Source organism: Microbacterium sp., assembly GCF_036566905.1.
Lineage (GTDB): Bacteria > Actinomycetota > Actinomycetes > Actinomycetales > Microbacteriaceae > Microbacterium.
This window is the reverse complement of sequence record NZ_DATCVK010000118.1, coordinates 1-56400: the sequence shown is the minus strand read 5'-3', so window position 1 is coordinate 56400 and position 56400 is coordinate 1. Positions and strand designations below refer to the sequence as shown.

The following is a 56400-nucleotide window of genomic DNA, read 5'->3' as shown; positions in this document are numbered from 1 at the left end:
GCGGGTGCGCGTCTACCACCCTGACCCCGACGACCCTCCGGCGCAGGGGGTGCCGGGCGTGCTGTCGTTCTTCGGCGGTGCCTTCCGCATCGGCGGCATCGGATATCCCTCCACGGATGCCGCGAACCGGCGTCGCGTGCATGACGCCGGCGTCGCGGTCGCAGCGGTCGACTACGCCCTCGCACCCGAGCATCCCTATCCCGCGGCCGTCGAGCAGGCGCATGCAGCGCTCGAGTGGCTGTTCGCCGCTGCCGACGAACTCGGCATCGACTCGCACCGCATCGGGGTCGCAGGCACGTCGGCGGGAGCGAATCTCGCCGCCGCGGTGACGCTGGTGAATCGTGACCGAGGCCAGCGTCCGCTCCGGCTGCAGGTGCTCGAGGTCCCCGTGGTCGACCTGACGGGCGGCCACCTCGACCTGCGGGCGACACGAGCCCTCGGCATCCCCCGGTTCATCGCCCTGCGCGAGCTGCGCTCTGTGGCGCGCACCTACCTCGCCGATCCGCGCCAGGCGCGTGAGCCCTATGCCTCACCCCTTCTCGCCGCGTCGCTCGAGGGCCTGCCGCCCGCGGTGATCCTGACGGCGGAGTACGACCCGCTCCGTGGCGACGGCGATGCGTACGGTGCGGCGCTGCGGCGGGCCGGGGTGGATGCGAGCGTCGTGCGGTACCAGGGAGTCACTCACGACACCCCCATCTTCAGCGGGGCGCTGCCCGCGGCGCGGCGCTGGCACGACGACGTCGTCGCCGCCCTGCGACGCCTGCACGCCTGACGCGATCGAGGCCCGAGGCTCTCACGAGCCCCGGGCCTCTGCATCCCACCGCGGACATCGGCCGAGACACCACTCGACCGCTGGGACGCCACGCAATGGCGTGGTGGCTCAGCGGCGAAGTGGTTTCCCTGCGGCGCCGGAGCGGGGCATCCGGTTACTGGGCCGCCTCCGCCTCGGGAGCCTGCTCGGTCTCGCGCACCTGATGCGTCGTCGCCCACTCGAGCGCGTAGTCGGCGATCTCCTCCCAGCCGTCCTGGCTCACCAGGCGGTGGGTGCGACTCGGGTAGGTCTTGTACTCGACGACGGCAGGGCTGCCCGAAGCCTTGTACTTCTTCACGATCGCCTCGCCGATCGCCGGCGGCACGACGTGGTCGATCTCGCCGGTGATGATGAGGAGCGGTGCGCGGTCGGCGCGCGCGTAGTCGACGTGGGTGACGCCGCCCTTCTCGTTCAGCACCGAGAGCACGCCCTCGAAGAAGACCCGGTTGTAGGAGTTCACCGCGAACTCCTCCCACAGCTTGTCGGACTCCGCGCGGGGAAGGTCGTTGCCGAAGGTGAAGTGGAAGTGGCGCTTCGAGAGCGGCTTGGCGCCGTTCTTGCCGAACGGGTTGGCGAGGATCGGCGTGCCCGTCCACAGCGTCGAGAGGGGAAGGGCCGTGACGCCGGCGGTCTGCCCGGGAGCGACGCCGACGTATGCGACGCCGAGGCCGCGGTCGGCGAGCATCTGCGTGAGGACTCCCCCGAACGAGTGGCCGATGATGATGGGCTTCTCCGGAAGCTCGCGGATGATCCGCTCGTAGTTGTCGGCGATCTGCTTCAGGCCGATCCCCTTCAGTGCCTCGGGGTTGTGGCGGATGTCCTCGACGGTGCGGTCGTCGATTCCGGGCCAGCCGGGGACGATGACCTGGTGTCCGGCGGCGCGGAAGCGGTCGGCCCAGGTATCCCAGCTCTTGGGGGTCATCCACAGGCCGTGGATGAGGACGATCGGGGTCTTGGTCGCGGTGGCCATTTCGAGCTCCTTGTGTGCGGTGCAGCGGTGGGTTCTGTCGTGGTCTCAGGTTTCGGATCCTGGTGTGGTTCCGGCTGATGTGACCGACAGTAGACCGAACGTTCTATCTGTGCAAGACTATTCCCAGAAATAGTTGAAAAGATTCCGGCGCCCGATTCGGGGCATCGCTTCCACGCCCGGTCAGCGGGCAGAAACGATGGCACGATGGAGGACTGGAGGGGGATCCATGAGCACCACCGTCGCCGCGACGATCGCGGCACAACGTCCGTCGCCCGCCCGCGAGCGGCTTCTCCAGGCGGCGACCGACCTCTTCTACAACGAGGGCATCCACTCGGTCGGCGTCGATCGCATCATCGAAGAGGCAGGCGTGACCCGCGCCACGATGTACAAGCAGTTCGCCGGCAAGGAGGGTCTCGTGCTCGCCTACCTCGAGGGCGAGGATCAGGCGCTGCGCTCGCTCTTCGCCCAGGCGGCAGAGGTCTCAGACGACCCCGACGTGCTGCTGGACCTCGTCGTCGCCGGCATCGAGCAGGACATCCGTGAGCGGCACACGCGCGGGTGCCCCTTCATCAACGCCGCGGCCGAGTACCCCGATCAGGGACCCGTGCGCGAGCTCATCGCCGACCATCGCGAGTGGTTCCGGGCCACCCTCCGGCAGCTCGCCGAGGGCGCTCGGCTGCGCGATCCCGAGGCGGTTGCGGCGTCCCTCGTGCTGCTGCGGGATGCCGCGCTCGTCGGCGGCTACCTCGACGGCCAGGACCGCGTCGGCCCCGCCTTCGCGCGGACGGCGCGCGAGCTCATCGCGGCGCACCGAAGCTGACCGTGGGCTGAATATCGCGTCACATCGGCCCCATGAGTCACACCAGTCACACGACACGCGGTCCAAAACCTCAGAAATCCGCGAAAATACGCGGATCTGTCGGTCGTGTCAGGTACATTCGGTCCCGGTCGAACCGACCAGCCGGGGGGCGAAGCCGTCCGGTCCCAGCAATGACAAGACGGCATCCGCCGTCTTTGGAGGACAACCACATGGCCGACAAGACCATCACCAAGACCGAACTCGTCGCGAGCATCGCGAGCGCGACCGGCCAGAGCCAGTCGGCCGTCTCGGGCGTGCTCGACTCCCTCTTCTCCACTGTCTCCGACGCGGTCGCCGCGGGCAGCAAGGTCTCGATCCCGGGCTGGATCGCGTTCGAGCAGGTCGCCACCTCCGCTCGCACCGGCCGTAACCCGCAGACGGGCGAGGAGATCAAGATCCCCGCCGGCAAGCGCGTCAAGGTCACCGCGGGCTCGAAGCTCAAGGCTGCCGTCAAGTAATCCGACGCAGACCTCCGGAGAGGGGATGCCGCGACCAGCGGCATCCCCTCTCCTGCTGTCTGCGTACGCGCAACGACCGGGATCGCGCGACGTAGGCTGAGAAGGTGACCCCCACCACCGCTCCACACGGCGTCGACGCGCCGCGCGGAGCTGCCGGGTTCCCGGGCGATCCGCGCGTTCTCCGGGCGGTCGGGCCCGTGCTGCTCATCGTGGCCGCCCTCGCTGTGATGGTGTGGGCGCTCGCCTTCGGCGGCGGCGCCGCGCCCCTCGCCCTCGCCGATCCCGGGCCGTTCGTGCGGTGGGGCCTTCCGACGGCGAAGCTCGTCGTCAACCTCTCGGCGGCCGGCATGGTCGGCGTGCTCGTCACGGCGCTCTTCACCCTCCGCGCCGGCGAGCGCGAATTCGACATCGCCCTCGACACCGCGTCGATCTCGGCGGCCGTGTTCACCATGGCCGCCGCCGCGACCGGATTCCTGACCTTCATCGACGCGTTCAACCCCGTCATCAGCATCGGCCCCGAGTTCGGCGCCCAGCTCGGCCGCTACATCGTCGAGACCGAGGTGGGCCGTACGTGGCTCATCACCACCCTCGCCGGCGCCGCCCTCACCGTGCTGACCTTCGCCGTCAGGTCGTGGACCGCGACCTTCTTCGTCGCCCTGCTGGCGGCGGCATCCCTCGTCCCGATGGGGACACAGGGCCACTCCGGCGAGGAGGCCTTCCACCACGAGGCGATGACCGCCCTGATCCTGCACATCCTCGCGGCGGCGGTGTGGCTCGGCGGCCTGCTGCTCGTGGTGATCGTGCGGCCGCTGCAGTCGCGCGAAGACAGTGCCGCGACGGTCGGGCGCTACTCGAGCATCGCCCTCGCCGCCTTCGCGGTGGTCGCGGTGTCGGGAACGGTGCGCGCCGCGATCGGGCTGAGGGACTGGTCGGCGCTGCTGTCGCCCTACGGTGTGATCCTCGGCGTGAAGGTGCTCGCGCTGATCGCTCTGGGGCTGTTCGGCGCCTGGTACCGCACGCGGCTGATCGGCCGGATGCGCGACACCGACCGGGCCACGCGGTCGTTCTGGACCCTCGTCGGCTTCGAGCTCGTGCTGATGGGTGTCGCGAGCGGTGCGGCGGCCGCCCTTGCCCGGACGCCCCCTCCCGTCGCCCCGCTGATCCCCGAGACGCCGACGCCGGCGCAGCGTCTGACCGATGCCCCGCTGCCGCCCGAGCTGACGCTCGACCGCTGGCTCACCTCGTGGAACATCGATCTGCTGTGGGCGATCGTCGCCGGCTTCGCGATCTTCTTCTACCTCGTCGGCGTCTGGCGGCTGCGTCGCCGCGGCGACGCGTGGCCGCTGTACCGCACCATCATGTGGGTGGCCGGATGGCTGCTGCTCGTCTGGGTCACCGGCGGCGTCATCAACGTCTACCAGGACTACCTGTTCAGCATGCACATGGTCGGGCACATGCTGCTGACCATGGCGATCCCGCTGCTGCTGGTGCCGGGCGCGCCGATCACGCTCGCCGCGCGGGCGATCCACAAGCGCGACGACGGCACGCGCGGTGGCCGCGAGTGGATCCTGTGGGCGGTGCACTCTCCGGTCGCCCGCGTGCTGACCAACCCCTTCGTCGCCGCCGGGCTGTTCGTCGGATCGCTCTGGGTCTTCTACTACACCGAGCTGTTCCGCTGGTCGCTCTACGACCACCTCGGGCACGAGTGGATGATCGCGCACTTCCTCATCACGGGCTATCTCTTCGTGATGAGCCTCATCGGCATCGACCCTGTGCCGTACCGCCTGCCCTATCCCGGACGGCTGCTGCTCCTCATCGGCGTGATGGCGATGCACGCCTTCTTCGGCATCGCGATCATGATGCAGGAGGGCCTCATGATCGCCGAGTGGTTCGGCTCGATGGGCCGCACCTGGGGCGCCACCCCGCTGGAGGACCAGTACACCGGCGGCGGCATCGCCTGGTCGATCGGCGAGATCCCGACGCTCATCCTCGCCATCACGGTCGCGATCCAGTGGAGCCGCAGCGACGATCGCGAGACCAAGCGCCGCGATCGGCACGCCGACCGCACCGGCGACGCCGAGCTCGAGGCGTACAACGCCCGCCTCGCCGCCCTCGCCGAGCGCGACGCGCGCACCCGCGGCTGACGCCGCCCCGCAGGCGGGGTGCCACCGGCCGCAGACGGCTACGTCTCCTGAACGGGCGGGTCCGCGGGAGGCGGCCGGTCACCGGTGTCGTCCGGGAGAGGACCGGCCGGGCCGGTCGCGGGATCCCATCGCGTCCCTGCGATGTCGCCGCGCAGCGTTCCGGTCACCTCGTCGACCGCCGCGCCGACCGTCGGCGCGAACCGGTCCGGCGAGAAGCGGTCTGTGAGGCCGAACCTCGCCAGAGTGTCGATGACCGGCGACTTCATCTCGGCGATCACGAGACGGATGCCGTGGACGCGCAGGTACTCGTCGAGCTCGACCAGCTCGTCGGCCGCGGTGGTGTCGATGTCGGTGATGGGCTCGGCCGCGAGGACCACGGTGCGCACGCCGTCTCCTGCCGCGTGGACGCGTGAGCGCACCCAGTCGTCGAAGATCGCGCCGTTCGCGAAGAACAGGGGCGCGTCGAACCTGACGATCACGATCCCGGGGACGCGGGTCGCCGCGGGATTGCGCGACATGTCGTGGTAGCCCCGCAGGCCTTCCACACGCCCCAGTTCGGCCTTGTACGGCCGCCACGAGCGGTTCACGAAGGCGACGAAGGACAGCGCGATCGTGATGACGATGCCCTCGAGCACGCCGAAGACGAGCACGCCGAGGAATGCGGCCAGTGAGAGCACGGCGTCGACGAGATGGATCCGGACGAGCCGGGCGAAGCCGCGCACGTCGATCAGGCCGATGGCGGCGGCTGTGACCACGGCGGCGAGCGTGGCAGAAGGGAGGAACTGCGTGAGCCCCGGCATCGCGAGGATGAACACGATCAGCAGGAATGCGCCGACGACGCCCGTGAGCTGAGTGCGTGCCCCCGCCTGCTCGGCGACAGGGGTGCGCGACGAGGAACCCGACACCGGGAAGCCGCCGAGAGCACCGCCGGCGATGTTGGCGATGCCGAGTCCGGCCATCTCCTGGCTGCCGTCGACGCTGTCCCCCCGACGGGCGGCGAACGTGCGCGAGAGCACGGCGGTATCGGTGAAGGCGATGAGTGCGATGCCCGCGGCCGGCAGTGCCAGGGCGGCGATGTCCGTCAGCCGGAGGCCCTGCAGCGCGGGTGCGGGAAGGCCCTGCGGGAGCGCACCGACGACGGGCAGCAGAGTCGAGATGCCGAGCAGCGCCGTGAGCGCCGTGGACACCACCACGACGACGAGCACCCCCGGTATCCGAGATCGCAGGGCCTTGAGTGCGAAGATCACCACGAGCGACCCGACGCCGAACGCGGCCGCGGTCGGGTCGATCATTCCCGAGGAGATCCCCTGAACGATCGCTGCTGCGCCCCGCCACGACGAGGATGCGTCGATCGAGAATCCCAGCAGCGTGGGCAGCTGCGAGACGATGACGATGACGGCGATGGCGTTCAGATAGCCGACCCGGATCGGCTTGGACAGGAGATCGGTGACGAACCCCAGGCGCACCAGCCCGCCGACGACGAGCAGCGTCCCGACCATGATCGCCAGCAACCCCGCGAGCGCGACAGCACGGGCCGGGTCGCCGAGCGCGAGCGGGAGGATCGCGGCGGCGACGATCGGAGCCAGTGCCGAGTCGGGACCGAGCACGAGCACGCGTGACGGTCCGAAGATCGCGTAGGCGAGCAACGGCACGATCGTGGCGTACAGGCCGGTCTCCGGCGGCAGTCCGGCGACGACCGCGTATCCCATACCCGCGGGGATGAGCAGCGCCGTGACGACGATGCCCGCCCGCACGTCGGGCCAGAGCCACGCCCGCTCGTACCTCCGCGCCACGGCGACAGCCGGAACCCAGCGGGCGATACCCTTCACAGCCGTCATCATCGACTCCGCCATCCATTCTGGCGGAAGCCGGGGCTGCCGTCCCGTGGGTGGTCAGTTGGTGTCGGGGCCGGTCACCACGATCGACGCCGTGCCGTCCGGCTGCACCGTGATCGTGCCCTTGACGATGAACGGCACGTCCTCGCTCATGGGGCGGACCCGGCCGTCGAAGATCGAGCGGATGTCGACATCGATGTGCGCGACGGCCTCGGCGGCGAGGATCGACCAGCCGGCGCCGTCGGGTTCGACCGCGACCGTGGGCTGCTGCACGATCGACCACTTCGGCAGCGAGACGATCCGGTCCTGCACGAAGAAGCCGAACGGGCAGGCGGTCGGCTGCAGCACCTCCTGGGTCGCGCAGGCGGTCAGGAACTCCTCGACCTTCTGCTGCACGACGCTCATGAACTTCTCCGTCGGCTGCGCCTGCACGTTCACGGGGATCGCGTGGAACGGGCTGTCGGACAGCACGGCCACGCCAGGGGTGCTCGAGATCGCCGTGTCGACCGACACCGAGTACAGGCCAGGAGAGAACACCAGGAGCGAGACCGGCGCCGCGGGGTCGGCATCCGCCCCTTCCGGCGAGACCTGACGCTTGTCGATCTCGAAGCCGTTGACGTCGAACACCATCGATCCGCTGACGCCGAGGTTCATGACCGCGAGCGGGCTCTCGGCGAACCGCCACGTCGGGGCGAGGCCGATCGTGCCGTCTCGTTCGACGGAGAACGTCGTGCGCCCGTCGTAGCCGCGCGCCTGGTACTCGATCGTCACGTGCGTGACGTCGCCGTCCTGCTCCTCCGACACGACCTCCACGTCGCTGATCGGGGCGAGGGCGGCACTGCGCAGCAGCGCCTCGGACGCCGTGGACGGGAGCCCGGCGGCCTCGAGCTCCGCGGAGGTGACCGCCACGCCGGGCACGGCGAGCGCATCGGCCGCGCGGCCCTCGGCGAGGAGGTCGACGTAGCGGTCGACGAACGCACTCGGACTGTAGAACTGACGCTCGATCACGCCCCACGCGGCGAAGACGGCCAGGATCAGCAGGATGCCGACGAGACCGAGGAGCGAGAGGTCGATGGCGAGACGACGGCGCTCGCGAGCCTTGCGCGGCGGCTGGATGAGCGGTCGCTCGGCCGTTCCGGCCGCGGGCGCGGGGGTCACCTCGACGGCCGGCGTCGCGCTCGCGCGACCGGATGCCGTGTCCAACGCCCCCTGGTCCACCCGGCCAGTCTAGGAAAGACTCGCCGGGAGGCCGCTGTGGACGGACACATTGTGGACTCCCTGTCTCTTGCGTCCCGGCAGCGGGCGTTCGCCCAGGTCAGGCCATGATCGTGTCGCGCACCACGCTCGCCCCCGCGAGCTGGCCGGAGGCGATCGCCGCCGCCAGCGACACCATCGGGCCCGGCACGGCGGCGAGGTGGGCCATGTCGCCCCCCGCGTAGACGCCGGGCACCGTCGTGCGGCCCAGCGGGTCGATCTCCACACCGCCGCTCGGCAGGATGCCGCAGCCCAGCTGCTCCGCGAACGGTGCGCGCTGGGTCGACGTCGCAGCCGTGAAGACGCCCGCGACGAGTTGGGCACCGCCCCCGACGAGCGCGAGCTCGAGACCGCCGTCGACCTCGGTCACCGCGGCGACGTCGGCCGGACGGGCGATGAACGCGGACGCGACGACGGGGCGCAGCATCCGTTCGATCATGGCGCTGTGCTCGCCCTCGATGAGGATGCCGATGCGCCGCCCGGCGAACTCGTGGCCGTGGCAGAACGGGCACTGTGCGACACGACGGCCCCACTGCTCGGCGAGCCCGGGGACGGCGGGAAGCTCGTCGCGCATGCCGGTCGCCAGCACGAGGCGGTGCGCAAGCTCCGGCCCCTCCGTGGTGGTGACCTCGAAGCCGCCGATCGTGCCGGCGACTGCCGTGACCTGGTCCGCGCGCACCTCGACCGTGCCGTAGGCGGCGAGCTCGGTGCGGGCGATGCGGCGCAGCTCGGCGGGGCTGCGGCCGTCGTTGGTGAGCAGATTGTGCGCGTGCTCGACGGTGGCGTTGCGGTACTCCCCGGAGTCCAGCAGCAGCACGCTCCGGTGCATGCGTCCGATGGTGAGGGCGGCCTGGAGGCCTGCGGGCCCGCCGCCGATGACGATGACGTCGTACATGGGTGATCCTCTCGTCGGGTTGCGTCGGGATCGATCCTGTGACTTCATGTCGACATGAAGTCAAGTCTGTCGATCGGGGATGCCGCGGCCCGGTTCTCGCTGCCCACGCACGTGCTGCGCCACTGGGAGGACGTGGGCCTGCTGCGCCCGCAGCGCGACGGCGGCGACCGGCGCCGCTACGGCGACGACGACCTGGTGCGGATCGGCGTGATCGTGCGCAGCAAGAGCGCCGGCATGAGCCTGGAGCAGATCGGCGTGCTGCTCGACGAGCAGGCGCCGGAGCGCCATCGGGTGCTCGAGGAGCACCTCGCCGACCTCGCGCGGCGGATGGCCGACATGGAGCGTTCGCGGCTGATGACCGAGCACGCCCTGAACTGCCGCTCGCACGACATCACGACGTGCCCGAGATTCCGGGCGATCATGGACGAGGTCGTGGCGGGCACGGGCACCTGGCGCGAGGCTGAGACGCCTGTGGACGACGGCGCGCACTCCACCGATCACGGCGCGCACGGCCGCGATGCGGCGGCGGCTCGTTAGCATGAATCGGTGAACACCCCGCCGCTGTCCCCCGAGCAGGAGGCGCTGTTCCGGCTCATCGAAGACACCCGCGAGCACGTGTTCGTCACGGGCCGGGCCGGCACCGGCAAGTCGACGCTGCTGCAGCACCTGGCGTGGAACACGAACAAGCAGATCGCGGTGTGCGCGCCGACCGGCGTCGCGGCGCTGAACGTCGAGGGCCAGACGATCCACTCGCTGTTCAAACTGCCCCTCGGGATCATCGGCGCGCACGACGAGGACCAGTCCGACGCGACGCGCAAGCTGCTCAACGCCATCGACACCCTCGTCATCGATGAGATCTCGATGGTCAACGCCGACCTCATGGACGCGATCGACCGGTCCCTGCGCAAGGCGCGGGGGCGCCGGGGCGAGCCCTTCGGCGGCGCGCAGATCGTGATGTTCGGCGACCCGTACCAGCTCGCCCCGGTGCCGCCCCGCGGCGACGAGCTGCGGTACGTGCGCGACCACTACCGCTCGTTCTGGTTCTTCGACGCCAAGGTGTGGGTGGGCGAGGCGGCGAGCGACGGCATCCTCGACGTCGGCTCGTACGGCGCCGACCTGAACATCCGCGAGCTGGTCGACATCCACCGGCAATCCGACCCGGCGTTCAAGGCGATGCTCAATGCCGTGCGGTACGGCCGGGTGACCGCCGACATCGCGGAGGTCCTCAACGGCACCGGTGCGCGCACTCCGCCCGGCCCCGTCGACGGCGAGCACCCGATCATCACGCTCGCGACCCGCAACGACATCGTCAACAACATCAACCGCCGGCACCTCAACGAGCTCGTCGGACGGGAGCAGACGGCGATGGCGGAGGTCAGCGGCGACTTCGGGCGCGGGGAGGCCGCCTACCCGGCCGACATCGAGCTCAAGCTGAAGGTCGGCGCCCAGGTGATGTTCCTCCGCAACGACACCGGGTCGTTCGGTGAGCCGCCGCGCTGGGTCAACGGCACGATCGGCACCGTCACCCGGATCGCCGGCGAGACGGTGCGCGTCGACGTCGAGGGCGAGGAATTCGACGTCGAGCCCTCGGTCTGGGAGAAGTACCGCTACTCGTACGATCCCGGCTCCAAGCAGCTGACTCGCGACATCGTCGCGGAGTTCACCCAGTTCCCGCTGCGCCTCGCGTGGGCGGTCACGATCCACAAGTCGCAGGGCAAGACCTACGACCGAGCGATCATCGACCTCGGGTCCGGAGCGTTCGCCCCCGGGCAGACCTACGTCGCGCTGTCGCGGCTGACCTCGCTCGACGGGCTCTACCTCTCGCGACCGCTGCGGCCGCGCGACATCCAGGTCGACCCCGACGTGCGCCGCTTCATGGCGTCCGCCGTGCGCGGCGCGGCGGTGTCGTAGGCCGATCCGGCCGGGTCAGGCGACCTGGGCGGCCTTCGCCTGGGCGAGATCCTCGAAGAGCTCAGTGTTGAAGCGGTAGGCGAGCAGGACCTCGTCGATGATGCGCTCCTGCTCGGCGGCATCCCACGGGGCGGCGTCGAGCTGTTCGCGATAGACGTCCTTGAACGCCTTCGGATCGGCGATGTCCTCGAACAGGTAGAAGCCGATTCCGTTCGTGTCGAACCCGAAGCGGCGGGCCATCAGCCGGCCGATGAACTGACCGCCCGACAGGTCGCCGAGGTAGCGGGTGTAGTGGTGCGCCACGAAGCCGCCGGCCCAGGTTGCGCCCACCTCGTTGATGCGATCGACGTAGCGCTGCGTGGTGGGCAGCGCCTGGATCCGCTCGCGCCAGTCGGGGCCGACGAGGAACTCGAGGTCGGCCTCGAGCGCGGGAAGGCGCGTGAGCTTGTCGGAGATGAACACCGCGGCGACGGGATCGTTGCGCATCTGGCCCGCCGTGCGCTCGAGCGCCTCGTAGATGAACCAGTGCTGGGCCACGAGCGCGACGTAGTCGTCGCGCGTGCCCTCCCCTTTCATGAGGTCGGCCATGAAGCCGGAGTGCTCACTCGACGAGTGCGAGCTGCTCGAGCGCTCGCGCAGGGCGGTGGAGAACGGGATCAGGTCGCTCATACCTTCATGCTAACTGAAGATAAGGCCAACCTAACTAAAAGTTTCCTATGCGTGCGGCCGTGGCTCGACATCGAGACGCCGGCACGCCTCGTCGTACAGCGCGACGATCTCGCGGCGCACCTCGCGGCGCTCCGAGATCGGACCCGACGGCCACGGCACCGCGACCTCGGCCGTCGAACCGTCCACGAGCGTCGCCTGCCACACGCCACGCTCGCCGTCGAACCCGGTCATGACCGAAGACGTGATCTCGGCCGTCGTGATCCCCGCGTCCGCGGCGAACGCCCGCGTGATCAGAAGGTTGTCATCGCCGTGGTCGCCGTTCATATGGCCGAGCACACCCGTGCGGGCGTCGTCGTCGAAGAAGTGGGTCATGCTCACACCCTACGGATCGCCGTGCAACGCAAGCCACCGGTGTGTGTTTGAATTCATTGCACGATCGTCGGGGGGTGAGAATGCGGACCCGGTCTACACGTCGCCGCGCCATCGCGGTCATCGCCGGTGCCGTCGCGTCCGCTCTGCTCCTGGCGGGATGCTCGTTCGGCGGCGAGGTCGAGCCCGACCTGCCTCCCCAGGCGGCGGCCTCCCTGCCCGATGAGACGGTGCAGCGACTGACGGATGCCGTCACCCACGCGATGGGCACCACGGGGTCCTCCGGCGCCATCGTCGGCGTCTGGGCGCCCTGGAGCGGCACCTGGGTGGCGGGCCTCGGCACCCAGCGCCCTGACGGCGGCGGCGATGTGAGCGCCGACCTGGCGTTCCGTGCCGGCAAGGTGACGCGCGCCATGACCTGCGACGTGCTCTTCCGGGTCGCCGCCGACGGCAAACTGAAGCTGAACGACAGCGTCACCCAGTACGTGTCGGGCGTCCCCGACCTCGCCGACGTCACCCTGCTCGAGCTCTGCGACGGCACGTCGGGCATCGGCTCGTACGCGGGCCAGCTGTACGCGTCGTGGATCTCCAATCCTGCCCGCGACTGGGATCCGCGCTACCTCGCCAGCTTCGGGCTCGGGCAGCCCCGGACGAGTGAGCCGGGCGCGGCGTACCGCGACTCCGATGCCGGCTACCTGCTGCTGGGTCTCGCCCTCGAGCGCGCGACCGACATGACGGCCGCGCAGCTCATCCAGACCTACGTCGCCGATCCGCTCGGCCTCGATGCGACGGCTCTCGGCGACCTTCCCGCAGAGGGCGTGCTGAAGGGCGGGCAGTCCGTCAACACACCTGAGGGTGCCCTCGACTGCGCTGCCCCGATCGACCTCACGGCCGCGTCCTCGAGCACGGGATTCACCGACGCCGGCGCCGTCACCGACATCGAGGATCTCGGACGCTACGTGCAGGCGCTCGCCTCCGGCGCGCTCGTGGCGGACGACGACCGCTTCGGCGCTCCGGTGGCCGTCGCCGCCGACGGGCCGTCGTGGTACACCGCCGACGGCGGTGCGCTGATCGCGGGATCCCTCATCGGGCAGTACGGCAAGGTGCCCGGCTACATCACCGCCGCCTTCGCCGACCCGGAGACCGGGCTGACGGTCGCCGTGGTGCTCAACAACTCGGCCGCCGACGCCGCGGTGGGCGAGTACCTCGCGTGGGAGCTCGCGGCCATCGCGTCGAAGGCGCCCGCGGCGACGGGTCAGACCGTGCCCGAGGCCGGTCTCCCCTGGACGCCCGAGCAGTACCACGACGCCATCGCCGCCGCCGCGGTGTGCACGCCGCCGGCGACGTAGTGCAGGCCCGAGCGGGCTCGGGAGGTGCGGGCGCCACCGGCGCGAGCGAGCCCGGCCGATCCCTGACGACGCCGGCCATCCTGCTCGTGGTCGCGGGCCTGGCCTGCCAGGAGGTCGGGGCGTCGATCGCGGTGCTGCTGTTCCCGCAGGTGGGCCCGCTCGGCATGGTGATGCTGCGGCTCGTCTTCTCGGCGATCATCCTGCTCCTGATCGCGCGTCCCCGGATGCGCGGACACTCCCGCGCCGACTGGACCGGGGTCGCCCTGTTCGGGCTCGTGCTCGCGCTGATGAACGGTCTGTTCTACCTGGCCCTCGAGCGTCTGCCCCTCGGCGTGACCGTGACCATCGAGGTGCTCGGTCCGCTCGTGCTGTCGATCGTGGCTGCGCGGCGGGCATCGGCCTGGCTCTGGGCGGTGCTCGCGCTCGCCGGTGTCGTGGCGCTGGGCGGCGGCGGGTGGGACCGGCTCGACCCGCTCGGAGTGCTGTTCGCGCTCGGTGCGGCGGGCAGCTGGGCTTTTTACATCCTGGCGTCGGCGCGGGTGGGCAGGGCCTTCCCCAAGCTCGACGGGCTCGCCCTGGCGATGACGGTCGGAGCGGTCATCGCCCTCCCGTTCGGGATCGCGGATGCCGGAACCGCCCTCCTGCGCCCCGAGATGGTCGCGCTCGGCGCCGCCGTCGCCATCCTCTCGTCGACGATCCCGTACGCGTTCGAGCTGATCGCCCTCCGGCGCCTGCCGGCAGCGGTGTTCGCGATCCTGATGAGCCTCGCGCCCGCGACAGCCGCTCTCGCCGGCTTCATATTCCTCGGACAACATATGACCTGGCTCGAGATCGCCGGCATCGGCCTGGTCATCGCCGCGAGCATCGGCGCGGTGCGCTCCTCGTCCCGCGCAGCTCGAGAAGCCGCGGAGCCGATCGCCTGACACGGCCGCTTCGGATGGCGCAGGCGGCGTCGGCAGCCCTGCGCTCCGCGGCGGCGGACCCGGACAGTCGTCGTGGCGGCCACGGAGCGAGGGGGAACACCTGTTGCGGGCAGCGCGGCTGACGGCCGGATGCCGCGGGCGGCGTGCGACGCCGCGACCGGCGGCTCGATACGATCGGGGCCATGACTCAGGCGGACGACACGGTGCAGACGAGATGGGCCGTGCTCGGCCCGGGGGCGATCAGCCGGGACTTCGTGGTGGGACTGCGTGCCTCACGGCACGGCGTGCTGCACGCGGTCGGCAGTTCGTCGGCGGAGCGCGCGGCGGCGTTCGCGGCGGAGCACGGCGCCGCGGCATCCGGAACCTACGACGAGATCCTGGGCCGCGACGACGTCGACGCGGTCTACGTCGGAACCGTCCACACGACGCACGCCGACCTCGCGATCCGCGCGCTGGAAGCGGGCAAGGCGGTGCTGTGCGAGAAGCCCGCGAGTCCGACCCTCGATGAGGTCGAGCGCATCCTCGACACGGCTCGGCGGACGCAGCGGCCGTTCCTCGAGGCCTTCAAGACGCGGTTCGGGCCGTTCGCCGACGCGCTGCGCGACCTCGTGACCGGCGGTGAGCTCGGCGCGCTGCAGGGTGTCGATGGCGCGTTCGGCTTCGCGGCGGGCGCGCACGAAGGCCGCCTGTTCGACCCGGCGCTCGCGGGCGGGGCGATCCTCGACGTGGGCTGCTATCCGCTCGCTCTCGCGATCGACCTCGCCGCCGCTGCCGGTGAGCCGATCGATGTGCCGGACTACCGCGCGTTCGAGGCCGAGCTGGTGTCGGGCGTCGACGGCACGGCATCCGCGGTGATCGCCTTCGGCGGCGTCACCGCCGCGATCGCCACGTCCGTGATCGAGGACCTGCCCGATACCGGCGTCCTGCGGTTCGCGGATGCGGAGGTCGTGCTCCCGAACGTCTGGGGCAGCCGCACCGAGAGCCCGTCGACCCTCATCGTCCGGCGCGGCGGGGAGGAGCGGGTGATCGAGGTGCCGGTGGTGCAGCCGATGGCGGCCGAAGCGGACGCCCTGTCGCTCGCCATCGCCGAGGGCCGGCTCGAGGTGCCCCAGATGCCCTGGTCGCACACGCGTGCCGCCGCGCGCGTGCTGACGGACTGGCGCGCGGCCGCTCTCGCCGGCTGACGGCTCCGGCTCAGCGCCATCGCGCCTCCCCCGGCCGGAGTCCCGCGGCAAGCGCCCACAGTGATCCGCCCGCGGGCCCCGCTGCGGCGGTTCTGAAGGTCAGGCGCCGCGGGGTGGGGCGGTCGAGCCGCGGACGTTCAGGGTCGGGTTCAGCACGACGCGGTGCACCGGGCGCGTCGGATCCTCGATGCGCCGCGCCAGGAGGTCCACCGCGGCGCGTCCGACCGAGTTGCGCGGGGGACTGACGGCGGTGAGCGCCGGGGTGAACAGCTCGGCGACCTCGTCGTCGTAGGCCACGACCGACAGGTCGCCGGGCACCGAGATGCCGCGGTTGAGGGCGAGGTCGACGAACGCCATCGCCTCCGGGTCGGAGTGCACCAGGATCGCGGTGACGGAGTTGGCGAGCGCTGCGTCGAGCGTCGCGTCGACGACCGCCGAGAAGTCCGGGCTGGTGCGCGGCGGCAGGCTCGTCTCGAAGTGGTCCGAGGGCGTGAGGCCGAGCTCCAGGCAGGCGGCCTGCCATCCGGCGGTGATCTTGCGCGACGTCGGGGAGTCGCGGGCGATGATGAGCCCGACGCGGCGGTGGCCCAGCGCTGCGAGGTGGCGCGCGGCGAGCACCGCGCCGAGGGCGTGGTCGGTGGTGACGTTCTCGACGGGGCTGCCCTCGGGCAGCACCACGGCGTCGCGCTCGACGAGCACGTTGGGCACGCCGCACGCGGCGAGCCACTGCACGACGTCTTGGGCATGCGGGGTGTCGGTGTTCGGCGCGACCACGAGACCGCGCACGCCGTCGGCGTGCACGAGGCGCTCGAGAACCGGGCGCTCGTCCTGCAGCTCGTACGACGCGCCGCGCAGCACGACGCGCAGCCCGTGACGGGTGGCCTCGGTCTCGGCGCCGCGCACGACGCTCGGCCAGTAGAAGCTCAGCGACGGCACCAGCATCGCGATCGATCCGGTGCGAGCCGCGGAGAGCGGATGCCCCGGCTCGACGTCGTCGAACGCGCCGGCAGCGGGAACAGCGCCGCCGTGCACGCGCACGAGCAGCCCTTCGCGCTCCATCTGCGCGAGATCCCGGCGGAGGGTGACAGGCGCGACGCCCAGTTCGTCCATCAGCTGCGCGACCCGCACGGCGCCGTCGCGCTCGAGCGTCGCCAGCACGTGCGCCCGCCGTTCTGCGGCCAGCAGTGCCGGTGTCTGGTCGGTCATCGGGCGTCCTCCGCGTTCGTCAGGTCCAGTTCTATCGTGACGGCGACCCTGTCGCGCGTCGTCACGTCCAGATCCAGCCGGGTGAGTCGCGCGCCCCACACGCTCGAGAGCACGGGGTCGTCGAGCTCGCGCACGACGAGTGACGCCGCGATGCCCTCGGGCCACGAGATGCGCACCGGGGTGGCGCCGTCGAGCGGCGTGACGACGATGGATCCTGCATCCTGGCGCACGTCGCCGGCCAGCAGCATTCGCACCTGCGTGGGCGCGTCCTGCCGCGCGACCGTCGCCGACTCAGCGACCGGGGCGGCCGTCCAGGAGTCCTCGACCACCGCGCGCCGCGCCGCCCGCTCCAGGCGAACCGACCGCCGCCACGGCGCCGCGCCGGGGTACGCGCCCGAGAGGTCGAGCGCGAACGCCGCCGCGTCGTCGGCGAGGGAGACATCCACATCGGATGCCGCGAACCCGGCGCCCGGACTCTGTTCGAGGCCGCCGATCACGGGCACGTTGTGCCACCCGCTCTGCATCGTCCAGATGTCGTAGCGGTCGGGGCCGAACGTCTGCAGCGTGTACGTCGGACGACCGGCATCGACGATGACGGGCACGCCGTCGGACGCGACGACGAACGAGCCGACGTCGTTGTGGTTGTGGTGCTCGCCGTTGTGTCCGCCTTTGACGGCGAGGGTGAGTCCGCGGCTCGTGCCGCTCTCTTCGCGGGCGAGGAGCACCTCGGTCGAGGGCAGCCACACCTCGCGCGGGAACGGCGACGGCGCCTCGGCCGCGTCGACCCACGCCGGATCGGTGATGCCGCGCAGCAGCCGGCCGAAGCCCTCGTGCTCGGTGGCCGCCGGGGCGCCGGCGATGCGGTGCGACGCGGCATGGGCGGCGGCATCCGTGTCCCGCGCATTGCGGGCTGCGCGATGCAGCGCGTGCCACGGCTGCGCCGCCGAGACGCGTGCCTGCCCGTCGGCGAGGTTGAGGTACCAGTCGCCGCCGAGGTGCATGCGGTGGGGGAAGGCGACCGTCTCACGCAGCGCCGGGATGCCCGAGGCATCGAGCACTCCCCCGGTCGCGTGGCGCACGAGGTCGAGCGCCTCGAGGGCGCGGCACGCGCCGTTCCACCAGTACGCGTAGCCCTCGTCGATCGCGCCGTCGGCCGGGAGCGCCGAGACGTACCGATCGATGCCCTCGATCGCGAGCGCCACGACGGCCGCGCGTTCGTCGGCCTCGGAGGGTCGGTCGAGCAGGCGCAGCGCGGCGAGCAGCACGTTGCCGTGGATCCACGGGTTCCAGTTGTGCACGTCGCCGTCGAGCCCGATCCAGTGCCAGTCGCGGCGCCGGGTGAACGGCTCGAACACGCGCAGGCGCGCCTCGTGCCGGATGCGGGAGCGGATGCCGGGGTACCGGGCTTCGAGGCGCTCGCCGAGGAGCTGGTCCACCCAGGTGAGCAGCGCGACCGCCTCGCCCGCGCCGAGGTCGAGGTACGGCTCGGTCACCGTCGGGAGCACGGAGCCCCGTTCGCGGAACGCGTCGTCGTGCGCGGGCCAGCACCACGAGCTCTGCTCGCAGATGAGCCACACGCCGTCGAGCACGTCGGCGAGCCACGCGGCCCCGACCTCGCCGTCGTCGGCGTGATGCGCGGCGGCGACCGCGGCGCGGGCAAGGCGCCGCTGTCGCTCGAAGACGATGCTCTCCCAACCTTCGCGGTCGCCGTCGTCGTGCAGGCGCGCGGCGGCCGTCGCCAGGGGCACGGGCCAGGCGGTGGATCGGTCGGCGGCGGCCCGTGCGAGCACGTCGCGGACGGCTATCGAGTCGGCGGTGCCCTGCGGGCCCCAGACGCCGCGGTCGTCCGAGGCCGCTACGGGGAGCGCGTGATCGGGAGACGCGAGGAGCGTGGCCAGCGCGGCCGGGAAGCCCGCGGCGTCCACACCTGCCTGCTGTTCGTAGATCGCGGCCAGCGCCCCCCGGAATCTCGCGGTCATCTGGGTCCTCCTCGTTGATTCACCATGGTGGGGGTGCACTGTGCGGTCTGGTCGGTTCGGACTACTAAACCGATCACAAACGATCATAACGAATCTCAAACAGTCTTGCAATGAACGAATCGGGTTGATACAGTCCCAAACGTTCGCTTTCCGCTGACCCCCATAGCGGCGAGAAGAAGGCATCGAGGGAGATCCCAGTGACGGTCCAGCAGCCCACCACGTCGGCGCGCAACGCGACGGGTTCCGCCTGGGCTGCGCGTGAGTGGACGCGGGACGAGTGGCTCGCCTACGCGGACCGCCTGCTCGACACCGCCCGCTCGCACGCGTCGCCCGGTGCCGCCCGCATCCACTTCCCCGGCGCCGAAGGCGGCTACGGCCACGCGGTCGACGGGCTCGAAGGCTTCGCGCGCACGTTCCTCCTCGCCGGGTTCCGCATCGCCGGTGCGCGCGGCGAAGGCACCGAGGAGCTCGCGGACTTCTACCGCCGCGGCATCGTCACGGGGGTCGACCCGGATGCCGAGGACCGCTGGGTGCGTCTCGACGAGCACGCGCAGTCCAAGGTCGAGGCCGCGTCGCTGGCGCTCGTGCTCGACATGACGCGTCCGTGGATCTGGGACCGCCTCGACGCTCTCACGCAGGAGCGCGTCATCGCCTACCTCGCGCCCGTCGTGGGCGACGCCACCTACCCGAAGACGAACTGGCTGTGGTTCCGCGTCGTCGTGCAGACGTTCCTCCGCTCGGTCGGCGGCCCCTGGTCGGCCGAGGACATCGCCGACGACCTGGCGCTGCACGACGTGCTGGTGCGCGAGGACGGGTGGATCTCGGACGGCTTCGAGCGCTCCTACGACCACTACGTCGGATGGGCGCTGCACACGTACCCCGTGCTGTGGTCTCGCATGCAGGGCGCCGGCGAGCTCGCCGATGGCCGCACCGCAGCTGACATCGTGCGGCTCGACCGATTCCTGCAGGATGCCGTGGCCCTCGTCGGCGCCGACGGCTCGCCGCTCGTGCAGGGCCGCAGCCTCATCTACCGCTTCGCGGCCGCCGCGCCCTTCTGGGTGGGCGCGATCGCTGAGGTGCCGTCCGTTCCGCTCGGGCAGCTGCGCCGTGCCGCCAACGCCGTCGTCGCGCACTTCGCCGAGCGCGCGGTGCCCGGCGAGGACGGCGTCCTCACCATGGGCTGGCACCACGAGTGGCGCGAGCTCGCGCAGTCGTACTCGGGCCCCGGCTCGCCGTACTGGGCGGTCAAGGGCCTCCTCGGCATCTCGCTTCCGGCCGACCACCCGGTCTGGGCCGCCGAGGGCGAGCCGCTGCCGATCGAGGCCGGCGATGAACTGCGCGCCGTGCGCCCCGCCGGCTGGGTGATCTCGGGCACCCGCGCCGACGGCATCGTCCGGATCGCGAACCACGGCACCGACCACGCCGCCGCGGGCAGCCTCGTCGGCGACTCGCCGCTGTATGCCCGCATCGGCTACTCGACCGCCGCCGGTCCCCTGGCGAACCAGCGCGCGTGGGAGGAGCCGCTCGAGCAGTCGGTCGCCCTCCTCGACGCGGCGGGTCGCGCCACCCACCGCGCCGCGATGGACCTCTTCGACGTGCGCGTGCAGGACGACGAGGGAGGCCGCCTCGGCATCGCCGCCTCGGTCTCGCGCGCCCACTGGATCGACCTGCGCCCGTCGGCACAGCGCCACGGCTCGGGTATCGACGGCGACGTCGAGGTCGCGGGCGTCGTCGAGGTCCACTCGCTCGTGCGCGGTCCGTGGGAGGTGCGCCTCGCGCGCGTCGACTCCCTCGAACCCGGCATCGAGGCCGCGTCGCTGCGCCTCCGGGTGGGCGGCTGGGCGCTGGCGGCCGAAAAGGTCGAACAGGAGACCGCGGATGCCGCAGCCTCGGCATCCGCGAACAGGCTGCGCAGCAGCATCCGTCCCCTTCTCGGCGACGGCACGACGAGCATCGAGACGCGCGAGGACGCGAGCCCGCTGGGACCCGTCGCCGCCGTGCCGGTCGCGACCTACCCGGTGCAGGTCGACGCGTGGATCGCCACGCTCGTCGAGCTCACCACCGAAGACCTCGCATCGCCCGCCGATGCGGCGACCGTCGCCCTCGAGGCCGACGGTGACGAGACCACCGTCACGGTCACCTGGCCGGACGGGACGGCGACCACGAGTCGCCTCGCACACCCCGGAACAGCGTCCGTCGCGAACCGGTAACCCGATGGGCCCGAGGACGGGTCCGCAATCACAAAGGAGTACCCCCAGTATGAAGCGCTCATACGCTGCCGCGGCCGGCATCGCCGTGGTCGCCACGCTCGCTCTCGCCGGATGCAGCGGCGGTGGCGAGGAAGCCGCGCCCGAGGAGTCGTCGGGTCCGGTCACGCTCTCGCTCTCGGGCTGGAGCCTCGACACGACGCCCGAGTTCCAGGCGCTCGCCGACGCGTTCCACGAGGAGAACCCCGACGTCACGATCGAGCTCAAGGGCTACGACGCGGCCGAGTACAACACCCTCCTGACCGCCGACCTCGCCGCCGGCTCCGGCCCCGACATCATCACGCAGAAGGAGGTCAAGTTCGTTCCGACGTTCGTCGAGGGCGGCCAGCTCCTCGACGTGTCGGACGTCGAGCTGCCCGACGACATCAGCGGCGCGAAGTCGTACGAGGTCGACGGCACCGCCTATGCGGTGCCCTACCGCAACGACTCGTGGGTCCTGTACTACAACAAGGCGCTGTTCGACCAGGCCGGCGTCGAGTACCCCGACGGCTCGTGGACGTGGGACGACTACAGCGACGCCGCCGCCGCGCTGACCGAGGGCCTCGCAGCCGCCGGCAGCACCGCCAAGGGCACGTACCTCCACAACTGGCAGTCGACCGTGCAGGGCTTCGCCAACGCGCAGTCCGACGGCGACATCCTCAAGGGCGAGTACGAGTACATGGAGCCCTTCTACGACAACGTGCTCGCACTCCAGGACGGTGGCGACCAGGTCGACTACAACACCGCGAAGGCGAACCAGCTCACCTACCAGGGCGAGTTCGGCAAGCAGAACGCGGCCATGATGCCCATGGGCACGTGGTTCGTCGCGACCCTCATCGCCCAGCAGGCCTCGGGCGACGCCGACGACTTCGAGTGGGGCATCGCGCCCATCCCGCAGGTCGACTCGAAGACCGCCGGTCTCGACAACACCCCGGTGACCTTCGGCGACCCGACCGGCTTCGGCATCAACGCCGGCATCGACGAGTCCAAGGTCGCGGCCGCGAAGAAGTTCCTCGCGTTCGCCGCGGGTGAAGAGGGCGCCCAGGTCCTCGCGCAGATCGGCATCACGCCGGCTCTGCTGACCGACGCGGTCGTCGACACCTACTTCTCGGTCGACGGCGCCCCCACCGACGACCTGTCGAAGTTCGCGTACTCGACCCACGAGGTGCACCCCGAGAACCCGACGTCGAACAAGGCGGCCGCGATCCAGGGCATCCTCGGCGACATGCACACGGCGATCATGTCGGGTTCGACCTCCGTGCCGGACGCGATCAAGGAGGCGCAGGACCGCGTCGCCAACGAGGTCGGCACCGACTGAGCCGCGGCTCGTCCCACCCGTTCCAGCACGCCTCCGGCAGGCTCGCGGACTCGTCCCCGAGCCTGCCGGAGGGCCCCCGATCCGCGGCGCCCGAGGCGCCGACACCGGGTCACCGGTGACCGGCCCGCTCCCCCGCGGGCGGGCCGGCCACCGCACCCCGCTTTCTCATCGCACCTGGAGGTCCGCCATGGCGACCATCACCGCCACAGAGGCCGGCATCGCGCCGCCGCCCGTGCGCCGCCGGCGCTCGAGGCTGCGGCTGCGCAACACCCTCATCGGGTGGAGCTTCATCCTTCCCAACTTCATCGGCTTCGGCCTGCTGACGCTGGTTCCCATCGTCGTGCTGTTCTACATGTCGTTCACGAACTGGAACGTCTTCGGCACCGCGAACTGGGTCGGCTTCGCCAACTACCAGCGCCTCATCGGCGACGGCAGCTTCCGCGTCTCCGTCGTCAACACCCTCTACTACTCGGTGCTGCACATCCCGCTGACGATCCTCGTCTCGCTGGGCCTCGCGCTCCTGCTCAACAACAAGCTCCGCGGCGTCGCGTTCTTCCGCACCGCCGCGTTCTTCCCGTACATCACCTCGATCGTCGCGATCGCGGTGGTGTGGAACCTGCTCTTCAGCCCCGAGTACGGCCCCATCAACGAGTTCCTCCGGTTCATCGGCATCCAGAACCCTCCCGGCTGGCTCACGTCCCCCGAGTGGGCGATGCCCGCCGTCGTGATCGTCGGCACGTGGCGCGACATGGGCTACTACATGATCCTGTTCCTCGCGGGCCTGCAGACCGTGCCGCGCGAGCTGCACGAGGCGGCGCGCGTCGACGGCGCCAACGTGTGGCAGCGGTTCGTCAACGTGACGCTGCCGTGCCTGCGTCCCACCATGTTCTTCGTCACCGTGATGCTGACGATCAACTCGTTCAAGATCTTCGACCTGATCCTCGTCATGACCGACGGCGGACCGGGTCAGTCGACCCTCGTGATGTCGCAGTTCATCTACCGCAAGGGCTTCGAAGAGAGCCAGTTCGGCTACGCGTCGGCCGCCTCGGTGGCGCTGTTCTTCATGTGCATCATCGTCACGATCGTGCAGTTCCTCTGGAACAAGAAGCGGAGCAGCTGATGGCCGAGCAGATCAAGGATGCCGACCTCCTGGTCGCCGACTACACCGCGCCCTCGAGCGCGCGTCGCGGCCTGCGCAAGCTCGCCGAGGAGACCCCCGAGCCTCCCGTCGCCACCGAGAAGCTGACCCCTGGTCGCCGGGTGGCGCGGATCGCGATGTACGTCGGGCTCGTCATCTTCGCGATCGGGCTGCTGACGCCGTTCGTGTGGATGGTGCTGAGCTCGTTCAAGTCCTCCAACGAGGTGTTCTCGGTGCCGGTGAAGTGGCTCCCCGAGACGTGGGTGTGGCAGAACTACATCGACATCTGGTCCGAGTCGAACATGCTCGTCTGGATCCGCAACACGCTGTTCCTCGCCGTCGTGGTGACGTTCCTGCAGGTGCTCACCGGCTCGTTCGCCGCCTACGGCTTCGCGCGGATGCGCTTCCGCGGTCGCGACGTGCTGTTCCTCCTGTACGTCGGCACCATCGCCGTGCCGTGGCAGTCGTACATGATCCCGCAGTTCATCCTGCTGTCGAACTTCAAGGTGTCGAACACCCTCTGGGCGATCATCCTGCTGCAGGCGTTCGGCGCGTTCGGCGTGTTCCTGATGAAGCAGTTCTACGAGACGATCCCCGAGGAGCTCTCGGAGGCCGCTCGCCTGGACGGCCTCAGCGAGTACGCGATCTGGCGCAAGATCATGCTGCCGCTGTCGATCCCGGCGCTCGCCTCGCTGACCCTGCTGACGTTCGTCAACACCTGGAACGACTACCTCGGACCGCTCATCTATCTGCGCGACCCGAACCTCTGGACGATCCAGCTGGGACTCAAGGGCTTCGTATCGAACCTGTACGACACGAACTACGCGCTGCTGTTCGCGGGCCTGACGATCTCGGTCGTCCCGATCGCGATCATCTTCCTGCTCGGCCAGAAGTACTTCGTCGAGGGCATCGCGACGAGCGGGCTGAAGGGCTGACACCGTGAACAAGCCCAGTCTGCTCAGCCGGCTCAACGGCCTGGTCTCGCACGAGACGTGGGCCTCCCTCATCGGGATGATCTACCTCGCGCTGATCGTGAACCTCCTGCTGGTCGTCGCGTGCCTGCCGATGGTGGTGCTGCTCGTGACCACCGACCCGGCGTACTCGTGGCCGCTGCTCGCGGTGGCCGCGCCGCTCGCGGCGCCCGGTATCGCCGCTGCGTTCCGCGCGTTCCGCGAGCACGGCGACGGGGCGCGCACGGGTGCGGGCCTCGGCCCCATCCGCGCGTTCTTCGCGGGCCTCCGCGACACGTGGCGCCGTGCGCTCCTGATCGGCACGGCCGTCACGGCGGTCATCGTCGTGCTCCTCGTGGACGTGCGGATGCTGTCGAACACGGCCGCCGCCGTGATCACGGTGCCGCTCCTGGGCGTGCTGGCGCTCGTCGCGATCGCGGCGGGCCTGGTGGCCCTCGTCGCGGTCGCCGAAGTGCCGACCGCGCGGCTGCGCGACGTGGTGCGCGCGAGCCTGTACCTGAGCCTGCGGCGCTGGTACCTCACCGCGGTCTCGCTCGCCGCCCTGGCCGCTCAGCTCGCCGTGTTCGCCACCGCCCCTGCGCTGGGGGTCGGGCTCACGGCATCCGCGGCCCTCTTCTTCGCGTGGACCAACTCGCGCTACACGCTCCGTCCCGTACTCGATCTCGACGAGAAGGCGACCGCGCAGGCCTGAGGTCCGCGGCATCCGTCCTCCACTCGCACTTCAGAAGGATTCCCTCCCCATGACGTCCACCTCGCCCGCTCCGGGCACCAGAGCCACGCCCGCCGATCAGCGCATCGCGGCCGACGACGCGATCACCGCCGCGCTGTCGACGATCCGCCGCAACATCGCGACCTTCGGGGGCGCGTACCCCGACGACACCACGGTGGACGACCGCTACGAGGTGCGCCCCGCCGAGGGCGGCATCCCTGTCGGCGGCAACCGCGGGTGGACGACCAGCTTCCGCACCGGAATGCTGTGGCTCGCGTGGGAGTTCACCGGCGACGCGGCCTACCGCGACGCCGCACTCGTCGACACGGCGGACTTCGAGCGGCGCGTGCGCGCCGAGGAGGATCTGGACACCCACGACCTCGGCTTCCTCTACACGCTGTCGACCGTCGCCGCGTGGCGGCTGGTCGACGACGAGGACGCCCGGCAGGCGTCCCTGCTGGCCGCCGACCACCTGATGCGCCGCTTCCTGGAGCCCGCAGGCATCATCCAGGCGTGGGGCGACCTGTCCGACCCGGCGCAGCGCGGCCGCACGATCATCGACAGCCTCATGAATATGCCGTTGCTGACATGGGCGCACGAGCAGACCGGCGAGGAGCGATTCGCCGACGCGGTCGCGCGGCACACCGCACAGCTGCGCGAGCACATCCTGCGCGAGGACGACTCGACGTTCCACACGTTCTACTGGGATGCCGAGACCGGCGAGCCGCTGCGCGGCGCCACCGAGCAGGGCGCGTTCGACGAGTCGTGCTGGGCACGTGGCCAGGCGTGGGGCATCTACGGCTTCGCGATGAACTACGCGGTGACCGGCGACGAACGCCTGCTCGACGCGTCCCGTCGCTGCACCGAGTACTTCCTTCGGCACCTCCCGGCCGACGAGGTGCCCTTCTGGGACCTCGTCTACACCGACGGCAGCGACGCGCCGCGCGACAGCTCTGCCGCCGCGATCGCGGTGTGCGGTCTGCTCGAGCTCGCCAAGGTCGAGACGGATGCCGCGCGCGCGGCCGAGTGGACGGCACGGGCGCATGCGATGCTGGCGTCGCTGATCGCGAACTACACGCCCGCGACGCCCGAGGACTCCGACGCTCTCATCCTGCACTCGGTGTACGACCTGCCGAAGGGCAACGGCGTCGACGAGGGCACGCTCTGGGGCGACTACTTCTACCTCGAGGCGCTCATGCGCGTGGCGCGCCCCACGTGGAGGAAGTACTGGTGAGGCTCGTCACGTACATCGGCTCCGACGGCGGCGCGCGACCGGCGGCCGTGGTCGCCGGTGCCGAGGGCGACCGGGTGCTGGACCTGGGCGATCTCGCCGGCTCGGTCGAGGACCTGCTGACGGATGCCGCAGCCCTGTCCATTGCGGGCGAGAGGGCGGCCGCCGACCCGTCGCACCTGCCGGCGTTCGATCCTGCGGCGCTCGCCGCCCCGGTGACGCCGGGCAAGATCCTGTGCCTCGGCTACAACTATCGCGGTCACGTGCCGGACGGCGTCGATCCGACCGCGAACGACCCCGACTACCCTGACGTGTTCGTGAAGACCCCGAACACGCTGGCGGGCCCGAACGAGCCGGTCGTGATCCCGCCGGGGGCGACCGACGTCGACTACGAGGGCGAGGTGGCGGTCGTCATCGGCCGCCGCGCGCGGCGGGTGTCGCTGGAGGACGCGCTGGACCACGTCGGCGGATACACGATCCTCAACGACGTGTCGGACCGCGCCTGGCAGCGGCGGCAGAGCCAGTGGGCGCTCGGCAAGTGCTCGGACGGCTTCGCACCGCTCGGCCCGTGGGTCGTGACGCCCGACGAGGTGCCCGACCCGCAGGATCTCCTCGTCGAGGTCGTCCGCGACGGCGTCGTGACCGTGTCGCAGTCCACGTCGACCACGATCTTCAGCGTGGCGTACGTCATCCACCACCTCAGCCAGGTGCTGACGCTCGAGCCGGGCGATATCGTCTCGACCGGAACCCCGCAGAAGCTGCCCGCCGCCCAGGAGGCGCACCGCCCGCTCGCCGACGGCGACGCGGTGACGGTGCGCATCTCGGGCATCGGCGAGCTCACCACCCGTTTCGTCGCCGCTCAGGAGGCCGCCGCATGATCCTCGACTCGTTCCGCCTCGACGGCAAGGTCGCACTCGTCACCGGCTCGAGCCGCGGCCTCGGTCAGGGCGCAGCCGTCGCGCTGGCCGAAGCAGGCGCCGATGTGGCGCTGCTCGACCGTGGCGACGCGTCGGCCACCGCGGACCTCATCGCGGCGACCGGCCGCCGCGTCCACCGCATCCAGCGGGATCTCGTCTCGGCAGCCCCCGACGAGCTCGCCTCGGCGGTCGACGAGGTGATCGCCGAACTGGGCGGGCTCGACATCCTGGTCAACAACGCCGGCACCATCCGCCGTGCGCCCGCCGCCGAGTACCCGCTAGGCGACTGGGACGACGTGCTCGCGGTCAACCTCGACGCCGTTTTCCATCTGTCGCAGGCCGCGGGCCGTCACATGCTCGCTCAGGGGAGCGGCCGCATCATCAACGTCGCGTCGATGCTGTCCTTCCAGGGCGGCATTCTCGTTCCGGCATACACCGCGTCCAAGCACGCCGTCGCCGGCCTCACGAAGGCGCTCGCGAACGAGTGGGCGTCGGCCGGCGTCACGGTCAACGCCGTGGCCCCCGGCTACATGGCGACCGACAACACCGCGCCGCTGCGCGCCGACGAGGACCGCGCCGCATCGATCCTCTCGCGCATCCCCGCAGGACGCTGGGGCGAGCCATCCGATCTGCAGGGCGTGTTCGTATTCCTCGCCTCGGACGCCGCGGCGTACCTGACCGGCGCGGTCATCCCGGTCGACGGCGGCTGGCTCGTCCGCTGACCACTCCCCCACACGACTTCACGCACACCAGGAGAGAACCGTGACCCAGACGCACATCCCGCAGCGCTACGCGACCAACCCCGCCCAGATCCCGGGCATGACCACGCAGGACCTGCGCGACACGTACCTCATCCCCGACGTCTTCGTGCCGGGTGAGATCCGGCTGACGTACACGCACCACGACCGCATCGTGCTGGGCGGTGCCGTGCCGGCCGGCGGGGTGCTCGAGCTCGGCGGCTACCCCGAGATCCGCAGCGACTACTTCCTCGAGCACCGCGAGGTCGGCATCATCAACGTCGGCGGCACCGGCAAGGTCACCGCCGACGGCGAGGTCTACACGCTCGTCAAGGGCGCCTGCCTGTACCTCGGCCGCGGCATCCGTTCCGTGTCGTTCGCGGACGTCGACGGCGAGGAGTCGGGCGCGCAGTTCTACCTGTTCTCGGCACCGGCGCACACCGCCTACCCGTCCGCGCTCGTCTCGCCCGGCGAGGGCACCGTGCGCGAGCTCGGCGACCAGCTCACCTCGAACCGCCGCACGCTCAACCAGTACATCCACGAGAACGGCGTCAAGAGCTGCCAGATCGTCATGGGTGTCACCGAGCTGCACCCGGGCTCGATGTGGAACACCATGCCCGCGCACACCCACGACCGCCGTACCGAGTGCTACCTGTACTTCGACCTGCCCGAGGACGCCCGCGTCATCCACCTCATGGGCGAGCGCGAAGAGACGCGTCACCTCGTGATCGCCGACCGTCAGGCCGTCATCTCACCCTCGTGGTCGCTGCACTCGGGCGTCGGCACCTCGTCGTACACGTTCATCTGGGCGATGGCGGGCGAGAACCAGGCCTTCGACGACATGGATGCCGCGCCGGTCACCGACCTGCGCTGACGGATGCCTCTGCCTGACTACGCTGGGGCGGTGCCCATGACCCTGCTCGCGATCGGCGAGACGATGGCGATGGTCACGCCGGTCGTCGCGGCGCCCGTGTCGGACGCCGACGCGTTCCTGCTCGACGCGGGCGGCGCGGAGTCGAACGTCGCCGCCCACGTGGCCGCGCTCGGCCACCGCGCCGTGTGGTTCAGCCGCCTGGGCGACGACGCGCTCGGCCACCGCATCGCGCGGCAGCTCACCGCCCGCGGTGTCGACGTCTCGCGGGTCGTGTTCGACGGCGCCCACCCGACCGGGCTGTACGTGAAGGACCCCGGCAACGGCGTCCTCTACTACCGCCGCGGCTCCGCGGCCGCCCACCTGAGCGACGCTGACGCCGACGCGGTGTCGTTCGACGGCGTCGACCTGCTGCACGTGTCGGGCATCACGGCCGCGATCTCGGCATCCGCGTCGTCCTTCCTCGCACGCGTCATGGCCCGCGCGCGGGAGCACGGCGTGCCGGTGTCGTTCGACGTCAATCACCGCGCGCCGCTGTGGGAGGCCGAGACCGCCGCCCCGGTGCTGCTCGAGCTGGCCCGCGGCGCCGACATCGTGCTCGTCGGCCGCGACGAGGCCGAGACCCTGTGGGGCACGGCCACCGCCGCCGACGTGCGCGCGCTGCTGCCGGAGGTCGAAGAGCTCATCGTCAAGGACGGTGACGTCGGCGCGACCGCGTTCGTCGGCACCGACGAGGTGTTCGAACCGGCCCTGGTCGTCGAGGTCGTCGAGCCGGTCGGCGCCGGCGACGCGTTCGCCGGCGGTTACCTCGCCGGACGGCTCTTCGGCGCTCCCGTGGCCGACCGCCTGCGCGCCGGACACGAGCGCGCCGCGCGCACCCTGCAGACCACCACCGACTCGATCGACGAGCCCGCGCCGGGCGCGCCCGTCGACCGCACCCGGTGACACCGACATCCGAAAGACGAAGGAATCCGACATGACCTCACCAGCGACCGGAACGGATGCCGCGGCCCAGGGCGAGTGGTTCGAGACGGCGTTCGCCGGGGCACCGCTCATGGCCATCCTGCGAGGCATGGGCGTCGAGCGCTCGGTGCGTCTGTCGCAGACGGCATGGGACCTGGGCATCGACTCCGTCGAGGTGCCGCTGCAGACCGACGAGGACGAGCGCGCGCTGCGCGAGGTCGTCACCTTGGCCGCCAGCCGCGGCAAGAGCGTCGGCGCGGGCACCATCATCACCCCCGCGCAGGTGGCGCTCGCCGGCGACGCCGGTGCGGCGTACCTCGTCTCGCCCGGGCTCGATCCGGTCGTGGTGCGGGCGGCGCAGGATGCCGGCATCCCGATCCTCCCCGGCGTCGCGACCCCCAGCGAGGTGCAGCTGGCGGTGTCGCTCGGGCTCACCTGGCTCAAGGCGTTCCCGGCGACCTGGCTCGGCAACGGCTGGTTCTCGCACATCCGCGGCCCGTTCCCGCAGGTGCGCTTCGTCGCCACCGGCGGTCTGAACGCATCGAACGTGGAGGAGTTCCTCGACGCCGGGGTGCGCGTCGCAGCGGTCGGCTCGGCCCTCGAGGACGCCTCGCAGCTCGAGCGGCTCGCCGAGGTGCTCCGCACTCGCACGGCCGTCCGATGACGGCGGCTGAGGCTCGCTCGTTCGCGATCGGCGAGACCGACTTCCTGCTCGACGGAGAGCCGTTCCGGGTGCTCGCTGGCGCCCTGCACTACTTCCGCGTGCACCCCGGCCAGTGGGCCGACCGCATCCGCAAGGCGCGGCTCATGGGACTCAACACCATCGAGACATACGTCGCCTGGAACGCCCATGAACCGGTGCACGGCGAGTGGGATGCGACGGGCTGGAACGACCTCGGTGCGTTCCTCGACCTCGTCGCGGCGGAGGGGATGCACGCGATCGTGCGCCCCGGGCCCTACATATGCGCCGAATGGCATAACGGTGGTCTGCCGGTGTGGCTGACTGGGCTCGAGGGTGTCGGACTTCGCCGGTCCGAGCCGCTCTACCTCGCCGAGGTGACCGCTTACCTGCAGCGGGTGTACGACATCGTCGCCCCGCGTCAGATCGACCGCGGCGGGCCCGTCGTGCTCGTCCAGATCGAGAACGAGTACGGGGCGTACGGCGACGACACCGCGTATCTCGAGCACCTCGTGCGCGTGACGAAGGACGCCGGCATCACGGTGCCGCTGACGACCATCGACCAGCCGACCGACCAGATGCTGACCGACGGCAGCGTCGCGGGCGTGCACCTGACCGGCTCGTTCGGCTCCCGCGCCGCGGAGCGTCTCGGCACGCTTCGCCGTCACCAGCCGACCGGACCTCTCATGTGCGCGGAGTTCTGGGACGGCTGGTTCGACTGGTGGGGCAATGCCCACCACACGACGCCCGCTGCGGCGACGGCCGCCGAGCTGGACACCCTCCTCGCGGCCGGCGCATCGGTGAACTTCTACATGTTCCACGGCGGCACGAACTTCGGCCTCACCAACGGCGCCAACGACAAGGGGCGCTACCTGCCCATCGTGACCTCGTACGACTACGACGCACCGCTCGACGAGCGGGGCGACCCAACTGACAAGTACTTCGCCTTCCGCGACGTCATCACCAAGTACGCTCCCGTGCCCGACGAGGTGCCGACGGTCAGTGGTGCCGCTCCCGTGTTCGACGTCGCGCTCACGGCGGTCGCGGTGCCGACCGCGCCGGCCGGGCAGTGTCACGAGACCCCACCGACGTTCGAGGAGCTCCGGCATCTCAGCGCCCTCGTCTCCTACGAGGCGGAGCTGCCGGGCGGCCACGGTGGCGTCCTGCGCTTCGGCGAGGTGCGCGACCACGCGTGGGTGTCGGTCGACGGCGTCGCGGTGGGCACGCTTTCGCGCACGCGCCACGAGGACGCCCTCGTCGTGCCCGGTGGACACCGAGTCAGGGTGCTCGTCGAGGAGCAGGGTCGCGTCAACTACGACGCGCGTCTGGGCGAGGCCAAGGGCCTCATCGGCCCGGTGACCCTCGGCGGTATGCCGGTGGCCGGCTGGACGGCGACGCCCATCGACGTCGCTGCGCTGGGTGCGGCGGTGTCGGATGCCGCGGGCTCGCCCGAGGGTGTGGCCGGATCGACACCAGCCCCCTTCCTGCTGCGCGGTTCGTTCTCGCTCGAGTCGCCCGCCGACCTCTTCCTCGACACTGCGGGGTGGGGCAAGGGCTACGCACTGATCAACGGCTTCCTGCTGGGCAGATACTGGAGCAGCGGCCCGCAGCGGACGCTGTACGTGCCGGCCGCCGCCGTGCACGCGGGGGAGAACTCGGTCGTCGTGATCGAGCTGGATCGCGTCACCGACGCCGTCGCCCGCTTCGTCGCCGAGCCGGAGCTCGGGCCGCGGGAGGAGTAGCCGGCGGGGGCCGACCGTCGGCCTCGGGGTAGCTGGGCGCGATGTCCGTCTACGTCCGACCCTGGGAAGTGCCGCGGCTGTTCGTCGGCGCCCTCGGGCGGCCGATTCCGGACGGCCAGCGTTGGGGTGTTGACGGACCGCCGGATGACTCGTATTCGGTGACGAGCAACCTCGAGCGCTTCTCGCTGCTCCACGATGTCGCTGATGCGCTCATCGTGTGGCTTCAGGAGACGTACGACGCCACGGTGGGGGAGACGCCGGAGGCGGTCGCCGACCTCCTGCGCGCTCCGACGGATGCCGTGCGCGCCGCCCGTGTTCGTCGTCGTCGCCGGCGGGCTTTCGGAGGTCTGCGCGCCGGGGCGCTGAACTGTCCCTGTCGTTCCGGCGGGAGTTTCCCGGCGGCTCGACCGGCGGTTCGTCTCGAGCGATCGACTATCCCCTCGAGCGACTGGCCGCCGCGCGGTCCCAGCGGAGTCCGCATCGCGTGTGAGCGCCGTGGCCACCGCGCTCCTGAATGGGTGACGGTCAGATGTCGCTGAAGTCGTTCGAGGGGCTCTGCAGCTCGGTGACGACGTCGCCGTCCAGCTTGACGAGGATGAACTCGCGCCCAGGCTCGCCGGGGCGGCTCAGCGATTCCACGCCTTCCACCTCTTGCCCATCGACGCCGAGATAGTCCGCCTGGCCGTCGCCGTCGGCATCCCATTCGTCCCATCCGCCCATCGTGAGCACCTCGTCGCGGGTGGACCCGATCGTGATGCCGCTCGCTGTGCCGACCGGGATGCCGCCGACGGTCGTCGCGAGGATGGTCACGCTCGCGGGGCCGTCCTTGAGGACGGAAACCGTGATGTCCTCCCAGGTGTACAGGGTTCCCCAGGTCTCGCCGTTGCCCCAGGGGTCCTCGAAGTCCTCGCCGGCGCGGGGTTCTCCTGTGAGCTCCTCGACGAAGGCGAGGAGCGGTTCCGGGTCGTCGAAGGAGAACGTCTTCGACGCGTCCCCGTCGGTGAGTGCGATGCCCTCCACGCCGACGGCGATCGCGCCGGCCGGTGTGGGCGTCGGCGTCTCGCTGGGCTGGGCGGCGGGCGAGGAAGACGTCGTCGATGCTGCAGGCACCTCGGAGGCACAGCCGGTGAGGGCGAGGGCGGCGGCGACGAGGAGCGGCGAGAGTCGGCGGAGCACTCGACCAATCTACCGAGAGGCGCCGGCACCGTCGGCGGAGCACCCGCCCGTGTGGAGAGTGCGCGTGCACTGGTTGACTGAACGGATGCCTGGAATCCGGCGCCCGTCAGGCCGTGATCGCCCTGTCGTCAGCGCGCCTGCACCCGGCCGTCGTCGGGAGCGAGGACCCGGGCGGTCACCAGCGCGCTTCGGTGACGGCTGCCGGCCGCACCGAGGCGTCGTAGACCCGGACCCACTCCGGCCGCACGACGACGACGGCGAAGCCCTGGTCGAGCGCGCGTGAGCCTGGGAACTGCTCGTTGTACGCGGCACCGTGCCGTTCGCGTGACGCGCCCGACGCGACAGTGGCGGAACCTTCGATCTGCACCGTCACGTCGGCCTCTGTGCCGACGACGACAGCGACACGGCCGCTCGCGCGCAGGTTGTGGACCTTGCGGGATTCGTCGGAGGCATCGAAGATCAGCGTTCCGTCGTCGAGCGCCGCCATCCCGACCAGCGCCGCTTCGGGCGCGCCGGAGGGCGCGACGGTCGCTACGACGGCGCGGCCCTGCGCGCGGACGAAGGCGGCGAGTGCGGCGGTGTCGCTGGGGTCGAAGGTCACCGGGTCACAGTATCGGCAGCCGCCGGCCCGAGCCGTGATCCCGGCTTTGTCAGGAGGTGCGGCCGCGGTAGGGCGCGGGAAGGGCTTCGCGGTGCGAAGCTCGGCGTATCAGGTGCCTCGTGCGGATGGCGGGGGAAGGGGCTTCGCGGTGCGAATCTCGGCGTATCAGGTGCGGCGCGGTAGGGCGGGGAAGGGCTTCGCGGTGCGAATCTCGGCGCATCAGGTGCCTCCTGCGGATGGCGGTCGACGGCAAGGGCACAGTGCCGGCAGGGGAGGAGGCGTACGGGGTGCCGGTGCCGGGGTTCGAGCGCGGTCTATGGACAGCGGGCGGCGTGGGTGATGGTTTCGCCAGCGCGGCGGTCAGGTCCCCGCGTTGAGTGCGAGGATCGCCTGCTTCTCGGCGTCGGTGAGGTCGGACATGGCCAGCACCTCCTGAAGCACGGGCGACTTGAGGGCGAGGTATCGCTCGATGTCCATCGCCGGGTCGCGGGCGAGCTCTGTCTTGATGGCACTGTAGCGGTCCCGAAGGTCGGGCCGCTCACGGAGGATCGCGCGCACCGCGAGGTGGTTGCGCAGGTGCAGCGTGCCCTCGACGCAGACGTAGACGTTCCGTCGCGGATCGTGGTCGGGTGCGGCCATCGACTCGCGGTCCGTGACGCCGAGGTCGCCGCGATGCGTGTAGCCGACGGCGACGAGTGCCGCGATCGCCGCCGGAAGATCCGCACGCCGCACCACCACATCGATGTCGATCACGGGCTTGGCTGCGAGCCCCGGTACCGACGTCGAGCCGACGTGCTCGATGGAGAGCACCGAACCATCTGCCAGCGCTCCACTCAGATCCGCAGCCACACGCGCGAACTGCTCGGGCCAGTCGCTCGAGTAGGGAACGACGGTGACAGGCATGCCGACAAGCTTCGCACCTCGATTCGCGGACAGCGTGCGGCCGGCATCCTTCCCGCACCTGGCCGGGACTGTCACCACTTCCTGCGCCTGCCCGACCCTCACGCGGCGCCGAACCGTCGCGGCGACTTCGACCGCAGCCGGACCGGATCACCGATCTCGCCAGTCAGCGGGTCGGGCGGCGGATGAAGCCAGTACCTGTCTGCCGAACTGGCCGGATCTCGGTGGCGGGTGATGCGCCATCGTTGGTTGTGCAGGCGCAGGTGGCAGTTGCGGCACAGGGGAACGCCGTCGTCGACGTCGGTGCGGCCGTGCTGATCCCACCAGTGGTCGATGTGGTGGTACTCGCACTGAGAGATCGGCGCGCTGCACGATGGCCAGACGCACCCGCCGTCGCGGGCCGCTATGGCGATCCGCTGCTTGCGACTGAACAATCGCAGCTCGCGGCCGACATCGAGTGGCCGTCCGTTCGGGTCCCAGATCACCGGGATCGCGCCCGCATCGCAGAGGCGCGCCTCGATGAGCCCGCCGGGCAGGGCATACCCGCCGTCCTCAAGATGACCGACGCCGGTCACCCGCATCTCCCCACGCCCGTCCAGGGCGGTGATCGCCGCCGACTCGACGAGGATCCGCACACCCGGCTGCCGGTCGCCGAACGCCTGGTGCGGGTCGGTGTCGGCGCCGGTGCGGAGCACCGCGATGATCGTGTCGTACTGCAGCTGCTCGTTCGTGCGATCGTCAGCTTCGATCTCGCGCGCCTTCTCGGCGGCGTCGGAGCCGACGAACCGCGGCCCACGCCGTGGCCGCAGGGCGGCTTGGAGGAGCGCATCTACCCATGCGCCCGCTTCGTCGTCGAAGAGGATGTGGGCGTGGCGTTGTCCGCTCTCGTCGATCCACCGGCGGAAAGACCGAGCGGCGAACCGCTCCTCGAACCGCAGCGTCACGCCCACAGGATCGAGTCGGTCGCGGGCGATGCGTGCCTGGTTGCGCAGGTCTTCCACCGGAAGGGTCGCCGCTTCGTCGAGCAGCAGTCGCACTGCGCGCGACCACGCCTGGGGCAGGAAGTCGGCATCCAGCTCGGGATAGCGATCGACGGGCGGCTCGCCCAGACCAGAGCGGATCGCGTGGAACTGCGCCTGCGAGAGCGTGCCTGCCGCAAGGGCATCACGAACCAGCTGCAGCCACTCGGGCGCCGCCGGCGTCGGCTCAGCCACCTGAGACGAGGCATCCGTCCCGGGTGCGACTGGTTCGGGCGGGAACGGGATCGTGGGCGCGAGCTCTTCTCCCGCCCGCACGGCACGAGTGACATCGCCGCGACCGAGGCCCGTGATCTGCTGGACCAGCGCCGTCCCGGTGCGCAGGCCCTTGCGCTGCGCGAGTCCGCCGTAGCCGCGCTCGCGCGCCGATCGGCGGGAGACCTCCGCCGACGCGCTCGCGACGACGAGTTCCAGGGCCTTGCGAGCCTCGGTGGTGTCGACGAGCAGCTCCAGCAGCTCTTCGTCGTCCAGCCGCTCGACCCCGATTCCGCCCGCGTCGAATCGCTGTGCGACGCGGGCGACGGCATCCGTCAGCCGCATCGCCGGAGGCGACGACACCGAAGAACCCATAGAACAAATATACGAAGCGCTCCGACATCGAAGAGAAGCGAAGTCTCGACGCGACCGTCGACTGTGCCTACGCTCGTGCCTGTGGTGGACCCGATGCACTTCGAGGCGAGTGCCGACGACTACGCCGCTGCTCGGCCGCCATACCCGGCCGGACTGTGGCAGCGACTCCGAACGCTCGGGCTCCTGCGGCCCGGCGCTGCCGCGCTCGATCTCGGCGCCGGGAGCGGGCAGGCGACCGGGCCGCTCCTTGGTGCAGGATTGCGCGTCACCGCAGTGGAGCCTGGGCCGCGCCTCGCAACTCTCCTTCGCGCGGTCCACCCTGCAGCCGATGTGCGGGTCTGTCGCGCGGAAGACATCGCACTCGCCCCATCGAGCTTCGACCTCGTCGTCGCGGCGACCTCGATCCACTGGATGGACCTCGACATCGTCCTACCGAAGATATATACGATACTCATCCCGAGTGGCCGGTTCGCCGTGTGGCGCAATGTGTTCGGAGACGCCGACGCCTCGACCACGCCCTTTCGCGCGCGGATCGCTGAGATCGTCGCCGCTCGTCGTGCGCCGTCGCGGCCTGGTCCGCCCGCCGAGGACCTCGCTGCGACGATCGAAAGCCTGACCGGGTCGGGTCTGTTCGAGGTGACGGATGCCTCCACCTACCGATGGACTCTCGAGCTCGATGCCGCTGCGGTCGCGCGTCTCTTCCGCACGTTCAGCGACTGGTCCGCCGACGAGGTGGAGCAGGCCGTCGACGCCGTGAACGATCTGGGCGGCACCGTCACCGAGCACTACTCGTCGTGGCTCGTGGTGCTCGCACCGATCGAGCGACAATCCGCGCCCTGACAGGGGAGTCCGTCACGACGCGCCGCGGGCGCCGCGACCGTCCCGAATGCGCCGACACTCGCGCCGTCTACCGCAGCGTGGCGGCGGGCTCGGGGCGGTGCACGCCGCGGGGGCGGTAGCCGAGGGCATCCGAGACGCCCGCGAGATCCGCGAGGTACCAGAGGATGGCGAGCCACATCTCGGTGCCCTGCAGGCCGGGCTCGGTCTCTGCGAGGCCGCGGGTCGCGGGGGCCGGCTCGCGGAACGAGAACCCGGCGCGCGGCATCCAGGTCGACACGGCATCCGACAGCAGCCGCGCGGCGAGGTCGCGCACCTCGTCGCCGCGATAGCCCGTCGTGCGCGTGAGCCACAGCGGGTGCGCGACGTCGAGCACGTTGCACGCGTTGCGCGCGCCCACGGCGAACCATCGCGGGTCTCGCGCGTGCCGCAGCACGGTGTCGATGACGCGCTCGGGGTAGGGGAGCGGCATCCCGAACTGCGCGAACGTGCCGCGCGACGCCCGATAGAAGCCGTTCACGACAGGGAGCAGGCCGCCGTCGGCGGTGGGCGAACCCCACATGCCGGTGTGGGGATCGGCGTTCATGACCAGCCAGCCGAAGAATGCCTCCTCCACACCCGCCGGAATCGGATGCCCCGCACGCCGCGTCCACAGAAGCGCGGTGCCGAAGCCATCGATGTGGTGGCCGGCGTTCCACGCGTCGGAGGCCCACGGCAGACTCTCGCAGAACGCGATCACCCGTTCCGGAGTGGCCGCGGTCACCCACGTGAGAGGAGCCGGAAACGCCGACCCCAGCAGATCGAGCGCGTACCCGACGCTCAGCACGTGGTAGGCGACATCGCCGTGCGAGAACCCGAGGCCCGCCTCCTGGCGACCATCGGGACCGAGGGGTGCGACCGCGCCGGTCGCGGCATCCTGCCACTCCTGCAGTTGCCGGATCTGCGCCTCGGCGGACGCCTGCGGCGGCGCGGTGCCGAGCAGCAGATCGGCGATCTCGACCGCATCGCCCTGCGCGCGCACGGTCGGCGCTGCGCCGGGGCGGTCCGCGAAGAGCTCGAGGTCGTCGTTCCAGGAGCGCTGCAGGACAGCGGATGCCTCCTCCCGGGCGCGTGCGGCCAGATCGGCGACCCGCTCGGCAAGGCCCGCCGTGGCATCATCGGATGCCGCGATCAGGGACGCGGCCGAAGGTGGCGCCGGAGTGCCCGGAGCGGAGGCCGTCGCCTGCGTGGGAGTGGCTGACGCGAGGGTGGCGCCCGGGTTCGGGGCGGGTGCACCGGGGGTCGTGCCCATGGTCGGGCCCGCCGTCGCATCGGCAGAGGCCGCACCGGCGCTCGCCACATCGTCCCCGGATGCCGCATCGGCCGCACCGATGCTCATCGCATGGTCGCCGGATGCCGCATCGGCCGCACCGACGCTCGCCACATGGTCGCCGGAAGCAGCATCGTGAGCGACGGACCCGTCGCTCACCGCTTCTGTGTCCGCAGCGATTCCCCCAGCCCCAATGGCCGCCCCGGCCGAGGCGCCCGCAGAGAAGAACGGTCGCGGCACCCCGGTCACGGTCCCATCATCCGTCGACCGCAGCGGGCTCGTCACGGTCCCATCATCCGTCGACCGCAGCGCGCTCGCGCCAGTCGCGCCCGCCGCCGGATCGTCCGTCCCGCGTGCCGCCGCGTCGGCGGCAGCGTCCGGCGCGATGCCGGTGTCATCGGGCTCGACACGCCACCGAATGAACCGCGCGGGGTTGCCACCGACGACGGCGCCGGCGGGCACGTCCTTGGTGACGACGGCGCTGGCGGCGAGCACCGCGTGGGATCCGACGTGGACGCCGTCGAGGATGACGACGTGGGAGCCGATCCACACGTCGTCGCCGATCTCGATGCCCTTCGAGGTGAGCGGCTGGCGGAAGACCGGTGTGCCGGATTCCATCGAATGGTTGAAGCCGAGGATCGACGTATGCGCGCCGATGCGCACGCCGTCGCCCATCGTCACGCGGCCGCGGATCACCGTGTACGGGTTGATGCTGCAGTCGGCACCGGCCAGCAGATCGCCCGTGAGGTAGGCGCCGGCGGCGACGTAGGTGCGATCGCCGAGCCGCAGCGAGTCGTTGTCGATCGAGGCGAGCTCGGAGATGAAGCACTGCTCGCCGAGCGAGTGATCGGCGCGGCCGTCGACCAGCGCGTGCTGGATCGCCAGCTGCGCATGTCGTTCATCGATCGACGCTTCGCGCCAGAAATCCCAGGGCGAGTACTCGTGGGCGGCGATCGCTGGCATAGGGAGGGGCTGACGGGAATCGAACCCGCGCTATCTGCTTGGGAAGCAGAAGTTCTGCCATTGAACTACAGCCCCGAGGCCTTGAAAACACTGGGATCGAGGATCCCTTTCAAGTCCCGGTGTACACATCAGTGTACACATAGCGGTGGCGCGGCAACTTCCCGCACCACTTGTCAGCATACCTACTGGCTTGAGCGGACGCGCGGCGACAGGGCGGTGATGTCTAAAGAGATGAACGCTGTCTAAACGAGTCCGTCGGCGGGTCGATCGAGTTTGAGTGTGTTGAGCCCCATCGATGCGGCGTGATCCCGCAGATACTCGCGCAGGTAGGGAACGGTGAAGGTGACGTGTCCGTGCCCGGCCGGTTCGATGATGCCGGCGTCGATCAGGCGGGCACGATACTGGCTCGCGTAGTTGCGGTCGACGGACATGCGCGCGGCGATCGCACTCAGCTTGCTGGGACCCGTGTCCTGGGCCATGGCGATCAGGAATGTGCGATCGACAGTGGAGAGGTCGGCGAGGCTGGCCTCGTGGACGGTGGTTCCCAGCCGTCGGCGCGCCGCCTGGATTCCCGTATCGACGTCGTCGGCTGAGATCGCGGTGGATTCAGGGCTTTGCCGCCAGATGTGGAATCCGACCAGTTGGATCAGGAACGGGTAGCCGAGCGTGGCGGCCGACGCGCGTTCGAGGTCTCCGGGCGCGATGGTTCGGCCGTTGGCACTGATGGTCTCCCGCAGTGCGGCGCCGACAGCGTCGAGGGCAACGTCCTCGAGGGTCACGCGGTGCGCTCGCCGTAGGAAGGTGAGGACATCGTCGTTGAGCAGTGCGGAGACGGCGGAAGGCAGACCCGCCATCGCGATCGCGATGTCGAGGCCCTCGCGCACGAAGTGCTGATAGGTCGCCGCCAGCCTGCGCAGCTCGACGACACGCGCGTGAACTTCGTCGATGGTGATCAAGACTCCGGTACCGCGGTCGTTCAGCGCCGTGATCAGCGAGGTCATGTACTGCCGCCAACCGATCGCCTCCCGGTCACTTGGAGCGAGACCGAGGCCGAAACCGCCTGCGGACAGCGAGGTGACCTGACGACCCCGCTTGGGGATCAACTCCTGCGCTCGTGCGGTGAGCAGGTCGGCTAGTTCCTCGAGCATTCCTGGACCGGCGGTGACATCGGCGGCGATCCATCCGTTGCCGGACGCGCGTTCGGACACCTCGGACAGCATGATGGTCTTCCCGACGCCACGGGCACCGGTGAAGATCGTCGCTCGGTTGGGGGAGCCCGGTCCCTCCTCCAATCCCAGCGCGAAGTCGTCCAGTTCCCGGTCGCGGCCGACCAGCACCGGGGGCGTGCTACCGAAGGAAGGCTTGAAGGGATTCAGGGCCACGCCAGCTCCTTTAGACATCATTCAGTCTTTTAGACATCGTAAGCGCGCGTGCGGACGTGTGTCCGAGGCCAGCGGGCGCTGATCCGAACGAGCGGCGGCACGGGAGCGCCGCGGCGTCCCCGTGGGGACATCACGTCGTCGGGAGGTGCTCCGGGTGGGTTGGCAGCCGCTCAACGAATCGCTCGAGTTCGGAGATGAGGTAGAGCGGCTTTGTCCCCGTGAAGTGCGGAGTCACGTCACCCAGCCGCACGTGGTGACGGAGGCGCGACGGACTCAGACCGACGATCGCCGCCGCCGTCACGTGATCGACTGCCACCAGTTTGGTGGGCAGCGCTTCAGGCATTGGCGGGTCGGCCGACGTTAGACGTCATTCCGACTAGCCAGCCCGCGGCGCGGGCTTTCTGGATCCAGTCTGATGCGGTGCGTTCGGGGACCTCGAGTTCGAGCGCGATGAGTTTTACGGGCGGGAGGTCTGCGAGTGCTGCGGTGCCGTAGAGGATCTCGATGACTTCCCACCGCTCGTCCTTCATGCCGCGCTTGACCACCGCTTGCGCCATCCATGGCGGGATGATCCGCCCCTCGGTAGTGGTCAGGTCTGCAACCGTTGTCCACTTGGCGTCCGGGGTGTCATCCAGCTGCAGGGAGATGCAGTGGGGAATGGCGACCTGCAGGATCGCTAGCGGCGCCGGGCGCTTGAGGCGGTCCTCGCTGAAGTCCTCGGCGATCGCCCGGTTCAGGATCGTCGTGATGACGTATCTGCCGCGGTCGGGGCTGTAGTGCGCCTCAATGGTGGTCTCGACGCCAGTCGCCTCGTCCGCCGCGGTGGCGACGAAACCGGGCGCGATGCGCAGGGCGGTCCCGACTGACTGCGTGGCGTCCTGGGACGTCATCGTCTTGCCGTCGAGTGTCTTCACGTCGACCTTCACCCCCTTAGTTTGCCTTACCGCTCCCGCGTTCCGCAGATTGCCCTTGACTCACTATACGACTTAGGCATGTACTAATGTCAATGAAATTCTCAGATCCGCAACTTCGACAGTTCGGAGGACTGACATGAGGGTCATCGCGATCGCGAATCAGAAGGGCGGCGTGGGGAAGACCACCGTCACGATGCAGCTGGGTGCGGCGTTGTCGCGCCGGCACCGGGTGCTTGTGGTGGATGTGGATCGGCAGCAGTCGACGGTGTGGTGGGCGGAGAACGTGCGGGATCGGCTGCCGTTCGACTTCGCCGGCAACCAGCACCCGAGCGTGCTCACCCGGCTCCGTGAGCTGCGGGTGGAGTATGACTTCGTGCTCGTGGATACCCCCGGCAACCTGGAAGACGCCCCGGTGCTGGAGACGGCGCTGAACGCGGCGGACTTCGTCGTGGTCCCGCTCACGCCGGAGCCGCTCGCGGTGGAGCCGACGCTGCGGACGATTCACCGGCTGGTCGAGCCCCGACAGTTGCGGCACGCGGTGCTGCTGAACCGGATCGACGCGCGCATCCCGTCGCAGCTGGGCACTTGGCGGGACCTGCTCGACACGACGTGGGGTGTGCCACGGTTCGACGCGTACCTGCGTCAGTACAAGACGCAGGCCGACGCGCCAGTAGTGGGCGACCTGGTGACCACGTTGCGCGATAACCGACGCACCGCCGGCACCATCTCGGACGTCACCCGTGTCGGATTGGAGATGACGCAGCAGTTCGCGCCAGCGCTGAGTGGGCGGTGGTGAGCATGGGCAAGGTCGACCTCGCCGGCAAGCTGGACGATGCCCGCGCCCGCGTCGAGGCAGAAACCCCCGTCGAGCACCGCGGGGTGGCCAAGTTCGCACGGCTGACCCGCAAGGACGCCCGGGTGCGGGCGGATCAGGATGCCGCACTCACCGCGTTGGCGAAGACGCTGATGCTCCGCCGGCCGGCGAAGGCAGAGCGGATCACCGAGAACACCCTCATCCGCGTCGCCATCGACCTGCTGCTCGCGCACGCCGACGAGCTGCGGGGATCCACCGAGGACGAACTGCGCGACTCCGTCACTTCCGAACTTCGTCACTTCGAGACTTCCGCACTCCGCAACTCCGGAACACCGGAAGTGACAGACAACGGGAGTCTCGGGCTTCCGCACTCCCGGAACACCGGTATCCCCGACTCCGGCACCCCGGTTGCCGCGCACTCCGATGATGCCGCCGTTCGGGAGGCGGGGAGGTCGCCTTCCGCCGTGCTCGGCCTCGTTCCGGGGAGCGACCGATGAGCCGCCGCGACGATCAGCCCGACCTCCCCGAGGATGCCGAGTGGCACAGTGACGACGATCTCTGGGGTACGTACCAGGAGCTCGTGGCAGAACGGCGGCGGGAGAGGCAGCGCACGTCTCGTGCGCGGCGTCGTGACCGTGACCGTGAGAAGGAGCGGGAGCAGCGGCGCGCGTATCGGGAACGGCACCCGGAGCGTGTGGGGGAGGTGCAGCGGGCGTGGCGGCAACGCAACGCTGAACATGTGCGCGCGTACCGTGCCGCGTACAACGCGGAGCACCGCGAGGAGGTGCTCGCGAAGAACCGCGAGTACATGCGCGGCTACAGCGCCCGTCAGACGCAGGAGCGTCGGCGGCGTCGGGCGAAGCGGGCGGCGTCGAAGAAGTACTACGAGGCGCACAAGGCGGAGCACCACGAGTACACGCGGCAGTGGCGTGCCCGCAAGCTCGCCGAGGATCCGGTCGCGTATCGCGCGGCTCGGGCAGCCAGCCGGCGGCATTGGTGGGACGCGCACAAGGACGAGTACAACGCGAAGCTCCGCGCCCGCCGACAGGAGAACCCGGAGGTGCACCGTGCCGCGAACCGCGCCTACTACGCCACCCACGCCGAGCAGTTGAAGGCGCAGAAGCGCGCGTACTACGCGGCGCACAAGGAGGAGATCTTGGCACGCAACCGGGCCTGGAAACAACGGGAGAAGCGGCGGCTCGAGGCGGGGCTGCCGCCGCGCCGGATCCGCACCACCTCGTCGGCGGAGCGCCGCGCGAACGACGCCGCCGCGGACGACTTCTTCCGTCGGCCACGCTCGCGGGAGGAGATCGTCGCGATCCGGCTCGCAACCGCTGCGACCGTCGAGGGGCTGCTGCCGACTCCGGTGGAGTTGGTGGCCGCGTTCGAACGCGACAGCAAGCGGGCACGCATCGAGCACGCCCTCGCCACCGACTTCAGCTACGCCGACCGGCGCCGGGTCTCGGAGGCACGCCGCCACTTGGCCGAGCAGCAGCGCGCCTCGCGGCTCGCAGAGCGCACCGCGCTTGAGGAGGCCCGCCTGGACGCGATCGGCAGAGAAGTCAACGAGCGGCTCCGCCACCAAGACCCACCCCGGCGACGGCACCACCTGGACCCCGCCGCCCCGCACCCGATGCTCAACCCGAACACCACGATGGGAATGAATCGATGACCACAACCCCAAATCGCACCCGGCTCGACCGGGCGGACACGGATGCCGCGCTGTACCGGGTCGCGATCTGCGCGTTCACCTACCACCCGGAGAAGCACCTCGAGGAACCCGGCTACCAGCTCGCCGAAGACCTCGACTGGTGCCTCGCCCCGCTCACCGGACTCCCCACCGCGGAGCTCGCCGCCCTGCGGGATACCATCGCGACGCTGATCACCACCCCCACCGCGGACAGGCAGGCATTCATCCGCACCCTCGCCGCCCTCAGCGACGACGCACCCGAAGGAGCGTGACCGCGCCGGACACCGCCGGTCACCGAAGGAAGGGACGATCGATGAGCATCCCGGTCCACCTGCTGCCGCTCATCGCGGTTGTGACGATCGCGTCTGTCATGACTGTGCTGCTGCTGCCCGTCCTCGCCGGCCAACTACTCACTGGCCACCTCGCCAGGGCTGCACGCAGCACCGGCCTCGCTGCTGTCCTGGTCGTCATCGCGTACGCGACTGCGATCGCGCTCGGTTCTTCCGACTGGGTCGCGGTCCCTTCCCCATGAGCGCCGCGACCAGCGACCCGGCGCGCGAACCGTCGCGCCGTGAACGCTGCCCTGGAGTGGGGAGCGGGGGCCCTTCCTGGCCGGTCATCGTAGCTCCCTCCACCCGTTCTGTGCCGGGCTTTTCGCGGCATATCCTCACCCCTCCGCTGGCGCTCCGGGGCTCCGACCCTTCTATGGGTTTCGTCAAGTGCGCGACGTGGTTGTGGGAGGATCGGGGTCGTGGCTATTCGGGTGAACGCTGACAATTTTGCTCGTGCTGAGACGGATCGGATGTTCCACGATCTTCAGGGCAGCGCGGGTGGGATCAACCTGTTCTTGCATAATCGCGCGCCGGCGGCGATCGATAAGCAGACTGTGATTCGGCTCAATCGCGACACGCTGTATAGCTTCGCGGTTGTCGATCTGGCGGCCGGGGCCACTCTGACGCTTCCCGACCCGGGTGAGCGGTATCTGTCGGCGATGGTGGTCAGTGAGGATCACTTCGTGGAGGCGATCTTCCACGATGCGGGCGAGTACGACCTCCGTGCCGACGAGCTGGGGAGTCGCTACGTCGTCGTGGCGGTTCGGATCCTGGTCGACCCGGCCAGCCCGGCGGATATCGCTGAGGTCACCGCCCTTCAGGATCAGATCCAGTTGGCGAGTCGTTCCGCGGAGCCCTTCGCGTATCCGGAGTACGACACGGTGTCGTTCGATGAGACCCGGGATGCGTTGTTGTCCCTGGCCCGTAACTTGACCGGCTTTGACCACATGTTCGGCACGAAGGACGAAGTCCAGCCGGTCCGGCACCTGATCGGAACAGCCGCCGGATGGGGCGGCCTCCCCACCAGCGAAGCGTCCTACATCGGTGTCGATCCGCGTCTCCCCGTCGGGCAGTACGAACTGACCGTAGGAGACGTTCCCGTCGATGGGTTCTGGTCGATATCGGTCTATAACGCCCAGGGCTTCTTCGAACCGAACGATCGCGACGCCTATACCGTCAACAACATCACGGCGGTCAAGAACGCGGATGGCTCGACGACGGTGCGGTTCGGTGATTACCCGCAGGGGACCCCTAACGCGATCCCGATCACCGATGGGTGGAACTACCTCGTCCGGCTCTACCGACCGCGTGCCGAGATCGTTGACGGCAGCTGGGTTTTCCCGCAGATCGCCGGATAGCCCTCCGCTCCGACGGCGAGAGTGTAGCGGCCGTTGACGGCTGCGTTCCCTCCGATCGCTATTTGCAGACTCCGCTCTCCGCTGCGCTGCGAGCTTCGCTTACCAACCGCTCACTGCGGGCACTACGCCACCTTCGGGGCGGTGCTCGCGCAGATCCTCGCGCTCGACATCGTCTTCTCGCTCGACTCGGTGATCACCGCCGTCGGCATGACCGAGAACCTCGTCGTGATCATCACGGTCGTCGTTCTCTCGTTCGGCATCATGCTGTTCGCCGCCCGCTTCATCTTCTCGTTCGTCAACAAGCACCCCACGGTGAAGATGCTGGCGCTGTCGTTCCTCCTCCTCATCGGCGTGTTCCTCGTGGCCGAGGGCTTCGGCGTGCACATCGACAAGGCCTTCATCTACGCGCCGATGGCGTTCGCGATCCTCGTCGAGGCGCTGAACCTCACCTACGCGGCGCGCAAGGCCAAGCGCGAGCAGAAGCGTCAGTCCGCCGTGCAGCTTCGACCGCAGTACCCCGACGCCGACGAGTCGGTCGCCGTGGCCGCCGCGCTCTCGAAGGACCCGCACGCCGGTTCGGTGGGTCTGTCGTCCAAGCCCGTGGCGGGGGATGCCGCGCCCGGCGCCGACGAGCAGCGCCAGGGACTCGGCTGATCCGGCCCTTCGTGCGAGCGCTGCAGTTCCCTGCGACCGCGCCGTCGAGCGGCGCAACGCTCGCAGGGAACTGCAGCGCTCAGCGATCAGGGGCTAGCGGCCGGGGCGCGGCCTCGACGTCGGTAGACCGGCGCCGCGCAGGATCTCGTAGAGCGCCTTCGGCGAGCGAAGCGCCGGCGTCCGCCATCGCGAGAACGCATCGACCTGGCGCCGAAGGTCGTCTTCTCTATCCTTCTCCGCGAGCAGGATTTCCTCGGGTGTCCGGCCCTTCCGCAGCGCCGGGTCGCGATACTTCCCGGTACCGTCGAACTCGCCGATGTGTTTGTGCTCACGCCAGAAGAAGTCGGTGAAGGCCTCCCTGCCGTCCGCGAGCACGAACCGCGCTTGCAACTCCGGCTCGGGAAAGCCCAAGACCGAGATCAGCACGCGGCTGTGCGATTCGCGCACGCTGTCTGAAAGGTTCGTGGCGAAGTCGGCCGCCCGGGGCGCTCGCGCCGATCCTCGGCCGAACACTCCGTGCGCCGCGTCGCGCAGCGCCGAAGCCTCTACGAGCGCTCCTCCTGGTCGCCGACTCCACAGTGCCTGGTCGGCGGCGACCACGCCGTCGAGGAAGCGGGACGAGGTCATGAGGTCGATGGTGGACTGAAGCGGAGTCGTCACGGCGTGCCGCTCCCACGGCATCGTGAGAACCTCGGCGAGTGCGCGCGCATGGCGGCGGAAGCTACCGCTGGACCTTCCGCCTGAAGCGGTGTCGATGCTCACGTCGACTGCGGTCGGCCAATCGCCGATGATGTCGATGCCGTGCAGCGCCGCGGCCGCCCAATGCGAGGCCACGACGAATGACGACGCGCGGGCCGCAGCCTCCCACACCCGCTGAGCGTGTCGAGCCATCGGCGTCAGGCGGTCCCACTCTGCGCGCTCGGCGTAGGCGCCGCGAGCGATGCGGACGATCTCACCGCCAGCAACCCGTGCGCGCAGTCGCCGGTCGTTGACCGGCTCGCCGTCGTTTTCGCTTCGGCGGAAGACGGTGGTCAGCGGAGGTCTGTCGAGCCACACGCCACAAGGTTGCGCGCCCCGCGCGCCGAGCGCTGCCGAGCCGATTCCATCCGTGGACACCGACGCCGGCGCTGCCTCTGGGGAGGAGGCGCGAGCGCTCCACTTCGCGGCGATCGCGCCGTCGTCAGACATAGCGCTCGCGGGCAACTGCAGCGCTCGCTAGTCGTCTGCACAGAGCGGGGTCAGGCGGCGTCGCGGGTGTCGATGACCAGCCGGTAACCCATGCCGGACTCCGTCAGCAGGTGCTCGGGACGCCCGGGGTCGACCTCGAGCTTCTTGCGCAGCTGTGAGATGTACAGCCGCAGGTAGCCGGTGTCGGCGACCTGCTCGGTGCCCCAGATGTCTTTGAGGAGCGCCTGCCGCGTGACCAGGGAACCGGGGTTGCGGGCGAGGAACTCGAGGATCCGCCATTCCGTCGGTGTCAGGTGCACGCGGTCGCCGCTGCGGGTGACGGTCTTCGTCGAGAGGTCGACGACGACGTCGCCGAAGCTCACGACGGGGGTCTCGGATGCCGCTCCCCGGCGCCGCGACAGCGCGCGCAGGCGCGCGAGCAGCTCATCGATCTGGAACGGCTTGGTGACGTAGTCGTCGGCGCCGGCATCCAGTGCCTCCACCTTGTCGGCGGAGCCCGTGCGTCCCGACACCACGATGATGGGCGCGGTGGTCCAGCCCCGCAGCGCCTCGATGACCTGGACGCCGTCGAGCCGCGGCATCCCGAGGTCCACCATCACGATCTCGGGGTGCTCCTTGGCCGCCAGCGCGACCGCCGCAGCGCCGTCGGGCGCCGCGACCACCTCGTAGCCGTGGGCCGCGAGGGTGATGCGGAGGGCGCGGACGAGCTGCGGATCGTCGTCGGCGATGAGGACCTTCACGACACGACCTTCATCGGAGCGGCCTCTCTTCGGCGGGGATCGGGTCGGCCACGGGGAGCGCGATGACCATCGTCAGGCCTCCTCCGGGCGTGTCCTCGGGGGTGAGCGTACCGCCCATGCCCTCGGTGAAGCCCTTGGAGAGGGCGAGTCCGAGACCGAGGCCGGCGGTGTTGTCGGTGTCGCCGAGTCGTTGGAACGGGGCGAACATATCGTCGCGGCGCTCGAGCGAGACGCCGCTGCCGTGGTCGACGATGCGGATCTCGGCCGTGCGTCCGAGACGGCTCGTCGCCACGCGGACGCGAGTGCCCCCGGGCGCATGCCGCGCGGCGTTCGACAGCACGTTCACGAGCACGCGCTGCAGCAGCACGGGGTCGGCGGCCACCGGCGGAAGGTCGGGATCGAGGGCGAGCTCGAACCGATCAGGCCCCGCGCCGAGTTCGTCGAGTGCTGCCAGCACGATGCCGGCGCTGTCGACGCTCTGAAGCGACACCGCGAGCACCCCGGCCTGCACGCGGCTGACGTCGAGGAGGTCGGTGACCAGCGCCGACAGGGTCGCGAGCGACTCGTCGGCCGTGGCGATCAGCTCGGCGCGGTCGTCGGGCGAGAGGTTCGGCTCCGCAGCGCGCAGGCCGCCGACGGCGGCCACCGCGGCGGCGAGCGGGCGGCGGAGGTCGTGACTCACGGCGGACAGGAGGGCGCTGCGCACCTGATCGGTCTCGGCCAGGACGCCGGCTGCCCGTGCGGTGGCGGTGAGGTCGCTGTGCTCGAGGGCCGCCGAGAGCTGAGCCGCCACGGCATCGATGAGGCGGCGCTCGGACGCGTCGAGTGCGTGGCCGTGCAGCTCGAGCATCGCCGGCGGGCCGCCGTTGCGTCGCGCCACGGTGACCGCTTCGTAGCGTCCGTCGCGCACGGGCTCGCCGTCGGTGGCGACGACCGTGTCATCGGCGTCGACGAGCCGCACACCGGCGAGGCCGAGCGACTCGCGGGTGCGGCTGATGAGGGCCGGCACCGCCGATTCGCCCCGGAGCACGCTGCCCGCGACGTTCGCGAGCAGCTCCGCCTCGGCCTCCGCACGACGTGCCGCCCGTGCGGCGCGCGCGGCACGGTCGACGATGAAGCTCACGAGCACGGCGATCACGACGTAGAGGATCAGCGCCCACACGTTCCGCGGATCCGCGATCGAGACGGTGTAGTACGGCTGGACGAAGAAGTAGTTGAGGGTGAACGCCGACATCACGGCGGCGAAGACCGCCGGCCAGATGCCTCCCACGAGCGACACGAGAACGACGAGCAGCTGATAGGCGAGCACGTCGCTGGTGATGGTGTCCTCGTTGCGGAGCGAGACCAGCAGCCAGGTCAGGAGCGGTCCGCCGACGAGGGCGAGCAGGAAGCCGAGCACGCGGCGCTTGACGCTGAGGGCGCCGCCGGTCATGCGCGGTAGTCGGAAACGGTCGCCCGCGGCGGCATGGGTCACCATGTGCACGTCGATGTCGCCGGACTCGCGGATCACCGTCGCCCCGATGCCCGGACCGGTCAGCGCCGCCATCAGCCGGCCGCGGCGGCTCACGCCGATGACGAGCTGCGTCGCGTTCACCGACCGCGCGAACTCGACCAGCGCACGGGGGACGTCGTCGCCGACGACCTGGTGGTACGTGCCGCCGAGGGACTCGACCAGCGCCCGCTGCGCGGCGAGGGCCCCCGGGTCGCCCGAACGCAGGCCGTCCTGGCTCGACACGTGCACCGCGAGCAGCTCGCCGCCCGCCGATCGCGCCGCGATGCGGGCGCCGCGCCGCAGCAGCGTCTCGCCCTCCGAGCCGCCGGTGAGGGCCACGACCACACGCTCCCGAGCCTGCCACGCGCCCTCGATGCCGTGCTCGGCGCGGTACGACTTCAGTGCGCTGTCGACCTCGTCCGCGAGCCACAGCAGCGCGAGTTCGCGCAGCGCGGTCAGGTTGCCGAGCCGGAAGTAGTTCGACAGCGCGGCGTCGATCCGCTCCGCCGGGTAGACGAGTCCCGCCGACAGGCGGTCGCGCAGCGACTGCGGCGAGAGGTCGACCACCTCGACCTGATCGGCGGCCCTGACGACGGCATCCGGAACCGTCTCCTGCTGGGCGACGCCCGTGATCTTCTCGACCACGCCGCCGAGCGACTCGATGTGCTGCACGTTGACGGTCGTGATGACGTCGATGCCGGCGTCGAGGAGCGCGTCGACGTCCTGCCAGCGCTTGTGGTGGGGCAGCCCGGGCGCGTTGGTGTGGGCGAGCTCGTCGACGAGTGCGATCTCGGGATGCCGCTCCAGCACCCCCTCGAGATCCATGTCGCTCAGCTCCACCCCGCGGTGCGAGACGGTGGCGCGCGGGACGACGGGCAGGCCCTCCACGAGCGCGGCGGTGGCGGCGCGATCGTGCGTCTCGACGACGGCGATCGCGACGTCGCGGCCGTCGTCCGCGAGACGGCGGCCCTCTTCGAGCATCTCGTACGTCTTGCCGACGCCGGGCGCCGCCCCGAGCAGCACCCGCAGCTTGCCGCGCTTCATGTGGTCACCCTATGTCCGCCGTCCCGCCGGTCGCGCACCCGTCATGAGCTGAGCGCATCGAGGGCGAGGTTGAGCTCGACGACGTTCACGCGGGGCTCGCCGAGGTAGCCGAGGTCGCGCTGCTGGATGTGCGCTTCGACCAGGGACCGCACCGTGGACTCGTCCAGCCCCCGCGCGGCGGCGACGCGGGGCACCTGCAGCAGGGCGTACGCCGGGCTGAAGTGCGGATCCAGGCCGGATCCCGAGGCGGTCACCGCGTCGGCGGGGATGTCCGCGATCGCGACGCCTTCCCGCTCCGCGATCGCGGCCTGCCGGCTCTCGATCGCCGAGATGAGGTCCTCATTCTCGGGGCCGTAGTTGGATCCGCTCGAGGCGCCGCCGTCATAGCCGTCGCCGGCCGCCGAGGGCCGCGACTGGAAGTATTGCGGCAGGGCATCGCCTTCGGCATCCGTGAAGGATTGGCCGACGATCGCCGACCCGACGGTATCGCCGGCGGCATCGTGCACCGGCGACCCGTTCGCCTGCCACGGCAGCGCCAGTTGCGCGACGCCGGTGATGAGGAGTGCGTAGCCGACGCCGAGCACGAGGGTGAACACGAGCATCGCGCGGACGGCGACGCCGGCGGTGCGGACAGTGGTGCGGGTGGACATGGTGTCTCCTGTCGGGCTCGTGGGTCAGAAGCCCGGGATGAGGCTCACGACGAGGTCGATGAGCTTGATGCCGACGAACGGCGCGATCACGCCGCCGAGCCCGTAGACGAGCAGGTTGCGGCTGAGGATCTGCGAGGCGCTCGCCGGGCGGTACTTCACGCCGCGCAGCGCGAGCGGGATGAGGATCACGATGATCACGGCGTTGAAGATGATCGCGCTCGTGACCGCCGAGGCCGGCGAGCTCAGCTGCATGATGTTGAGCGCCGCCAGGCCCGGGAAGACCCCCATGAACATCGCCGGGATGATCGCGAAGTACTTCGCGATGTCGTTGGCGAGCGAGAACGTCGTGAGCGCGCCGCGCGTGATCAGCAGCTGCTTGCCGATGCGCACGATGTCGATGAGCTTCGTCGGGTCGCTGTCGAGGTCGACCATGTTGCCGGCCTCCTTCGCCGCCGACGTGCCGGTGTTCATCGCGACGCCGACGTCGGCCTGCGCGAGCGCGGGAGCGTCGTTCGTGCCGTCGCCCGTCATCGCGACCAGATTGCCGCCTTCCTGCTCGCGGCGGATGAGGGCCAGCTTGTCCTCGGGGGTCGCCTCGGCCAGGAAGTCGTCGACTCCTGCCTCCTTCGCGATAGCGGCGGCGGTCAGCGGGTTGTCGCCCGTGATCATGACCGTGCGGATGCCCATGGCGCGCAGCTCGTCGAAGCGCTCACGGAGGCCCTCCTTGACGACGTCCTTGAGGTGGACGACGCCGAGGATCCGCGCGGCGTCCGCTGTGTCGTCCGGCTGCCCGGCACCTCGGACGGCGACGACGAGCGGCGTGCCGCCGGACTGGGCGATGGCGTCGGTCTCGGTGGTCAGCAGCGCGCGCGTCGTGGCGGTGACGGGGGATCCGGATGCCGCGAGCCAGGCCAGCACCGCCGAGCCGGCGCCCTTGCGCACCTCGGTGCCGTCCTCGAGGTCGACACCGCTCATGCGGGTCTGCGCGGTGAACGGCACGACGGTGGACCCGGCGGGCCCGCCCACCTCCTGTCCGCGCAGCCGCGCGAGCTCGACCACCGAGACCCCCTCGGGGGTCGGATCGGCCAGCGACGCGAGCGCCGCCGCAGCAGCGAGCTCCGCGTCGCCGACGCCGGGCATCGCGACGAAGTCCGCGGCGCGGCGGTTGCCGTAGGTGATCGTGCCGGTCTTGTCGAGGAGGAGCGTCGTGACGTCGCCCGCCGCCTCGACGGCCCGGCCCGACATGGCGAGCACGTTGCGCTGCACGAGCCGGTCCATCCCGGCGATGCCGATGGCGGACAGCAGCGCGCCGATCGTCGTCGGGATGAGGCACACGAGCAGTGCGACGAGCACCGGGATGCTGACCGGTGCCGCGGCATATGACGCGATCGGATTGAGCGTGAGCACGACGATCACGAACACGATCGACAGGCTCGCCAGCAGGATGCCGAGGGCGATCTCGTTGGGCGTCTTCTGACGGCTCGCACCCTCGACGAGCGCGATCATGCGATCGACGAACGTCTGGCCGGGCTTCGACGTGATGCGCACGACGATGCGATCCGAGAGCACCCGGGTTCCGCCGGTGACGGCCGAGCGGTCGCCGCCGGACTCGCGCACCACCGGCGCCGACTCGCCGGTGATCGCCGATTCGTCCACGGTCGCGATGCCCGCGATGATGTCGCCGTCGCCGGGGATGAGCTCACCTGCCGACACGATCACCACGTCGCCCAGGCTCAGCTCGCCCGAGGGGACCTCGACGGTCTCGGCCCGCTGGGCCGAGGGATCGGCGACCGGGTCGTAGCCGCTGGCACGGTGCGCCATCGTCGAGGTGCGCGTCTTCCGCAGCGTCGCCGCCTGGGCCTTCCCGCGGCCCTCGGCGACCGACTCGGCGAGGTTGGCGAACAGCACGGTGAGCCAGAGCCAGACCGCGATCCCCCACGTGAACCCGAACGGCACCGGGGTGCCGCCCGACTCCTCCGGTCCGCCGAGGAACGGCTCGGCGATCGCGATGGCGGTGGTCAGGGCGGCGCCGACCCACACGAGGAACATGACGGGGCTGCGCCACAGGGCGGCGGGATTCAGCTTGCGAAGCGCCCCCGGCAGGGCCCCGCCCAGCTGCGCCGCGCTGAACGCGCGCGAGCGTCGATTCGGCCGCGGAGGGACCGACCCGGGGACGGGGCCCTGAAGGGGCTCGGGAATGGAGACGAGGGTGGGTGTGGACATGTGTCAGACGAGCCCTTCCGCCAGGGGACCCAGCGTGAGAACGGGGAAGTAGGTGAGTGCGGTGATCACGACCGCGACGACGGCGAGAAGGCCGACGAACTGCGGGCGATGCGTGGGGAGCGTCCCGGCGCTCGACGGCGTCGACTCCTGTGCGGCGAGCGAGCCGGCGAGAGCCAGCACGAGCACGATCGGCACGAACCGGCCGAGCAGCATGGCGACCCCCAGTGCGGTGTTGAGCCATGGCGTGTTGGCCGTGAGGCCGGCGAAGGCGGAGCCGTTGTTGTTGGCCGCCGAGGTGAAGGCGTAGAGCACCTCGCCGAGGCCGTGCACGCCGGGATTCCAGATCGAGTTCGACTCGACGTCCGCTCGGATGGCCGGGATGCCGAAGCTGAGCGCCGCGCCCGCGAGCACGAGCACCGGCGTCACGAGGATGTACAGGCTCGCCAGCTTGATCTGCGTGGGCCCGATCTTCTTGCCGACGTACTCGGGCGTGCGGCCGACGAGAAGGCCGCCGACGAAGACCGCGATCACGGCGAGCACGAGCATGCCGTACAGGCCCGACCCCACACCGCCCGGCGCGACCTCGCCGAGCATCATGTTGATCATCGGGATCATGCCGCCGAGCGCGGTGTACGAGTCGTGCATCGAGTTGACCGCGCCCGTGGAGGTGAGCGTGGTGGCGCCGGCGAACAGCGTCGAGCCGAAGATGCCGAAGCGCGTCTCCTTGCCCTCCATCGCGGCGCCCGCGAGCTGCGGAGCGGTGCCGAGCCCCCGCGATTCGAGCCAGGTCACCGCGGCGATGGATGCGACGGCGATCGACCCCATCACGGCGAGGATGGCGTACCCCTGCCGGTCGTCGCCGATGATGCGGCCGAAGGCCCGCGGCATCGCGACCGGGATCGCGAGCAGCAGCAGGATCTCCAGCATGTTCGACCAGGGCGTGGGGTTCTCGAACGGATGCGCGGAGTTGGCGTTGAAGAAGCCGCCGCCGTTCGTACCGAGGAGCTTGATGGCCTCCTGCGACGCGACCGGCCCACCCGGGATCGTCTGCGTTCCGCCGGTCACCGTCGCGACCTCTGCGAGTCCGTTCGCGTTCTGCACCACGCCGGCGATCACGAGCGCGATGGCCGACACTGCCGCCAGCGGCAGGAGCAGGCGCGTCAGACCTCGGGTGAGATCCACCCAGAAGTTGCCGATGGTGGCCGACCCGCGGTGGGCGAACCCGCGGACGAGTGCGACGGCGACCGCGATGCCGACGGCCGCCGACACGAAGTTCTGCACCGCCAGACCCGCGAGCTGCACGGTGTAGCCCGTGGTGAGCTCGGGGGAGTAGGACTGCCAGTTCGTGTTCGTGACGAACGATACCGCGGTGTTGAAGGCGAGGCCCTCGGGCACGGCGGGCAGGCCCAGGGAGTACGGCAGCACACTTTGGAAGCGCTGCAAGGCGTACACGAAGAGCACGCCGACGGCCGAGAACGCGAGAACTCCCCGCGTGTACGCCTGCCAGGTCTGCTCAGAGCGGGGATCGATCCCGACGAGCCGGTAGAAGCCGCGCTCGACGCGCGCGTCCCGACCGCTCGTGTAGACGCGGGCGATCCAGTCCCCGAGCGGCCGGTACAGCACCGCGAGGGTGAGCAGCAGAGTCGCGAGTTGCAGGATGCCGGTGACCACGGTCGCGGCATCCATCAGAACCTCTCCGGATTCACGAGGGCGACCAGGAGGTAGACGACGGCGGCGAGACCGAGGACGCCGGCGACGAGGGAGAAGACGATCATCGGCGCGTCTCTCCGCTCAACGGTTCGCGCGGCGTGGAGGCGCGGGCGCGCGGGCCCAGCTGCTCGACCCCCCTGGCGATCAGCCCGACGAGCGCGAACAGCGCGATCGTCGCGACGAGGTAGATGACATCGAGCACATGGACTCCCGGTGGCTGCGTTCCGCGCGGCGGGCCGCGTGGACGCCCGCTGTGCGGCGGGCGTGCATCCGATGCAACCCGCGAACGGATGCCGCTTCCGTCGTCCTCACGGAATCCGAACGACGTCGGAGCCGACGCTCACGCTCCCCTGACGCCGGCGCAGCTGCGGGCGTTGACGTGACGCCATAGTGATGTCACTCTGACGTCATGCAGATCACCAGTCACGTCGAAGAGCTCCAGCGACAGCTTGCGGCGGCCGCCGCCGCCGGCGGGAGC

Annotated in this window: 54 protein-coding genes and 1 tRNA gene (1 of these 55 only partly in view); 30 read left to right on the top strand and 25 right to left on the bottom strand. The window is 70.4% G+C overall.

Going from position 1 to position 56400, the window contains the following annotated elements; all coding sequences use genetic code 11:
* Positions 1-772: the 3' portion of an alpha/beta hydrolase gene (locus VIP82_RS09025; protein ID WP_331907772.1), read on the top strand. 389 nt of this gene lie to the left of the window's left edge; the window shows 772 of its 1161 coding nt (coding positions 390-1161); its start codon lies off the left edge, out of view; its stop codon occupies positions 770-772.
* A gap of 154 nt (positions 773-926) precedes the next feature.
* Here the strand turns inward: VIP82_RS09025 and VIP82_RS09020 are convergent, their stop codons facing one another.
* Positions 927-1781 carry an alpha/beta hydrolase gene (locus tag VIP82_RS09020; protein WP_331907770.1) on the bottom strand — a complete coding sequence of 285 codons (855 nt, stop codon included), beginning with the start codon at positions 1779-1781 and terminating at the stop codon, positions 927-929.
* Positions 1782-2007: 226 nt separating this feature from the next.
* Between VIP82_RS09020 and VIP82_RS09015 the strand changes: the two genes are divergently transcribed.
* From VIP82_RS09015 to VIP82_RS09005, 3 genes are all read left to right on the top strand, one after another.
* On the top strand, positions 2008-2601 hold the full coding sequence (locus VIP82_RS09015) for a TetR/AcrR family transcriptional regulator (protein ID WP_331907768.1): 594 nt from the start codon (positions 2008-2010) through the stop codon (positions 2599-2601).
* 209 nt (positions 2602-2810) lie between these two features.
* The gene (locus VIP82_RS09010) at positions 2811-3098 is read left to right on the top strand and encodes an HU family DNA-binding protein (protein WP_045301792.1); all 288 of its coding nucleotides are present in this window, start codon (positions 2811-2813) and stop codon (positions 3096-3098) included.
* Positions 3099-3325: 227 nt separating this feature from the next.
* Complete coding sequence (locus VIP82_RS09005; protein WP_331907786.1) at positions 3326-5242, top strand: bifunctional copper resistance protein CopD/cytochrome c oxidase assembly protein; 1917 nt, start codon at positions 3326-3328, stop codon at positions 5240-5242.
* 38 nt (positions 5243-5280) lie between these two features.
* Here VIP82_RS09005 and VIP82_RS09000 read toward each other — a convergent pair whose 3' ends face one another.
* From VIP82_RS09000 to VIP82_RS08990, 3 genes are all read right to left on the bottom strand, one after another.
* The gene (locus tag VIP82_RS09000; protein WP_331907766.1) at positions 5281-7080 is read right to left on the bottom strand and encodes a SulP family inorganic anion transporter; all 1800 of its coding nucleotides are present in this window, start codon (positions 7078-7080) and stop codon (positions 5281-5283) included.
* 54 nt (positions 7081-7134) lie between these two features.
* Positions 7135-8193, bottom strand: a complete 1059-nt coding sequence (locus tag VIP82_RS08995; protein WP_331907784.1) for a hypothetical protein — start codon at positions 8191-8193, stop codon at positions 7135-7137.
* A 199-nt stretch (positions 8194-8392) separates the two neighbouring features.
* Entirely contained in the window at positions 8393-9226 is an 834-nt protein-coding gene (locus VIP82_RS08990; RefSeq protein ID WP_331907764.1) for an NAD(P)/FAD-dependent oxidoreductase, read from the bottom strand.
* A gap of 54 nt (positions 9227-9280) precedes the next feature.
* Here VIP82_RS08990 and VIP82_RS08985 point away from each other — a divergent pair, with 54 nt between their 5' ends.
* Positions 9281-9763: a MerR family transcriptional regulator gene (locus VIP82_RS08985; RefSeq protein WP_331907762.1), complete on the top strand. Its 483-nt coding sequence runs from the start codon at positions 9281-9283 to the stop codon at positions 9761-9763.
* 9 nt (positions 9764-9772) lie between these two features.
* Positions 9773-11137, top strand: coding sequence for an ATP-dependent DNA helicase (locus VIP82_RS08980; protein WP_331907760.1), 1365 nt, complete (start codon positions 9773-9775; stop codon positions 11135-11137).
* A 15-nt stretch (positions 11138-11152) separates the two neighbouring features.
* Here the strand turns inward: VIP82_RS08980 and VIP82_RS08975 are convergent, their stop codons facing one another.
* Together VIP82_RS08975 and VIP82_RS08970 are read right to left on the bottom strand one after the other, a co-directional pair.
* Complete coding sequence (locus VIP82_RS08975; RefSeq protein WP_331907758.1) at positions 11153-11806, bottom strand: biliverdin-producing heme oxygenase; 654 nt, start codon at positions 11804-11806, stop codon at positions 11153-11155.
* 45 nt (positions 11807-11851) lie between these two features.
* On the bottom strand, positions 11852-12178 hold the full coding sequence (locus tag VIP82_RS08970) for a DUF2470 domain-containing protein (protein ID WP_331907756.1): 327 nt from the start codon (positions 12176-12178) through the stop codon (positions 11852-11854).
* 80 nt (positions 12179-12258) lie between these two features.
* Between VIP82_RS08970 and VIP82_RS08965 the strand changes: the two genes are divergently transcribed.
* The 3 genes from VIP82_RS08965 (at position 12259) to VIP82_RS08955 (ending at position 15631) form a co-directional block, all read left to right on the top strand.
* Positions 12259-13524, top strand: a complete 1266-nt coding sequence (locus VIP82_RS08965) for a serine hydrolase domain-containing protein (RefSeq protein ID WP_331907782.1) — start codon at positions 12259-12261, stop codon at positions 13522-13524.
* Positions 13525-13604: 80 nt separating this feature from the next.
* The gene (locus VIP82_RS08960; protein ID WP_331907780.1) at positions 13605-14447 is read left to right on the top strand and encodes an EamA family transporter; all 843 of its coding nucleotides are present in this window, start codon (positions 13605-13607) and stop codon (positions 14445-14447) included.
* Positions 14448-14629: 182 nt separating this feature from the next.
* Positions 14630-15631 carry a Gfo/Idh/MocA family protein gene (locus tag VIP82_RS08955; RefSeq protein ID WP_331907754.1) on the top strand — a complete coding sequence of 334 codons (1002 nt, stop codon included), beginning with the start codon at positions 14630-14632 and terminating at the stop codon, positions 15629-15631.
* 99 nt (positions 15632-15730) lie between these two features.
* On the opposite strand, the gene VIP82_RS08950 is transcribed toward VIP82_RS08955, so the two are convergent.
* A complete protein-coding gene (locus VIP82_RS08950; protein WP_331907752.1) occupies positions 15731-16837 on the bottom strand; it encodes a substrate-binding domain-containing protein in 1107 nt (368 codons plus the stop codon).
* Positions 16834-18816, bottom strand: a complete 1983-nt coding sequence (locus VIP82_RS08945; protein ID WP_331907750.1) for a heparinase II/III domain-containing protein — start codon at positions 18814-18816, stop codon at positions 16834-16836. Before VIP82_RS08945 ends, VIP82_RS08950 begins: the two co-directional genes overlap by 4 nt.
* A 197-nt stretch (positions 18817-19013) precedes the next feature.
* Here VIP82_RS08945 and VIP82_RS08940 point away from each other — a divergent pair, with 197 nt between their 5' ends.
* The 13 genes from VIP82_RS08940 (at position 19014) to VIP82_RS23030 (ending at position 32877) form a co-directional block, all read left to right on the top strand.
* Positions 19014-21026 carry a DUF2264 domain-containing protein gene (locus tag VIP82_RS08940; protein WP_331907748.1) on the top strand — a complete coding sequence of 671 codons (2013 nt, stop codon included), beginning with the start codon at positions 19014-19016 and terminating at the stop codon, positions 21024-21026.
* Between the two features lie 49 nt (positions 21027-21075).
* A complete protein-coding gene (locus VIP82_RS08935) occupies positions 21076-22380 on the top strand; it encodes an ABC transporter substrate-binding protein (RefSeq protein ID WP_331907746.1) in 1305 nt (434 codons plus the stop codon).
* 187 nt (positions 22381-22567) lie between these two features.
* Positions 22568-23500, top strand: coding sequence for a carbohydrate ABC transporter permease (locus VIP82_RS08930; protein ID WP_308866445.1), 933 nt, complete (start codon positions 22568-22570; stop codon positions 23498-23500).
* Complete coding sequence (locus VIP82_RS08925) at positions 23500-24453, top strand: carbohydrate ABC transporter permease (RefSeq protein ID WP_331907744.1); 954 nt, start codon at positions 23500-23502, stop codon at positions 24451-24453. The genes VIP82_RS08930 and VIP82_RS08925 overlap by 1 nt, the downstream gene beginning before the upstream one ends.
* 4 nt (positions 24454-24457) lie before the next feature.
* Complete coding sequence (locus VIP82_RS08920; RefSeq protein WP_331907742.1) at positions 24458-25180, top strand: ferredoxin-NADPH reductase; 723 nt, start codon at positions 24458-24460, stop codon at positions 25178-25180.
* Positions 25181-25229: 49 nt separating this feature from the next.
* A complete protein-coding gene (locus VIP82_RS08915; RefSeq protein ID WP_331907740.1) occupies positions 25230-26432 on the top strand; it encodes a glycoside hydrolase family 88 protein in 1203 nt (400 codons plus the stop codon).
* Positions 26429-27307, top strand: coding sequence for a fumarylacetoacetate hydrolase family protein (locus VIP82_RS08910; protein WP_331907738.1), 879 nt, complete (start codon positions 26429-26431; stop codon positions 27305-27307). Before VIP82_RS08915 ends, VIP82_RS08910 begins: the two co-directional genes overlap by 4 nt.
* Positions 27304-28068 carry a 2-dehydro-3-deoxy-D-gluconate 5-dehydrogenase KduD gene (kduD, locus tag VIP82_RS08905; protein WP_331907736.1) on the top strand — a complete coding sequence of 255 codons (765 nt, stop codon included), beginning with the start codon at positions 27304-27306 and terminating at the stop codon, positions 28066-28068. Before VIP82_RS08910 ends, kduD begins: the two co-directional genes overlap by 4 nt.
* A 40-nt stretch (positions 28069-28108) precedes the next feature.
* Complete coding sequence (gene kduI, locus VIP82_RS08900) at positions 28109-28957, top strand: 5-dehydro-4-deoxy-D-glucuronate isomerase (protein ID WP_331907734.1); 849 nt, start codon at positions 28109-28111, stop codon at positions 28955-28957.
* Between the two features lie 36 nt (positions 28958-28993).
* Positions 28994-29899: a sugar kinase gene (locus tag VIP82_RS08895; RefSeq protein ID WP_331907778.1), complete on the top strand. Its 906-nt coding sequence runs from the start codon at positions 28994-28996 to the stop codon at positions 29897-29899.
* 31 nt (positions 29900-29930) lie between these two features.
* Positions 29931-30581, top strand: a complete 651-nt coding sequence (locus VIP82_RS08890) for a bifunctional 4-hydroxy-2-oxoglutarate aldolase/2-dehydro-3-deoxy-phosphogluconate aldolase (RefSeq protein WP_331907732.1) — start codon at positions 29931-29933, stop codon at positions 30579-30581.
* On the top strand, positions 30578-32338 hold the full coding sequence (locus tag VIP82_RS08885) for a glycoside hydrolase family 35 protein (RefSeq protein WP_331907730.1): 1761 nt from the start codon (positions 30578-30580) through the stop codon (positions 32336-32338). Before VIP82_RS08890 ends, VIP82_RS08885 begins: the two co-directional genes overlap by 4 nt.
* 41 nt (positions 32339-32379) lie before the next feature.
* A complete protein-coding gene (locus tag VIP82_RS23030) occupies positions 32380-32877 on the top strand; it encodes a DUF6226 family protein (RefSeq protein ID WP_414684645.1) in 498 nt (165 codons plus the stop codon).
* Here VIP82_RS23030 and VIP82_RS08880 read toward each other — a convergent pair.
* The 4 genes from VIP82_RS08880 to VIP82_RS08865 form a co-directional block, all read right to left on the bottom strand.
* Positions 32864-33514, bottom strand: a complete 651-nt coding sequence (locus VIP82_RS08880; RefSeq protein WP_331907728.1) for a hypothetical protein — start codon at positions 33512-33514, stop codon at positions 32864-32866. The two genes, VIP82_RS23030 and VIP82_RS08880, sit on opposite strands and share 14 nt — an antisense overlap.
* A gap of 175 nt (positions 33515-33689) precedes the next feature.
* The gene (locus VIP82_RS08875; protein ID WP_331907726.1) at positions 33690-34115 is read right to left on the bottom strand and encodes a pyridoxamine 5'-phosphate oxidase family protein; all 426 of its coding nucleotides are present in this window, start codon (positions 34113-34115) and stop codon (positions 33690-33692) included.
* Between the two features lie 360 nt (positions 34116-34475).
* Entirely contained in the window at positions 34476-35018 is a 543-nt protein-coding gene (locus tag VIP82_RS08870) for a GrpB family protein (protein ID WP_331907724.1), read from the bottom strand.
* Between the two features lie 98 nt (positions 35019-35116).
* Complete coding sequence (locus VIP82_RS08865) at positions 35117-36622, bottom strand: HNH endonuclease signature motif containing protein (protein WP_331907722.1); 1506 nt, start codon at positions 36620-36622, stop codon at positions 35117-35119.
* An 81-nt stretch (positions 36623-36703) separates the two neighbouring features.
* On the opposite strand from VIP82_RS08865, the gene VIP82_RS08860 reads away from it, so the two are divergent.
* Positions 36704-37462, top strand: a complete 759-nt coding sequence (locus VIP82_RS08860; protein ID WP_331907720.1) for a class I SAM-dependent methyltransferase — start codon at positions 36704-36706, stop codon at positions 37460-37462.
* A 67-nt stretch (positions 37463-37529) separates the two neighbouring features.
* Here VIP82_RS08860 and VIP82_RS08855 read toward each other — a convergent pair whose 3' ends face one another.
* The 5 genes from VIP82_RS08855 to VIP82_RS08835 all read right to left on the bottom strand — a co-directional run bounded on the left by VIP82_RS08855 (position 37530) and on the right by VIP82_RS08835 (position 42039).
* A complete protein-coding gene (locus VIP82_RS08855) occupies positions 37530-39731 on the bottom strand; it encodes a DapH/DapD/GlmU-related protein (RefSeq protein ID WP_331907718.1) in 2202 nt (733 codons plus the stop codon).
* Between the two features lie 4 nt (positions 39732-39735).
* Positions 39736-39806 (bottom strand) — tRNA-Gly (locus tag VIP82_RS08850).
* Between the two features lie 167 nt (positions 39807-39973).
* Entirely contained in the window at positions 39974-41113 is a 1140-nt protein-coding gene (locus tag VIP82_RS08845) for an ATP-binding protein (protein WP_331907715.1), read from the bottom strand.
* A gap of 130 nt (positions 41114-41243) precedes the next feature.
* Complete coding sequence (locus VIP82_RS08840) at positions 41244-41456, bottom strand: hypothetical protein (protein ID WP_331907713.1); 213 nt, start codon at positions 41454-41456, stop codon at positions 41244-41246.
* Positions 41449-42039: a hypothetical protein gene (locus VIP82_RS08835; RefSeq protein ID WP_331907711.1), complete on the bottom strand. Its 591-nt coding sequence runs from the start codon at positions 42037-42039 to the stop codon at positions 41449-41451. The genes VIP82_RS08840 and VIP82_RS08835 overlap by 8 nt, the downstream gene beginning before the upstream one ends.
* A gap of 124 nt (positions 42040-42163) precedes the next feature.
* On the opposite strand from VIP82_RS08835, the gene VIP82_RS08830 reads away from it, so the two are divergent.
* From VIP82_RS08830 to VIP82_RS08800, 7 genes are all read left to right on the top strand, one after another.
* A complete protein-coding gene (locus VIP82_RS08830) occupies positions 42164-42823 on the top strand; it encodes a ParA family protein (protein ID WP_331907709.1) in 660 nt (219 codons plus the stop codon).
* 2 nt (positions 42824-42825) lie between these two features.
* A complete protein-coding gene (locus VIP82_RS08825) occupies positions 42826-43338 on the top strand; it encodes a hypothetical protein (protein ID WP_331907707.1) in 513 nt (170 codons plus the stop codon).
* Entirely contained in the window at positions 43335-44513 is a 1179-nt protein-coding gene (locus tag VIP82_RS08820) for a hypothetical protein (RefSeq protein WP_331907705.1), read from the top strand. The genes VIP82_RS08825 and VIP82_RS08820 overlap by 4 nt, the downstream gene beginning before the upstream one ends.
* The gene (locus tag VIP82_RS08815) at positions 44510-44803 is read left to right on the top strand and encodes a hypothetical protein (protein WP_331907703.1); all 294 of its coding nucleotides are present in this window, start codon (positions 44510-44512) and stop codon (positions 44801-44803) included. Before VIP82_RS08820 ends, VIP82_RS08815 begins: the two co-directional genes overlap by 4 nt.
* Before the next feature lie 41 nt (positions 44804-44844).
* On the top strand, positions 44845-45063 hold the full coding sequence (locus VIP82_RS08810; RefSeq protein ID WP_331907701.1) for a hypothetical protein: 219 nt from the start codon (positions 44845-44847) through the stop codon (positions 45061-45063).
* Positions 45064-45282: 219 nt separating this feature from the next.
* Positions 45283-46221, top strand: a complete 939-nt coding sequence (locus VIP82_RS08805; protein WP_331907699.1) for a DUF1214 domain-containing protein — start codon at positions 45283-45285, stop codon at positions 46219-46221.
* A 33-nt stretch (positions 46222-46254) separates the two neighbouring features.
* Positions 46255-46875, top strand: a complete 621-nt coding sequence (locus VIP82_RS08800; RefSeq protein ID WP_331907697.1) for a TerC family protein — start codon at positions 46255-46257, stop codon at positions 46873-46875.
* Between the two features lie 93 nt (positions 46876-46968).
* On the opposite strand, the gene VIP82_RS08795 is transcribed toward VIP82_RS08800, so the two are convergent.
* From VIP82_RS08795 to VIP82_RS08760, 8 genes are all read right to left on the bottom strand, one after another.
* Positions 46969-47637: a hypothetical protein gene (locus VIP82_RS08795; protein ID WP_331907695.1), complete on the bottom strand. Its 669-nt coding sequence runs from the start codon at positions 47635-47637 to the stop codon at positions 46969-46971.
* Positions 47638-48113: 476 nt separating this feature from the next.
* A complete protein-coding gene (locus tag VIP82_RS08790; RefSeq protein ID WP_331907693.1) occupies positions 48114-48803 on the bottom strand; it encodes a response regulator in 690 nt (229 codons plus the stop codon).
* A gap of 10 nt (positions 48804-48813) precedes the next feature.
* Entirely contained in the window at positions 48814-51339 is a 2526-nt protein-coding gene (locus VIP82_RS08785; RefSeq protein WP_331907691.1) for a sensor histidine kinase, read from the bottom strand.
* Positions 51340-51380: 41 nt separating this feature from the next.
* Positions 51381-51989: a potassium-transporting ATPase subunit KdpC gene (gene kdpC, locus VIP82_RS08780; protein ID WP_331907689.1), complete on the bottom strand. Its 609-nt coding sequence runs from the start codon at positions 51987-51989 to the stop codon at positions 51381-51383.
* A 24-nt stretch (positions 51990-52013) separates the two neighbouring features.
* On the bottom strand, positions 52014-54212 hold the full coding sequence (kdpB, locus tag VIP82_RS08775) for a potassium-transporting ATPase subunit KdpB (protein ID WP_331907687.1): 2199 nt from the start codon (positions 54210-54212) through the stop codon (positions 52014-52016).
* A gap of 3 nt (positions 54213-54215) precedes the next feature.
* On the bottom strand, positions 54216-55898 hold the full coding sequence (kdpA, locus tag VIP82_RS08770) for a potassium-transporting ATPase subunit KdpA (protein ID WP_331907685.1): 1683 nt from the start codon (positions 55896-55898) through the stop codon (positions 54216-54218).
* Positions 55898-55987, bottom strand: coding sequence for a potassium-transporting ATPase subunit F (locus VIP82_RS08765; RefSeq protein ID WP_331907683.1), 90 nt, complete (start codon positions 55985-55987; stop codon positions 55898-55900). Before VIP82_RS08765 ends, kdpA begins: the two co-directional genes overlap by 1 nt.
* The gene (locus VIP82_RS08760) at positions 55984-56124 is read right to left on the bottom strand and encodes a hypothetical protein (RefSeq protein ID WP_331907681.1); all 141 of its coding nucleotides are present in this window, start codon (positions 56122-56124) and stop codon (positions 55984-55986) included. Before VIP82_RS08760 ends, VIP82_RS08765 begins: the two co-directional genes overlap by 4 nt.
* Positions 56125-56400 lie beyond the last annotated feature (276 nt).

Excerpts from the sequence above, each read along its gene's own strand:
- VIP82_RS09020 (WP_331907770.1), bottom strand. The coding sequence starts at position 1,781 with ATGGCCACCGCGACCAAGACCCCGATCGTCCTCATCCACGGCCTGTGG.
- VIP82_RS09015 (WP_331907768.1), top strand. The coding sequence starts at position 2,008 with ATGAGCACCACCGTCGCCGCGACGATCGCGGCACAACGTCCGTCGCCC.
- VIP82_RS09010 (WP_045301792.1), top strand. The coding sequence starts at position 2,811 with ATGGCCGACAAGACCATCACCAAGACCGAACTCGTCGCGAGCATCGCG.
- VIP82_RS09005 (WP_331907786.1), top strand. The coding sequence starts at position 3,326 with ATGGTGTGGGCGCTCGCCTTCGGCGGCGGCGCCGCGCCCCTCGCCCTC.
- VIP82_RS09000 (WP_331907766.1), bottom strand. The coding sequence starts at position 7,080 with ATGACGGCTGTGAAGGGTATCGCCCGCTGGGTTCCGGCTGTCGCCGTG.
- VIP82_RS08990 (WP_331907764.1), bottom strand. The coding sequence starts at position 9,226 with ATGTACGACGTCATCGTCATCGGCGGCGGGCCCGCAGGCCTCCAGGCC.
- VIP82_RS08985 (WP_331907762.1), top strand. The coding sequence starts at position 9,281 with ATGAAGTCAAGTCTGTCGATCGGGGATGCCGCGGCCCGGTTCTCGCTG.
- VIP82_RS08975 (WP_331907758.1), bottom strand. The coding sequence starts at position 11,806 with ATGAGCGACCTGATCCCGTTCTCCACCGCCCTGCGCGAGCGCTCGAGC.
- VIP82_RS08970 (WP_331907756.1), bottom strand. The coding sequence starts at position 12,178 with ATGACCCACTTCTTCGACGACGACGCCCGCACGGGTGTGCTCGGCCAT.
- VIP82_RS08965 (WP_331907782.1), top strand. The coding sequence starts at position 12,259 with ATGCGGACCCGGTCTACACGTCGCCGCGCCATCGCGGTCATCGCCGGT.
- VIP82_RS08955 (WP_331907754.1), top strand. The coding sequence starts at position 14,630 with ATGACTCAGGCGGACGACACGGTGCAGACGAGATGGGCCGTGCTCGGC.
- VIP82_RS08950 (WP_331907752.1), bottom strand. The coding sequence starts at position 16,837 with ATGACCGACCAGACACCGGCACTGCTGGCCGCAGAACGGCGGGCGCAC.
- VIP82_RS08945 (WP_331907750.1), bottom strand. The coding sequence starts at position 18,816 with ATGACCGCGAGATTCCGGGGGGCGCTGGCCGCGATCTACGAACAGCAG.
- VIP82_RS08935 (WP_331907746.1), top strand. The coding sequence starts at position 21,076 with ATGAAGCGCTCATACGCTGCCGCGGCCGGCATCGCCGTGGTCGCCACG.
- VIP82_RS08930 (WP_308866445.1), top strand. The coding sequence starts at position 22,568 with ATGGCGACCATCACCGCCACAGAGGCCGGCATCGCGCCGCCGCCCGTG.
- VIP82_RS08925 (WP_331907744.1), top strand. The coding sequence starts at position 23,500 with ATGGCCGAGCAGATCAAGGATGCCGACCTCCTGGTCGCCGACTACACC.
- VIP82_RS08915 (WP_331907740.1), top strand. The coding sequence starts at position 25,230 with ATGACGTCCACCTCGCCCGCTCCGGGCACCAGAGCCACGCCCGCCGAT.
- kduD (WP_331907736.1), top strand. The coding sequence starts at position 27,304 with ATGATCCTCGACTCGTTCCGCCTCGACGGCAAGGTCGCACTCGTCACC.
- VIP82_RS08895 (WP_331907778.1), top strand. The coding sequence starts at position 28,994 with ATGACCCTGCTCGCGATCGGCGAGACGATGGCGATGGTCACGCCGGTC.
- VIP82_RS08890 (WP_331907732.1), top strand. The coding sequence starts at position 29,931 with ATGACCTCACCAGCGACCGGAACGGATGCCGCGGCCCAGGGCGAGTGG.
- VIP82_RS08885 (WP_331907730.1), top strand. The coding sequence starts at position 30,578 with ATGACGGCGGCTGAGGCTCGCTCGTTCGCGATCGGCGAGACCGACTTC.
- VIP82_RS23030 (WP_414684645.1), top strand. The coding sequence starts at position 32,380 with ATGTCCGTCTACGTCCGACCCTGGGAAGTGCCGCGGCTGTTCGTCGGC.
- VIP82_RS08870 (WP_331907724.1), bottom strand. The coding sequence starts at position 35,018 with ATGCCTGTCACCGTCGTTCCCTACTCGAGCGACTGGCCCGAGCAGTTC.
- VIP82_RS08865 (WP_331907722.1), bottom strand. The coding sequence starts at position 36,622 with ATGGGTTCTTCGGTGTCGTCGCCTCCGGCGATGCGGCTGACGGATGCC.
- VIP82_RS08855 (WP_331907718.1), bottom strand. The coding sequence starts at position 39,731 with ATGCCAGCGATCGCCGCCCACGAGTACTCGCCCTGGGATTTCTGGCGC.
- VIP82_RS08840 (WP_331907713.1), bottom strand. The coding sequence starts at position 41,456 with ATGCCTGAAGCGCTGCCCACCAAACTGGTGGCAGTCGATCACGTGACG.
- VIP82_RS08830 (WP_331907709.1), top strand. The coding sequence starts at position 42,164 with ATGAGGGTCATCGCGATCGCGAATCAGAAGGGCGGCGTGGGGAAGACC.
- VIP82_RS08825 (WP_331907707.1), top strand. The coding sequence starts at position 42,826 with ATGGGCAAGGTCGACCTCGCCGGCAAGCTGGACGATGCCCGCGCCCGC.
- VIP82_RS08820 (WP_331907705.1), top strand. The coding sequence starts at position 43,335 with ATGAGCCGCCGCGACGATCAGCCCGACCTCCCCGAGGATGCCGAGTGG.
- VIP82_RS08815 (WP_331907703.1), top strand. The coding sequence starts at position 44,510 with ATGACCACAACCCCAAATCGCACCCGGCTCGACCGGGCGGACACGGAT.
- VIP82_RS08810 (WP_331907701.1), top strand. The coding sequence starts at position 44,845 with ATGAGCATCCCGGTCCACCTGCTGCCGCTCATCGCGGTTGTGACGATC.
- VIP82_RS08785 (WP_331907691.1), bottom strand. The coding sequence starts at position 51,339 with ATGAAGCGCGGCAAGCTGCGGGTGCTGCTCGGGGCGGCGCCCGGCGTC.
- kdpC (WP_331907689.1), bottom strand. The coding sequence starts at position 51,989 with ATGTCCACCCGCACCACTGTCCGCACCGCCGGCGTCGCCGTCCGCGCG.
- kdpB (WP_331907687.1), bottom strand. The coding sequence starts at position 54,212 with ATGTCCACACCCACCCTCGTCTCCATTCCCGAGCCCCTTCAGGGCCCC.
- kdpA (WP_331907685.1), bottom strand. The coding sequence starts at position 55,898 with ATGGATGCCGCGACCGTGGTCACCGGCATCCTGCAACTCGCGACTCTG.
- VIP82_RS08765 (WP_331907683.1), bottom strand. The coding sequence starts at position 55,987 with ATGATCGTCTTCTCCCTCGTCGCCGGCGTCCTCGGTCTCGCCGCCGTC.